The 45,839-nt window shown below is 65.7% G+C and carries 34 protein-coding genes; 13 read left to right on the top strand and 21 right to left on the bottom strand.

The window, feature by feature from the left end; translation table 11 throughout:
* Window positions 1-99: 99 nt before the first annotated feature.
* Entirely contained in the window at window positions 100-2,232 is a 2,133-nt protein-coding gene (locus AX702_RS11250; RefSeq protein WP_066779529.1) for a molybdopterin-containing oxidoreductase family protein, read from the top strand.
* Here the strand turns inward: AX702_RS11250 and AX702_RS11245 are convergent.
* Window positions 2,229-2,840 carry a TetR/AcrR family transcriptional regulator gene (locus tag AX702_RS11245; RefSeq protein ID WP_066779526.1) on the bottom strand — a complete coding sequence of 204 codons (612 nt, stop codon included), beginning with the start codon at window positions 2,838-2,840 and terminating at the stop codon, window positions 2,229-2,231. The genes AX702_RS11250 and AX702_RS11245 overlap by 4 nt on opposite strands.
* 176 nt (window positions 2,841-3,016) lie before the next feature.
* Here AX702_RS11245 and AX702_RS11240 point away from each other — a divergent pair, with 176 nt between their 5' ends.
* Both AX702_RS11240 and AX702_RS11235 read left to right on the top strand, forming a co-directional pair.
* A complete protein-coding gene (locus AX702_RS11240) occupies window positions 3,017-3,433 on the top strand; it encodes a GFA family protein (RefSeq protein ID WP_066779523.1) in 417 nt (138 codons plus the stop codon).
* The gene (locus AX702_RS11235) at window positions 3,423-4,301 is read left to right on the top strand and encodes an alpha/beta fold hydrolase (RefSeq protein ID WP_066779520.1); all 879 of its coding nucleotides are present in this window, start codon (window positions 3,423-3,425) and stop codon (window positions 4,299-4,301) included. The genes AX702_RS11240 and AX702_RS11235 overlap by 11 nt, the downstream gene beginning before the upstream one ends.
* Window positions 4,302-4,544: 243 nt before the next feature.
* Here AX702_RS11235 and AX702_RS11230 read toward each other — a convergent pair whose 3' ends face one another.
* The 3 genes from AX702_RS11230 to AX702_RS11220 all read right to left on the bottom strand — a co-directional run bounded on the left by AX702_RS11230 (window position 4,545) and on the right by AX702_RS11220 (window position 6,649).
* Entirely contained in the window at window positions 4,545-5,420 is an 876-nt protein-coding gene (locus tag AX702_RS11230; RefSeq protein ID WP_066779517.1) for an SDR family NAD(P)-dependent oxidoreductase, read from the bottom strand.
* A gap of 124 nt (window positions 5,421-5,544) precedes the next feature.
* Window positions 5,545-5,919, bottom strand: a complete 375-nt coding sequence (locus tag AX702_RS11225) for a hypothetical protein (RefSeq protein WP_197420572.1) — start codon at window positions 5,917-5,919, stop codon at window positions 5,545-5,547.
* A gap of 103 nt (window positions 5,920-6,022) precedes the next feature.
* Window positions 6,023-6,649 (bottom strand): TetR/AcrR family transcriptional regulator, encoded by a 627-nt coding sequence (locus AX702_RS11220; RefSeq protein WP_066779537.1) that lies wholly within the window; start codon window positions 6,647-6,649, stop codon window positions 6,023-6,025.
* Window positions 6,650-6,753: 104 nt separating this feature from the next.
* Between AX702_RS11220 and AX702_RS11215 the strand changes: the two genes are divergently transcribed.
* The 3 genes from AX702_RS11215 (at window position 6,754) to AX702_RS11205 (ending at window position 14,157) form a co-directional block, all read left to right on the top strand.
* Complete coding sequence (locus AX702_RS11215) at window positions 6,754-9,288, top strand: TonB-dependent receptor (RefSeq protein WP_066779511.1); 2,535 nt, start codon at window positions 6,754-6,756, stop codon at window positions 9,286-9,288.
* Between the two features lie 230 nt (window positions 9,289-9,518).
* Window positions 9,519-11,045, top strand: coding sequence for a CehA/McbA family metallohydrolase (locus tag AX702_RS11210; protein ID WP_066779508.1), 1,527 nt, complete (start codon window positions 9,519-9,521; stop codon window positions 11,043-11,045).
* Window positions 11,046-11,409: 364 nt separating this feature from the next.
* Entirely contained in the window at window positions 11,410-14,157 is a 2,748-nt protein-coding gene (locus AX702_RS11205) for a TonB-dependent receptor (protein WP_066779505.1), read from the top strand.
* Between the two features lie 155 nt (window positions 14,158-14,312).
* Here the strand turns inward: AX702_RS11205 and AX702_RS11200 are convergent, their stop codons facing one another.
* Window positions 14,313-15,032 (bottom strand): acid phosphatase, encoded by a 720-nt coding sequence (locus AX702_RS11200; RefSeq protein WP_066779502.1) that lies wholly within the window; start codon window positions 15,030-15,032, stop codon window positions 14,313-14,315.
* Window positions 15,032-16,102, bottom strand: coding sequence for a phosphatidylinositol-specific phospholipase C1-like protein (locus AX702_RS11195; RefSeq protein ID WP_066779499.1), 1,071 nt, complete (start codon window positions 16,100-16,102; stop codon window positions 15,032-15,034). Before AX702_RS11195 ends, AX702_RS11200 begins: the two co-directional genes overlap by 1 nt.
* 103 nt (window positions 16,103-16,205) lie before the next feature.
* On the opposite strand from AX702_RS11195, the gene AX702_RS11190 reads away from it, so the two are divergent.
* The 3 genes from AX702_RS11190 to AX702_RS11180 all read left to right on the top strand — a co-directional run bounded on the left by AX702_RS11190 (window position 16,206) and on the right by AX702_RS11180 (window position 20,811).
* Window positions 16,206-16,739 (top strand): RNA polymerase sigma factor, encoded by a 534-nt coding sequence (locus AX702_RS11190; protein WP_066779496.1) that lies wholly within the window; start codon window positions 16,206-16,208, stop codon window positions 16,737-16,739.
* Window positions 16,736-17,590: a FecR family protein gene (locus AX702_RS11185; RefSeq protein ID WP_066779494.1), complete on the top strand. Its 855-nt coding sequence runs from the start codon at window positions 16,736-16,738 to the stop codon at window positions 17,588-17,590. The genes AX702_RS11190 and AX702_RS11185 overlap by 4 nt, the downstream gene beginning before the upstream one ends.
* Before the next feature lie 224 nt (window positions 17,591-17,814).
* Complete coding sequence (locus AX702_RS11180; RefSeq protein ID WP_066779491.1) at window positions 17,815-20,811, top strand: TonB-dependent receptor; 2,997 nt, start codon at window positions 17,815-17,817, stop codon at window positions 20,809-20,811.
* Between the two features lie 133 nt (window positions 20,812-20,944).
* On the opposite strand, the gene AX702_RS11175 is transcribed toward AX702_RS11180, so the two are convergent.
* From AX702_RS11175 to AX702_RS11155, 5 genes are all read right to left on the bottom strand, one after another.
* Window positions 20,945-22,093 (bottom strand): CaiB/BaiF CoA transferase family protein, encoded by a 1,149-nt coding sequence (locus AX702_RS11175; RefSeq protein WP_066779489.1) that lies wholly within the window; start codon window positions 22,091-22,093, stop codon window positions 20,945-20,947.
* Window positions 22,094-22,169: 76 nt separating this feature from the next.
* On the bottom strand, window positions 22,170-23,627 hold the full coding sequence (locus AX702_RS11170) for an aldehyde dehydrogenase family protein (RefSeq protein ID WP_231731824.1): 1,458 nt from the start codon (window positions 23,625-23,627) through the stop codon (window positions 22,170-22,172).
* A gap of 23 nt (window positions 23,628-23,650) precedes the next feature.
* Window positions 23,651-24,754: an NAD(P)-dependent alcohol dehydrogenase gene (locus AX702_RS11165; protein ID WP_066779483.1), complete on the bottom strand. Its 1,104-nt coding sequence runs from the start codon at window positions 24,752-24,754 to the stop codon at window positions 23,651-23,653.
* A gap of 15 nt (window positions 24,755-24,769) precedes the next feature.
* The gene (locus AX702_RS11160; protein ID WP_066779480.1) at window positions 24,770-25,516 is read right to left on the bottom strand and encodes a glucose 1-dehydrogenase; all 747 of its coding nucleotides are present in this window, start codon (window positions 25,514-25,516) and stop codon (window positions 24,770-24,772) included.
* Between the two features lie 30 nt (window positions 25,517-25,546).
* Window positions 25,547-26,995 (bottom strand): aldehyde dehydrogenase family protein, encoded by a 1,449-nt coding sequence (locus tag AX702_RS11155; RefSeq protein WP_066779477.1) that lies wholly within the window; start codon window positions 26,993-26,995, stop codon window positions 25,547-25,549.
* 112 nt (window positions 26,996-27,107) lie between these two features.
* Between AX702_RS11155 and AX702_RS11150 the strand changes: the two genes are divergently transcribed.
* Window positions 27,108-27,995 carry a LysR family transcriptional regulator gene (locus AX702_RS11150; RefSeq protein ID WP_066779474.1) on the top strand — a complete coding sequence of 296 codons (888 nt, stop codon included), beginning with the start codon at window positions 27,108-27,110 and terminating at the stop codon, window positions 27,993-27,995.
* Between the two features lie 3 nt (window positions 27,996-27,998).
* Here AX702_RS11150 and AX702_RS11145 read toward each other — a convergent pair whose 3' ends face one another.
* Both AX702_RS11145 and AX702_RS11140 read right to left on the bottom strand, forming a co-directional pair.
* Window positions 27,999-29,711, bottom strand: a complete 1,713-nt coding sequence (locus tag AX702_RS11145) for a GMC family oxidoreductase (protein ID WP_066779472.1) — start codon at window positions 29,709-29,711, stop codon at window positions 27,999-28,001.
* A gap of 21 nt (window positions 29,712-29,732) precedes the next feature.
* The gene (locus tag AX702_RS11140; RefSeq protein ID WP_082746208.1) at window positions 29,733-30,626 is read right to left on the bottom strand and encodes a transporter; all 894 of its coding nucleotides are present in this window, start codon (window positions 30,624-30,626) and stop codon (window positions 29,733-29,735) included.
* Between the two features lie 141 nt (window positions 30,627-30,767).
* On the opposite strand from AX702_RS11140, the gene AX702_RS11135 reads away from it, so the two are divergent.
* Window positions 30,768-31,673 carry a LysR family transcriptional regulator gene (locus tag AX702_RS11135; protein ID WP_197420570.1) on the top strand — a complete coding sequence of 302 codons (906 nt, stop codon included), beginning with the start codon at window positions 30,768-30,770 and terminating at the stop codon, window positions 31,671-31,673.
* A gap of 78 nt (window positions 31,674-31,751) precedes the next feature.
* Here AX702_RS11135 and AX702_RS11130 read toward each other — a convergent pair whose 3' ends face one another.
* From AX702_RS11130 to AX702_RS11115, 4 genes are all read right to left on the bottom strand, one after another.
* Window positions 31,752-33,878: a TonB-dependent siderophore receptor gene (locus AX702_RS11130; protein ID WP_066779531.1), complete on the bottom strand. Its 2,127-nt coding sequence runs from the start codon at window positions 33,876-33,878 to the stop codon at window positions 31,752-31,754.
* 188 nt (window positions 33,879-34,066) lie between these two features.
* Entirely contained in the window at window positions 34,067-35,719 is a 1,653-nt protein-coding gene (locus AX702_RS11125) for an alkaline phosphatase D family protein (RefSeq protein ID WP_066779465.1), read from the bottom strand.
* An 11-nt stretch (window positions 35,720-35,730) separates the two neighbouring features.
* Entirely contained in the window at window positions 35,731-38,061 is a 2,331-nt protein-coding gene (locus AX702_RS11120) for a TonB-dependent receptor (protein ID WP_066779462.1), read from the bottom strand.
* 127 nt (window positions 38,062-38,188) lie between these two features.
* Entirely contained in the window at window positions 38,189-38,788 is a 600-nt protein-coding gene (locus AX702_RS11115; protein ID WP_082746209.1) for an alpha-ketoglutarate-dependent dioxygenase AlkB, read from the bottom strand.
* Between the two features lie 139 nt (window positions 38,789-38,927).
* Here AX702_RS11115 and AX702_RS11110 point away from each other — a divergent pair, with 139 nt between their 5' ends.
* The gene (locus AX702_RS11110) at window positions 38,928-39,443 is read left to right on the top strand and encodes a CinA family protein (protein WP_066779457.1); all 516 of its coding nucleotides are present in this window, start codon (window positions 38,928-38,930) and stop codon (window positions 39,441-39,443) included.
* A gap of 156 nt (window positions 39,444-39,599) precedes the next feature.
* Here AX702_RS11110 and AX702_RS11105 read toward each other — a convergent pair whose 3' ends face one another.
* From AX702_RS11105 to AX702_RS11090, 4 genes are all read right to left on the bottom strand, one after another.
* Window positions 39,600-41,417 carry a flavin-containing monooxygenase gene (locus AX702_RS11105; RefSeq protein WP_066779455.1) on the bottom strand — a complete coding sequence of 606 codons (1,818 nt, stop codon included), beginning with the start codon at window positions 41,415-41,417 and terminating at the stop codon, window positions 39,600-39,602.
* Window positions 41,418-41,467: 50 nt separating this feature from the next.
* The gene (locus AX702_RS11100) at window positions 41,468-42,412 is read right to left on the bottom strand and encodes an SDR family NAD(P)-dependent oxidoreductase (protein ID WP_231731823.1); all 945 of its coding nucleotides are present in this window, start codon (window positions 42,410-42,412) and stop codon (window positions 41,468-41,470) included.
* Between the two features lie 112 nt (window positions 42,413-42,524).
* The gene (locus AX702_RS11095) at window positions 42,525-43,373 is read right to left on the bottom strand and encodes a phytanoyl-CoA dioxygenase family protein (protein ID WP_066779449.1); all 849 of its coding nucleotides are present in this window, start codon (window positions 43,371-43,373) and stop codon (window positions 42,525-42,527) included.
* Between the two features lie 89 nt (window positions 43,374-43,462).
* Window positions 43,463-44,764, bottom strand: a complete 1,302-nt coding sequence (locus AX702_RS11090; RefSeq protein WP_066779447.1) for an SLC13 family permease — start codon at window positions 44,762-44,764, stop codon at window positions 43,463-43,465.
* 67 nt (window positions 44,765-44,831) lie between these two features.
* Here AX702_RS11090 and AX702_RS11085 point away from each other — a divergent pair, with 67 nt between their 5' ends.
* Entirely contained in the window at window positions 44,832-45,722 is an 891-nt protein-coding gene (locus tag AX702_RS11085) for a hypothetical protein (RefSeq protein ID WP_066779445.1), read from the top strand.
* Window positions 45,723-45,839: the final 117 nt, after the last annotated feature.

Here is a 45,839-nt window from a genome sequence, read left to right as displayed (position 1 = left end):
GGCCCAGTATCGGTGACGTCGCAAATGCACGCTGCGCGTCGCCACCCCGGCCTTCCCAACTGGGCCCCGGCCTTCGCCGGGGTGGTGCAGTAGCTCCCGATGACCACCGAGGCGCGCACCTTCTGCCGGATCTGCCAGGGGATGTGCGGCCTCGTCGCCACCATCGAGAACGGCCGTGTCACCAAGGTGCGCGGCGATAGGGAGAACCCGCTCACCCGCGGCTTCGCGTGCAGCAAGGGCCTCGGCTCTCCCGAATTCCACTATGGCCCGAAACGCCTGCTCCACCACCAGCGCCGCCGCCCGGACGGCACGCATGAGCCGATCGGCTTCGACGACGCGATCGACCTCATAGCGACACGCCTGCGCCCAATCATCGATCGCCACGGCCCGCGCGCGATCGCCGCCTATGTCGGCACGCAGGCGACCTGCAACGCCATCTACCGCCCACTGGCGATCGACTTCCTGCGCGCCCTCGGCTCGCCCTCGCTATTCACCTCGATGACGATCGACCAGTCGGCCAAGTGGGTAACGATCGGCCGCATGGGCAGCTGGCTCGCCGGCCGCCAGCCACTCAAGGCCGCGGACGTCTGGCTGCTGTCGGGCGTCAACCCGATGGTCTCCATGTCGGGCTGGTCGGGCAATCTGCCCCCCTATGATCCCGTCAAGCAGATCAAGGAGGCGCGCCGCGCCGGCCTCAAGCTGATCGTGATCGACCCGGTCCGCACCCAAACGGCGGAGAACGCCGACCTGTTTCTCCAGCCGCTCCCGGGTCATGACGCCGCGATCTTCGCCGCGCTCCTCAACATCATCCTGCGCGAGGGCTGGCACGATGCGGCCTTCTGCGCCAAGCATGTCGAGGGCCTCGCCGACCTCACTCAAGCAGTCGCCGCCTTCGATCCCGCGCTGGTGGAGGCCCGCGCCGGATTAGGTTCCGGCCAGCTCCACCAAGCCGCCGCCATGTTCGCCCGCGATGGCCGCCGCGGCTGCGCGGGTGGCGGCACCGGCCCCAACATGGCCGATCACTCCAACCTCGCCGAGCATTTGATCGAGACGCTGAACGTGGTCTGCGGCCGCCTGCTGCGCGCCGGCGAGCCGGTGCCGCGCCTGCCCATCCTCAACCCCGACCGTCCTGTCCGTGCCGAGGTGCGCCCCGCGCGCCGCGAATGGGAGAGCGGCCATCGCGGCGTCACCGGCCATGGCACGATGTTCGGCCAGATGATGACCGCGACGCTCGCCGACGAGATCCTCAGCGACGCACCCGGCGGCATCCGGGCATTGTTCTGCATCGGCGCGAACCCGGCGAATGCCCTGCCGGACCAGCGCCATGCCGTGAACGCGCTCGGTGCGCTGGATCTGCTCGTCACCAGTGACGTGGTCTGGTCCGAGACCGCGAGGCTCGCCGATGTGGTCTTTGCCGTGAAGCAGCCGTTCGAACGCCCCGACCACACGCAGTTCCTCGAGGCGCTCGGCCTCGAACTGCCTTTCGCGCAATATACCCCCGCGTTGGTGGACCCGCCGGGCGAGGCCGACGTGGTGGACGATTGGCTCGTCTATTTCGCGCTCGCGCAGCGCGTTGGCCTGTCACTCGACCTTGCCGGGCCACTCGATATGCGTGAAACGCCCAGCAGCGATGCCTTGCTTGATCGGCTCGCAGGCGGCTCAACCGTGCCGCTGTCCGTCGTGAAGGCCTATCCCTCCGGCGCGGTGTTCGACCGCCCCGTTCCTACCGTGCAGCCAGCACGCGAAGGCCGGTGCGATCGGCTGACGATCGCGCCCCCGGACGTGCTTGTCGAATTGCGCCAGTGCCGAGCAGACCTGGCTGTCGCACGCACGGTGCGGGGCGGGTCCGCGTCGCATCTGCTGGTCGCCCGGCGTGAGCGTGAGACGATGAACAGCTTCGGCCGCGATCTTGCTGGCACCCGAAAGCGCTGCCCGCGCAACCCGGCATGGATTGCGCCGGTAGATGCCGACACGCTTGGTGTCTCGAACGGCGACCGCGTCCGCGTGGTGGCCGAGCATGACGCCGTGACCGCAGAGATACGGATCGATGCCGCGATTCGACCGGGCGTCGTATCCATGTCGCACGGCTGGGGCGGCCTGCCCGATGCGAGCGATCCATTACGTGACGGCGCGTCCACGACGCGGCTGGTGGCGCGCGATCATGCGGTTCAACCGATCAACGCCATGCCGCGGCTGTCAGCTATTCCGGTGCGACTGGAGCGCGCTGACTAGGGTGCCAGCCGCATGCCCCAGCTTTTCGTTGCCGCCCGCGCCGTCGCTCCTGCCAGGAACATGCGCAGCGTTTCGACGAAGAGCTCCTCGTCGGCAAACGGGTTCGACGCGAGCGAATGCGTAAGCGTCGGATATTGCGTCGGATCCACCGTTGGGAAGGAGGGAACGTCAGCCGATCGCGCGAACGCCTCGAACAAGGCCGAACCGAAGGTGATCTTCTCCGTCCCTTCGATCACCGCCATGTGCAACTCGGCCGCGAGTGGATCCTCGCGAGCCGCCCGGTCATATTCGTCCAGAAGAAGATGGCGGGGAAAATATTGCAGGATCAGCGAAGCGGCCCGCGGGTGTTTCAGCAACGATCGGCGTGTCTTGAGGCACAGTTCGACGAGCCGCTCCGCCCAGTCCGCTTCGTCCAGCGCAAACTCGCCGGGGTCGAGCAGCAGCAATGCCACCTCTGCCAGCACCTCCCGCCGATCGCGAAAGTGATGATAAAGCGACGGCGGTTTGACCCCGAGCCGCTTGGCAACCAGCGCCATGTTGAACCCATCAAGCCCATGTTCGTCGATCACCGCGAGGGCCGCTTCCGCCGCCCCACGACGCGATATCATCGGCTTGACTGGTCTTGGCACGATCTCGCTTCCTCGTCGCTCCGATGACCAGCCGGCGGTCAACCGGATACAAGTGAAGCGTCAACTGTCACCTCGGGCAAGGCAGTAATCTACTGTTGTTAGAATAGCTGCTTTGGGCCATCCTTGGTGCAAGAGGTCAAAAGCAGGAGAGGAAAATGGCAGAAGATGCGGTCACGGGCAGGTGCAATTGCGGCGCGGTTAGCTGGCGGATCGAAGGTTCGCCCCTCGCGGTGGCAGCCTGCCATTGTACGAACTGCCGCGCTCAGTCGGGCGCAGCTTTCTCGGTCAACATTGTCGCCAAGTCGCGCGAAGTCACCATCGACGGGCCGATCCGGACGTTCGAGGACAAGGCTACTGCCAGCGGACAACCTGTGTTGCGCCAATTCTGCGGCCAGTGCGGCTCACCGATCCAGTCGGTGATCACCGCCAACCCGGCGGTTGTCGCGATAAAGGCCGGCACTGCCGACGAACCTGGCAATTATGCCCCTACGATTCACGTCTGGACGCAAAGCAAGCTGCCCTGGGTCGACATCCCCGCCAACGTGCCGAGCTTCGCGCGCGATGTCGGCTGAGGCGGTGCGCCGGCGCGACGTTCGCACGCCAGACGGGCTGACGATCGCCCTCGACGAAGGAGGGCCGGCGAACGCACCCACCGTCGTGCTTCTCCATGGCGGCGGGCAGACGCGGCACAGCTGGTCGGGGGCGATGCGCGCGTTGGTCGCTGGCGGCTATCGCGTCCTCAACTTCGACGCCCGCGGCCATGGCGACAGCATGTGGTCGCCCGATGGCGACTACCTCCTGGACCACCGCGCCTCGGATCTGCGCGCGGTTGTAGGCGAGACACGGCCGCTCGCCCTGGTGGGAGCGTCACTGGGTGGCGCAACTTCGCTTCATGCCGTGGCGCAAGGGCTGGCGGTGGACGCATTGGTGCTGGTCGACATCACCCCGCATCCGGAACCCGCCGGCATCGAACGGATCACCAGCTTCATGCGCCGTCACACCGACGGCTTCGCGACGCTAGACGAGGCGGTAGACGCGGTCGCCTCCTACAATCCGCATCGCCCGCGTCCGCGCGATCCCAGCGGGCTACGCCGCAACCTGCGCGAACATTCCGACGGCCGCCTTCGCTGGCATTGGGACCCGAAGATCATCGGCACCGCGCCGGCCGTGCACCACGCCACCGTGCGGGCGTCCGCCGATCGGATCGCGGCAGGCGCGCCCTTTCCGCTGATGCTGGTTCGGGGGCTCAGCAGCGACATCGTCTCGGACGAGAGCGTCGCCGCCTTCCGTGCGCTACTGCCCTGGGCGGAAGTCGCCGACGTGGCGGGCGCCGGGCACATGATCGCAGGCGATCGCAACGACGCGTTCAACGCCGCCATGCTCGACTTCCTTGCCCGTCATCTGCCTGTTCAAACAGCAATTCCGGCAACAGGGACCTGAACTTCTTATACGACCCTCGTGCCGGCGGGGGTCGGCCACAACCGTGCGGAGAGCGGTTCGCGCTCAACGGACAGCGCCGCCACTTCGACGTGCCGCGTCCGCCCCGCCGCAATCCGTACCCGCGACCTGTCCATCCACGCGTCGGGCATATTGTCGCATGCTGGGCGGCCCGCACGGTTGACCATGCTCGCGAAAACATAGTCGTGAATGGTGCCGTCCCGGACACCGGAGCCGGCCGACAGGTCAGGGGCCGACGCTTACCACATCCAGGCGGCGATCCTTCGGGAGCGTTCCCAGTGCGGCGCTCTGCTTCGATTTCGCGAAAGCGGCCATGATCTGTTCGAAGCGCTCGCGCACCACCTGTTCATATTCGACGTGGCTCAGGATATACAGGTCATTGTCCCTGACCCCCTCCACGACGCGGCGTCCGACGACCAGCGGGTCGATGCCCCCGGCCATCCACTCACGCTGCCGGTCGATATCGGCCTGACCAAAGTCCCTGCCGCTTTCGCCATAGACCGCATTGTGGCGATTTCGTCGGCCCGCATAGATGTTGGTGCTCACCAGGCCGGGGCACAGCACCGAAACGCCGATGTTCTTCGGCGCCAGTTGCTGGCGCCAGCCTTCGCTCATCGCCACGACAGCAAACTTGCTGGCGCAATACGGTTCCATTCCCGCCGGACTGATGAGCCCAGCCATCGAGGCGGTGTTGACGAGGTGGCCGCCCTCCCCGTGGCTCTCGATCAGCGGAGCAAAGACCTCGACGCCATAAACCACGCCCTTCAGGTTGACGTCGATCACCCAGTCCCAGTCACCCTCCGGCACGCTGCCCAGCGGACCGCCGGCACCGATGCCTGCATTATTGGCGACGAGGTGCACCTTGCCGAACTTGGCGATCGTCTCGATCGCGCCCTTGCGCATCGAATCCCGGCTGGTGACGTCGACCTCGACCCATTCGGCCCTGATCTGCCGGGCGCGCAGTTCCTCCACCTTGGTGCGGGCGACCTCGGGTTCGATATCGGCGATCATGACGTTCATGCCTTCCGCGCCGAAGGCCTGCGCCATTGCGAACCCCAGCCCGCTCGCGCCGCCGGTGATAAAGGCAGTCTTCCCGCGCATGTCTTTCACAGCATCCCTCCCCTAGGCTCCATCCTTGCCGGACGGTTTGTCGTCGCGATGCTAGGCCTTTCGCTGCTCGGACGCCAGCTAAGCCATTTGGCTTAGCTGGCCTGCGTTCCAGCCCTCAATGCTTGGTACGGCGCTTGCCCGAGGCATCACCGTATCGTGATCGCGATCGCCACCAGGTCAACGCGGTGACAGCGCCAGCAATGGCTCCAAGAAGCGTCAACCAATAGCCGTCGAACACTTCCAGTACGAATACGAGGGCCGCAGTCAGAACTCCGCCGGAGGCAGCACCGATGCTGCCATAGGAAATGGCGTTTTCCGCGCCCCGCCGCCTCAGCATCGCAGCCACTGGAAGGCCGATGAAGATGCTGCCGCACGTGACGATTGGCAGAGCCACGGCAAGCGGCGCTGTCCACAGCATCAGCATGGCCGCGAACTCGCGGCTATCGGTCAATGCGCGGGGAAGCCCGATGAGCACGAGCATCGTTGACATGAGCAGAAACGGTGCTGCTCCCGCGATAGCGCCGAACAGGACGGACCGGACGAACGCTCTCATGGTCGCGGATGGGATCCATCGATGACGCATAGCTGACCTGTCAGATACGTGCCGGCAGCTGGTAATCGGGATAAGTGAACATCGCCTTGAAGACGAAGTGGGCGTCCTCGAAGGTTCCTTCGACATCGACCGCTTCTTCCTTCAACATCTCGTCCAGGGAATAAGCGAATTCCACCGACAGGCGCGTCCGCCGTCGCAGCAGCGCCCGGTCCACATGCGGCAGATAGACGTGGTACAAATCCGTCAGCAGGTCCGTGACCAGATTGTGCGAGAACAAGCGGATCGGGGTCAGGTTCGGCACCGCGTGCAGCGATCGCATGATCCATAGCGCGCCCGGCTCCGCACTGGTGATCGCGTGCATCTCGCGCAGCAGCTCCACGGTCCGATCCGCGAGCACCGCCAGCCCGGCATCGGCATAGCGCGCGACCCACGCCTGCATCGCCACGTTCTGCCGAAGCATCAGCCGCTCCGCCAGTGCGCCGATCACCGCATATTTGTCGTCGAAATAGCGGTAGAGCGCCGGTGGGCTCATGCCGGCGCGTTCGCAGATCAGATTGGTCGAGATGCGCTCGATCCCGACTTCGCCAAGCAACACGCCTGCGGCATCCAGCAGCGCATCATAGGTGCGCTGCGCACGCGCCTGCACCGGCTTTCTGTGTGTCGCCAAGCCCATCTTCCCTGCTGCCATCAAACCGGAACCGAAGTGTCATAAAACTGATAGCGATCGCTATCATATGGCCGCCTCATACAAAGGCAAAGGGGTCTATCATCATGTTCGTTCCTCCTCTGCGTCGCACCTTGCTGGGTGCGACGGCAACGATCGCGCTCGCCGTGGCCGCGCCCGCCTGGGCGCAGACCAGCAACCAGCCGCAGGACGGCGCTGCGATCCCGGCGAACGAGCCGGCGCGCGGCACCGGCGGCGCGCAGGCCAGCGATCCGGAAAGCGGCAGCGAAATCATCGTCACCGCGCGCGCGGGCAACGAGAACCAGGCCAAGGTGGAGGCGAGCTACGCCATCTCCACCATCTCGTCGGAGATGCTGAAGATGAAGGCGCCGGTCGGCGTCGGCGAGGCGCTGAAGAACGTGCCGGGCTTCTGGGTCGAAAGCTCGTCGGGCGAGACCAGCGGCAACATCCGCGTCCGCGGTATCCCGACGGATGGCTATTCGCAGGTCGCGCTGCTCGAGGACGGCATCACCATTCAGCACGATCCGGGCCTCGGCTGGCTCAACGGCGACCAGTCGCTGCGCATCGACCAGTCGCTGGAGCGCGTCGAAGTGGTGCGCGGCGGCCCGTCGTCGCTGTTCTATTCCAATGCGCCCGGCGCGGTGGTGAACTTCATTACGCGGCGGGGCGGCGACACGCTGGAAGGCCTCGTCCGCTATGAGGGTGCCGACTATAACGCCCACCGCGTCGACGGCTGGATCGGCGGCCCGATCGCCAACACCGGCTGGAACTTCTTCGTCGGCGGCTTCTACCGCATTTCGGACGGTCAGCGACACACCGGCTACCGCCTCGGCGAGGGCGGCCAAATCCGCGGCACGCTGTCCACCGAATGGGACGGCGGCTCGTTCATGGTCAGCGTCAAGCATCTCGACGAGCGGGTCGAGAACGCAATGGTCACCCCCTTCGTCAACAATGAGGACGGCGATCCCGTCGGCGTCCCCGGCTTTGACGCGCTGAACGACACGATCGCCGGGCCGGAGACGCGCTACTTCAGCTTCCGCACGCCCACCGGAGCCTATGATTTCGACGCGGGCGTCGCCAACAAGGCCAAGATCACCCAGGTGACGATGCAGGGCCGCTTCGAGCTGGGCGAGGATTTCAGCCTGGTGCAGAGCCTGCGCTATCGCGACAGCTATCAGAAGCGCAACAGCATCACCCCGCGCTCGATCTTCACTTATGCCGACGTGCTCACCTCGCTGCGCGGCACATTTGGCCTGCCGTCCGGTACGCCGCTGGGGCTCAGCTACACCAACGGCAGCGGCGCCTTTGCCGCCAACCAGAATGGCAACGGGCTGGTGCTGCTCAACCTCGCGCGCTCCTTCACCGTGCCCGAAAGCGAGGTGATCAGCGACACGCGCCTGCAGAAGACGTTCCAGGCCGGCGGCCAGCACGATGTCGCGTTCGGCCTTTATTACGCCCATGTCGATGAGGATTACCGCGCCACCTCGGCCTCGATCCTCACCGACGTGAAGAACAACGCCTCCTTGCTCGACGCGGTACTGCCCGGCGTCGGTGGCGCGCCAGGCACGGTGCTGACCGAGGGCGGCGTGCTCGGCTACGGCAGCGAGTTCGGCTGGTCGTCGGGCACCTCGCGCTCGGTCGCGCTCTATGCGTCCGACGAGTGGAAGATCACTGACAAGCTGCGCCTCGACGGCGGGCTGCGCTGGGAACAGGTCAGCGTTAGCGGCATCAGCGAAGGCTCGCGCACAGCGAACCTGGGCCAAAGCCCAACGGTCGCCGACAATGCGGTGCTTGTCGGCAATGGCGTGTTCACGCCATGGAAGGGTTCGAACGACGATCTCGCCTGGTCGGTCGGCGTGAACTATCAGTTCCAGCCGAGCTTCGGCGCCTTCGCCCGCTACACCTCCACCTTCCGCCTGCCGGGCGTGTCGAGCTTCTTCGGCGCGCCGACGCAGGCCCCGGTGACGCAGCAGATGAACTTTCAGGAAGTCGGCCTGAAGTTCGATCGGCGCAACTTCAACCTGTTCGTCACCGGCTTCCGCACGATCTACGAAAGCTATCAGATCAGCGACTATCGCCAGAATGCGTCGGGGCAGTATGTCCTCAACACCGTGTTCGGCGACACGGAGACCTGGGGCGCGGAGGTCGAGGGTACGTGGCGGCCGGTGCCCTGGTTCGACGTCCACGCGAACTACACCTACCAGCATGCGCGCTTCACCGATTTCGCCTATCGTGACGCCAATGGGCGCGAGTTTGATTATTCAAAGAACCGCCTGATCCGCGTGCCGGAGCACCAGTTCCGCATCACGCCGGGCATCAACCTGTTCGACAACCGCTTTCGGCTTGAATCCGACATCTCCTATTACGGCCAGCGCTGGGCGGACGTGGCGAACCAGATCAACCTGCCGTCCTATGCGACGGTCGATCTCAACGCCCGCCTCGACGTGACCGATGCGCTGAGCTTCAACCTCTACGTCAACAACCTGACCAACACGGTCGGCCTGACCGAGGGCAATCCGCGCGCCGGCTCGATCCAGAACGAGGAAGTTGGCGACGCAGTGTACATCGCTCGCTCGATCTTCGGCCGCAGCTTCCGCGGCGCGGTGACCTTCCGCTTCTAAGCCAGATGGGCGGGGCAGCGAATGCCCCGCCCAGGCCTGTCATCCGATCAACACGGACAAGGCGCCTCCCCGGCGAAGGCCGGGGCCCAGTTGGGGGACGTTGTTGGCATGCGAAGCGGCCAGCGATGCCCGGCTTCCCGACTGGACCCCGGCCTTCGCCGGGAGGCAATCCACACGACACACGCCGTCACCCCGGCTGCGGGGTTCCGACCTTCCAAAGGACTCCTCCGATGCCAGCCATCCTCCGCCGCGCCCTCCTCGCTCTCGCGCTCGCGGCCCCCACCGCGCTTCCCTCCCAAACCCTTCCCGCCTGGGACAAGGTCCCGCTCGCCAAGGGCAAGGAGGCGCCTGATCTGGTCCTCACCGGCACGGTCGATCGCGCCAACTATCAGCGCAACGTCGCCGTCCCCTTCACCGTACCGAAGGGCGTGACCCGCATTGCGATCGAGCTCACCTACACGCGCCCCGACGGCAAGACGGTCATCAATCTCGGCCTGTTCGACGGCGAGCGCTTCCGCGGCTGGAGCGGCAGCAACAAGCACGCCGTGGTGCTGGACGAGACCAGCGCCACCCCGTCCTTCACTGCCGGCCCGATCGGCGGACGCCGCTGGTCGCTCGACCTCGGCGTCTCGTACATCGACGAAGGCGCGACCAGCACCTACACCGCCAAAATCTGGTTCTGGCGCCCCGGCGACGTGCCCGCCGTCTCCACCTTCTCGCCCGAGCCGCTCAAGGCCGGCCGCGCCTGGTATCGCGGCGATCTCCACCTCCACACCGGCGACAGCGACGGCTTCTGCGACAGCCGCCGCGGCCGCTCGATCCCCTGCCCGATCTATCGCACGGTCGATGCGGCGGAAAACGCCCGGCTCGATTTCATCGCCATCACCGATCACAACAATGTCGGCCATTACAATGCCATGCGTGAGCTCCAGCCGTTCTACGACGACGTGCTGCTGATCCCCGGCCGGGAGATGACCACCGAACAGGGCCACGCCAACATCTTCGGCACCACCGACTATGTCGATCACCGTCTGGGCGAGAAGACGATGCCCGACATGACGACCATGATCGACGCTTCGCACAAGGCCGGCGCGCTCGTCTCGATCAACCATCCCGGCGCGCCAAACGACCATCGCTGCCGCGGCTGCGGCTGGATCGCGCCGGCGGCGACGCGCGGCATGGTCGATGCGTTCGAGGTGATGAACGCGGGCAATCTGTGGAAGCAGCTCGCCGGTGCCGATCCGATGGAGGATGTCGCGATCTGGGAAGCGGAGATCGCCAAGGGCCGCCGCATCACCGCGATCGGCGGCAGCGACAATCACGACACGCAGCTCGGCCGGATGGGCGTGGGCTTCCCCACGACGGTGGTGCGCGCTGACGATCTATCCGAACGCGCGATCCTTGACGCGATCGCGGCGGGCCATGTCTGGATCGACATGACCGGCAAGCCCGGCCGCAGCTTCGACCTTGCGGCCCGCGCGGTGGGAAAGGACGGGTCGATCGGCGACGATTTCGCGCTCGCCGCCGGCCAGACGCTGGAGATGACAATTGAAGCCGGCGGCAGCAAAGGCGCGACGCTTGTCGGATTGCTTGACGGCAAGCCCTCCCCTGCGCTGACCGTGAACGCGCTTGCCGACGGGCAAACCTCGCTTTCCTGGACAAGCGACGGCGCCCGACACTGGATCCGGTTCGAAGTGCGCGAAGGCGGAAAGCGCGTTCTGATCACCAATCCAGTGTACGTGAACTTCGGTTCGTAGCTGTCCCCAAGGGGGTGTGACGGGGGGCGAGCGCCATCGACGCGCTTGCCTCACCCGACGGCTGGAAGGACGGACGGCGAACGCCTGGCGAGCGCCGCCCGTGCCCCTCAGCACGCGCAGATCGCCCGAGCGATAATTCGATTGTGAAGCGAACAATCGTCGCTCGCGTCACGGGCACGTAACAACTTTTCGCCACCGCGCCGCTCGGGGAGCAAGCGCCGGGGACCGACGGGTCAGCACGGCGCGATATCGCTGCACGCTTACCAGAAGCGCCGCCATTCCGAACGCTGTCGTTCGGAAGTCGCAGGCGCTCGCCCGGAGCGCGCCGCACCAGAATTTTCGAGAAATAACAAAAGGGTCACACATGCCGAAGCTTTTCGTTCGTCGCATCCGTGCGACGTATCTTCTTGGCGCAGCATTCGCCGCACTCTCCGCCATGCCCGCCGCGGCGCAGACCGCGCCCGCCGCGGTTCCCGGCGAGGATGCCGCAGGGGAGGATATCGTCGTCTCCGGCTATCGCCAGAGCCTTGCCGAAGCGATTGAGATGAAGCGTGGCACGATCGGCTTCTCCGACTCGATCGTCGCCACCGACATTGCGGACTTCCCCGAGCAGAACCTGTCCGAAGCGCTGCAGCGCGTGCCCGGCGTGACGATCGAGCGTGATCGCGGCCTTGGCACGCGCGTCAACGTGCGCGGCCTGCCGAGCGAGTTCACCCTCGTCTCGATCAACAAGCTCGCCACAGCATCGGGTTCGGGCGGCCGCGATGTCGAGTTCGAGATCTTCGCTTCGGAACTGGTCCAGTCGGTCACCGTCCAGAAGTCGCCCACCGCATCGGACGAGGAAGGCGGCATCGCCGGTTCCGTCTACATCCGCACCGCGCGCCCGTTCGACGTTCCCGGCATGCGCCTGGTCGGCAGCGCGGAAGGCGCGTACAATTCGATCTCAGAGAAGATCGATCCCAATTTCTCGTTCCTCGCCAGTAACACCTTCGGCGACTTCGGCGTGCTGTTTTCGGCCGCCAAGCAGCAGCGCACCAACCGCACGGATTCGAACTCGGGGATCAACTTCCGCCCGATCGCGCGCTGGACCGATCGCGCCAACACCACCTATCGCAACCAGGCGATCGCCGTGCTCCAGCGCGACGCCGGCGTGACCTTCACCGAAGCCGACAAGAACCGCATCGTGTTTCTCGATAAGGTCGGCGACCGCGTGTACCAGAACGACCAGGACCGGCTCGGCCTGTCGGGCTCCGTGCAATACAAGCCCAACAACGATTTCAGCCTCGCGTTTGACGCCTTTGTCGGCTCGTACGACACGGTCGAGGACGAATATGACGCCGCGGGCTATTCGGCGTCCAGCAACTCGACGCTCGAGACGATCCACGAATTCGATGCGACCACGCTGTCGAAGGATGGGCTGATCGTGCTGCGCGACGTGTCCTACACCAACACCCAGCATGAATTCCTCAGCAAGGAATATCTCAACGAAACGGACTATCGCCAGTTTGGCGGCGAGATGAACTGGGTCACCGGCAACTGGAAGATCAACGCGCTGGGCGGCTATTCGGGCGCCAGGAAGACGCTCGACTATGCCAATCTGAAGCACGTCGCCTATGCGCCGTCGCGCACCCGCTACACCGAGAATGGCGGTGAGACGATCCCCAGCGCCAACCCGCGCACGATCGACATGTACAATGCGCCGTCGTCGTACCTGTTCGAGGCCTATGAGACGACGCGCGAGCGGATCGAGGACGACAAATACGCCGCCCAGGTCGATCTCAGCTACAATTTCGACAATTCGGTGCTGAAGCGCTTCAACGTCGGCGGCCGCTACACCAACAAGTCGAACGAGCGCCAATATGGCGAGGAGAAGATCCAGGGCCCGACGCGCGGCAGCACCGCTTACGTGAACAAGCGCACGCTCGCAGACAGCCCCCTCACCAACGTTACGGAAATCGTCGGCGGCAAGGATTACCAGGCGCGCGACCTCAGCTGGGCACAGGTCTCAAACGATTACGCCCGCGACTTCTTCCGCCCTGACGGCTTCGTGACGCCGTTCGGCGATGCCAATTACTACAAGGTCACCGAGGAGACGATCGCCGGCTATGCCATGATCGACGCCGAGTTCGACGTCGCGGTGCCGGTGTTCGTCAACCTGGGCGGCCGCTATTTGCGCACGACGATCAACTCGGCCGGCTTCCACCAGGTCCAGAACCCGAACGGCACCACCGGACTGTCACCGGAGCCGATTTCGAGCGAGGGCCGCTACGAGAAGTTCCTGCCCTCGTTCAACGCCCATGCCGAGCTGACCGACACGCTATTTCTGCGCGCCGCCGCGTCGCAGACGCTGATCCGCCCGGCGCTGACCGACCTCGCCTACAAGCGGACGGCCAGCTACAGCAGCTACCGCTACACCGATGGCAATCCGGGGCTGAAGCCCACCTATGCCGATCAATGGGAAGTGGGCGTCGAGAAGTATCTCGGTCGCGGTGGCATCCTGGCGGCGTCCTATTTCTGGAAGAAGATCAAGGGCGTCGTCCAGAGCGAACTGACCGGCGTGGTCGAGGACGTGACGGTGTACAACGCCAACGGTTCGGTGAACGGCGTTTATGACTTCGACGTCTATCAGCCGGTCAATGCCGAGGGGTCGTACAAGGTAAGCGGCGTCGAGCTGAACGCGGTGATCCCGTTCGGCATGTTCGCCGACTGGGCGGACGGCTTTGGCATCAACGCCAATGCCACCTTCCTCGACAGCTCGCTTACGGGTGAGTCAGACCTTGGCATCGATACGGCGCCGATCGGCCTTGCCGACAAGACGTACAACGCCACGATGTTCTACGAAAAGGGCCCGCTGTCGCTGCGCGTGTCGTACAATCGCAAGGGCAAGTATGTGGAGCGCATCGAACGCAACATGTACCCGGTGTACCGCGATGCTTATGGCCAGTTCGACGTGGCAGCCAGCTATCAGCTGACCCCGAACTTCCGGGTCGAGCTGCAGGGCATCAACGTGGGCAACGAGAAGACGACGGGCTATACGATGGACCCGAGCTTCCCGACCACCTACGAATTTTCCGGCAGCCGCATCAGCCTTGGGCTGCGCGCGCAATTCTGATCGGGCAGGCGGGCCGGCAGATCCTGCCGGCCCGTCGTTCCTCTTGCCATCCCCGATCCGTTCGCCCTGAGTCTGTCGAAGCGCGTGTTCCGGGCACGTACTTCGCCAGGCTCAGTACGATCGCGAAGGATCGTTCGAACGGATCGGAAGTCCCGTTAGTTGGCGGCGCATCCGGCGACGGGCGCCGCATCCTTCGCCAGCCGCGCCAGTTCGGCACGCGCCGCATCCATGTCCGCACGGAAATCGGCACTGGCATGGAGCTGGCTGGCGGTCACCGCGCCGGCCATGTACCCCGCCTCCACCGCGCTGCGGCTGTGCGAGCCGCACAGGTAGCGGCTTTCGCCATATTCGCGGCCGCGCTGCAGGATCTCGGTCGCGCGGTCGGGGAGCAGTTCGGCGAGGATCAGTGCGGTCAGCCAGCCGTTGCTGGTGTGCCCCGACGGATAATCGCCGTTGCCCGCCAGGTGATCGCTCTTCGCCTCGCAGATCTCGCCCGGCTGGTTCAGATACGGGCGGCGGACAGCAAAGGTCGATTTCGCGCGGCCAACCATGCCGCCGTCGCCCAGCCGGGCGAACACGCGCGCCAGCGCCGGCGCTTTGGCCGCGTCGAGCCGCATCCCCATTGCGCAGGCATAGACGGTGTAGCGATCGTCGGTGACGTCGCTCGTCGCCATCTTCCAGCGCGGCGTGCCGGCGAGCTTGCGCGTTTCGGTGAAGGTGGCGCGATCGTCCTCGTTCCGCGCGTCGCCGGTCACGGGCGGCGGCGGAAGGATGCGCACCAGATCGGGCACCTTTGCGCCGGCGAGATAGGGCGTCGGCGCCTGATCGGCGGCGGTCAGCGCGAGCGGGACGGCGAGAAGGAACAGGCGACGCATCACTTCGCCTCCAGATCGCCGCAGCCGGCCGGGTGGCGGACGGGATTGCAGCGCGCGACCACGCCGCCGGGCTTCTCGACGACATAGCCGCCGGCAAGGCGGGGATCGGGCCAGAGATAATCGGTCGATACATATTGCGCGCCGCCGGCCAGCGCGGCGTCGCGCGGCTTCGTGTCGTTGGCGCGCGCCTCTCGGGTGTTGGCGTCGGCGCGGGTTCGGACAATGTAGTTCGCCGCGACGGCGCGGCGGATGCGATCGCCTTCCTTCACCGGATCGTTCAGCGTCAGATAGGCGGCGGCGGGCGATGCTTCGTTCGTGTTGATGAAGAACACTCGTCCCTCCAGCGACTGGCGCTTGCCGCGATATACCGCGACCTTGGCGGGGGGCTCGTCGAGCGCGAACAGGAACTTGCCACGCGATTGCTCCAGCGTCGGCCAGTTGTTCGCCAGCACCGCATCGCGCAGCGTCGGGTAGCGGCCCTGCACGTCGTCCGGCGTGACCAGCCTGTCCGGGCCAAGGACGCTGCGGATCTCCGCGTCGAGCGCGTCATAGGCCGCTTCGTCGAACGGCAGCGCATCGATGCCGCCGCGCGCGGCGTTGCGCTCGTCCTTGGCGTTGAACATCAGCAGGATCGGCACATGGCGCGGGTGCGCGGCCGACCAGTCGCGGATGATCGTCAGGCATTCGGTGAGCAGCACGCAGCTCGACGAATTGTCGATGCCGGGAATGTGCAGCACCTTGAAGCCCGGCTTCGCCAGCCGCGGATCGGCTGAGCCGGCGGCATAATGGCCGCCCTTCGGATCGTAATTGACGTCGATCTCCAGCTGGCGTGCGCCGGCATCGAGCTGCTCCACAAGCGGGCGGTGGCCATAATCCAGCGCGTCGGCCATCTGCGGCGCGGCGGCGCGGACCTTTGCCATCGTTTCTGCCGGCATCGGCAATTTGTAGCTGTTGTGCGTGCCGATCACCGCGATGTCGTTGATCCGAAGCGGTTCCTGCTTGTCGGCGGCGATAGCGGGGGCGGCGGCGAGGCTCAGCATCAGGCCGAGCGTGGTTCTGACATGCGACATGCGCGGGCTGGTGGCGTCCAATCATTGCGGTGCCGTGACAGCTACGTCACGCTGGCTTCACGATCCCCTCATAGTTCGCCCGCGAACGGGACATCGCGAGGGCATGGTGGCAGGCGAGGCGATCTATCGCGACGAGGGTGGCGCCTTTCCCGACGCCGCGCTGATGCAGGCGTTGCGCCGCTTCGTCCATGGCCGCGTCGGCCAGCATGCCGATGGCGACGATCTGGTGCAGGAAACGTTCGTGCGCCTGCTGGGCTATCAGGCGGCATCGCGCGTCAACGACGTGAAGGCGCTGTGCTTCACCATCGCCCGCAACCTGCTGCTCGATCATCATCGTGCCGCACGGCGCGGCGCGCCGATCGAACTGGACGAGGAGATCGTCTGCCCGCAGCCGACTGCCGAGCGCATTCTCGCGTACCGCCGCGCCGTGGAGATCATGCTGCGCGCGCTGGAAACGATGCCGCCGCTGCGCCGCGAGATCTTTTTGCGCAAGCGGTTGGACGGCTTCACCACCGCGGAGATCGCCGGCAGTCTCGACATGAGTCTGGGCGCCGTGGAAAAGCACGTCGTGCGCGCGTTCAGCGATCTGCGGACTGCGCTGGCGAAGCGCGGCTTCAGCATGGCGGACGGGGCATGATGCCTGCCGCGCGCCAGCCCACTGTCGATCCGAATGCGCTGAATGATGCGCTACAGGCGGCGGCGAGCCGGTTCGGGCGCCTCTCCGACGAGCAGGTGCGCGCGATGCGGCACAAGCGGCGAACCGCAACGGCGGCGGTTGCTTCGGCGAGCGCCGCGGCGGTGCTGGCGCTGGTCGGCGGGCCATGGCTGACGTCCACGCCGGCCGTGCCGGCGGGCTGGTCACGGGAGGTGGCTACAAAGGCTGGACAGCAGGGCACGCTGACCTTGGCGGACGGTTCAACCGTACGATTGAACGGTGCGACGCGCGTGCAGGTGAGCTACCGGGGCGACCGGCGCACCGCGCGGCTGCTGCAAGGGCAGGCCTTCTTCGACGTGAAGCACGACAAGGCACGGCCGTTCACCGTCTATGCCGGCGCGGGACAGGCGCGCGTGCTGGGCACGGCGTTCGACGTGGATCTCACGCGGCGGCAGGTCGCGCTGGCGGTGTACCGCGGCGCGGTGGGGTTCGAACCCGTCGGCAAGGCGCCTGGCACAGTGGTTCGGGCGGGCTACCGCAGCGCGATCACCGGCGGCGTGGCGAGCGCACCGGCGCGATTCGACGCCGCTTTGCCCGACTGGCGACAGGGGTGGATCGACACTGCGGGCATGCGGCTCGACGATCTGGTCGAGGCGCTTGATCGGCAGGGCAATGTGCGCATCGCGCGACCGGCGGAGCCGCTGGCATCGGTGAGGGTGCTCGGGCGGTTCCGGACGGACAATCCGCGCCAATTGCTCGGCGCCATCGGAGAGGGGTTCGGCTTCACCGTGCGGGAGCAGGACGGTCGGCTGTCGCTCGAAGCGGCAAAGTAGCCACATCCCATACTTCCCCGGAGAAGGCCGGGGCCCAGCTACGGAACGCAGGTTGGCTGGCGCTGCCCTGCGTTACTCCGGCCTTCCCAACTGGTCCCCGCCTTCGCCGGGGAAGCAACCCGTTCGAAAAATCGAACTCCCCAAAAAAACTCTGTCCGGATCGTCCACCCTCACCCGTCTTCTACCCGTAAGGCGCTCGGGAGCGCCGCTCTGGGGGATTTCACATGAAGCGGTTTCATGGCGCGTCGGCACTGAGCATGGCACTCGCGCTCGTCGCGCCGACGGTGGCGCAGGCGCAGCCCAGCGAACAGGCGGCGACGCGCAGCTTCGCCATTCCGGCGGGCGCGCTCGCGCCGGCGCTGTCGGCCTATTCGAGCACGACCGGCTTGCAGGTCATCGCCGCGCCTGCGCTGGTGAACGGCCGCCGCACGCAGGGCGTCAGCGGGCGCCACACCGCGCGCGATGCGCTGGGCATGTTGCTGCGCGGCACCGGGCTGCGGCTGGTATCGAGCAACGGCGTGATGGTGCTGCGCGCCGGCGAGGAGAAGGCCGCGCCGAAGCGGATCGCGGCGGCGGCGCCGGTCGCCCAAGCCGCGCCGGTGCAGGCGGAGGCCGTCCCGGCCGGCGAGGAGCTGGGCGGAGACATTGTCGTCACCGGCTATCGCGAGAGCCTGGTCGCCGCGCAGGACCTGAAGCGCCGTGCGGTGGGCACCGAGGACAATATTCTCGCCTCCGACATCGCCGCCTTTCCGGACCTGAACCTCGCCGAGGCGCTGCAGCGCGTGCCCGGCGTCGCGATCACGCGCGACACCGGCGAGGGCCGCCAGATCGCCCTGCGCGGCCTCGGCGCGGACTTCACGCGCACCCAGCTCAACGGCATGGAAGTGCTCGGCAACACCGCCTCGGGCATGGACAATCGCGGCAACGTCAGCCGCACGCGCGGTTTCGACTTCAGCCTGTTCGCCTCCGAATTGTTCAACCGGGTCACGATCCAGAAGAGCTACGCCGCCAATCAGGACGAGGGCGGCATCGCCGGTACCGTCGGCCTCTTCACCGCCAAGCCCTTCGACTATGACGGGCAGAAGATCGTGCTGTCGGCCAAGGCGCAGCATAACACCAACACCGAAGGCGTGACGCCGCGGCTCGTCGGGCTCTTCTCACAGCGGCAGGGCGATTTCGGCGCGCTGGTGTCGGTCGCCTATTCGAAGATCCGCAACAACGAATATGGCTATCGCAACTGGAACTGGGGCAAGGTCACCTACGGCGCGAACAACATCGGGCCGGAGATCGACGCCGACACGCGCGCGCTGCTGCGCGGCGGTACCATCTTCGCGCCCCAGGCGCAGTCGCCCTCAACCTGGTACACCGATCGCGAGCGGATCGGCGTGACGGCAGCGCTGCAATATCACCCCGGCGACCGCTTCAAGCTGGACGTTGACCTGCTCTACGGCCGGCTGGCCGACGATCGCGACGACTGGGCGATTGCGACCGGCGGCTATAACGCGCTGACCGGCAATGTCAGCGGCACGCAGGTGATCCGCTCGGCGACGATCCAAGGCAATTCGCTCGTCGCCGCCACCTACACCGGCGTCGACCAGCGCACCGAGCACCACCATGTCATCAACTCGACCGACTTCTACCAGGCGGTCGCCAATGCCAGTTGGGAGGCGACCGATCGGCTGACGATCACCGGCCTTGCCGGCTACCAGAAGTCGAAGTTCGTGCAGCCGACCTTCGACAAGATCTTCCTTCAGGCGCGCAACACCGGCTTCGGCTATGACATGCGGCCCGACATGCCGGTCAACAGCTACGGCTTCGACCTCACCAATCCCGCCAACTGGAACGTGCAGCGGCTGGTGACGCAGGAAAATGCGATCGACAGCGATTACACCAACGGCCAGCTGACCGCCGCCTATGAGCTGACGCCGATCCTGAAGCTTGAGCTGGGCGGCGAGTACAAGCGCTTCACCAACAGCGGCTATCAGTATCTCACCAACATCTTCTACGGCACGGCCGCGACCAGCGACCGCGCTGTGCCGGATGCGATGAAATACGTGATCAACCGCGACAGCCTGATTCCGTATATCGGCGGCGACGTCGACGCGATCTACGCCCTGCTCGGCAACAATCGGAACCTCACCCGCGCGAACCTGACCGCGGGCAGCGACTTCCGCATCGTCGAGAAGACCTGGGCCGGCTTCGCGCAGTTCGATCTCGACACCTACCTCGGCTCGATGCGGCTGCGCGGCAATGCCGGCGTGCGCTATTACCACACCGATCTCACCTCCAGCGGATCGCTCGCCACGGCCACCAACGGCGTGACCACGCTCGAGCCGGTGACGGTGGTGAACAAGAGCGACGACTGGTTGCCCGCGCTGAACGTCGCGCTTGATATCCGCCCGGATCTGATCGCGCGCGTCTCGGCCAGCCGCAACGTCAACCGCCCCGGCCTGCCGCAACTCGCCGCGGCGGGCACGCTGACGGTCGCGCCGTTCGGCGGCACCGTCTCGGTCGGCAACCCCTATCTCCAGCCCTATCGCGCCACGATGGCCGAGGCTGGCCTCGAATATTACCCCAGCCGCCACGGCTTCGTATCCGCCGGCTTCTTCTGGAAGGACATCGAAAGCAACATCACCTCGGAGACGTCGCAGGTGCCATATAGCGCCACCGGCTTTCCCGTGTCGCTGCTGCTGCCGGGTCAGGACGGCACCACGCCGTACAACTACACCCGCCCGATCAATGGCGAGGGCGCCAGCATCCGCGGCATCGAGCTGGCCGCACAGCATGATTTCACCTTCCTGCCCGAACCGTTCAACCATTTCGGCGTGAACGCCAACGGCACCTGGATCGACGGGGATCAGAATGCGGTGTTCAACGGCGTCAGCCAGCGGATCGCATTGTACGACCTGTCGAAATGGGCCGCGAACGCGACGCTCTATTTCGAGACGGAGCGGTTCGGCGCCCGAGTCTCCACCGCCTACCGCAGCCGCTACCTGACGGGCGCGGGCGGCAATGCCAATATCGGCACCGGCATCCGCCCGACCAACAATGTCGATTTCCAGATCCGCTACAGCGCGACGCCGAACCTGCGCTTCGTGGTGGAGGGCATCAACGTCACCAATCAGGCGATCGAGCAGTTCACCGACATCGACGCCGATCGCATCCTGGTGAACACCAACAGCGGGCGGATCTTCACCTTCGGCGTCACGGCGAGTTTCTGACCCGCCAGCCAGCTATCCGGAAGGAGCTTTGTAGCAAAGGCAAGTGGCCGAAGTTCTGCGTTCGGCCGGCGCGCTTGCCCGTGACGAACAGGAATGCCCGCGGCGACGCCATTGTCGCGCGCCGCGGGCACCTTCATGCCCCGGGGTCAGCGTCTGGCGCCATGCCGATCTCGGCCAGGATGCGCGCGCTGTGCTCGCCGGGCGCGGGCACCGGATCCATCCGCGCATCGTCCCTTCCCGGCGGGAGAAGCGCGGGCACCGCCCCCGCCTGTGTGCCGACCTCGCGCCAGCGTTGCCGCGCCGCCAGTTGCCGATGCGACCACAGGCCGGCCATGTCATTGACCGGCGCGTTGGCGATGTTGGCGCCATCGAGCGCGTGGATCACCTGCGCGGTCGGCAGCTTGCCCAGCACCGCCGCGATCGTCTCTGCGAGCGCCGCGCGATTGGTGGAGCGCGCCGAATTCGTCGCGAACAGCGGATTGGCGATCAAGGTGGGCAGGCCCAGCACCTTGTCGCAGAAGGATGCCCATTCGCGTTCGTTCTGGATGCCGAACAGCACCACGCCGTCCGCGGTCTCGAACGGACCATAAGGATAGATGGTGGCATGCGCGGCGCCGGTGCGGGGCGGCTGGGGAGCGCCCTCGAAGGCATAATAGAGCGGAAAACCCATCCACTCCGCCATCGCCTCCAGCATCGACACGTCGATGTGCCGCCCCTTGCCGGTACGCCCGCGCTCGATCAGCGCGGCGAGAATGTTGGTGTACGCATACATGCCTGCGGCGATGTCGGCGATTGAACAGCCCGCCTTCACCACCTCGTCGGGCGTGCCCGTCACCGACAGGAAGCCGGATTCCGCCTGGATCAACAGATCATAGGCCTTGCGGTCACGATCCGGGCCGTCCTGCCCGAAGCCCGAGATTTCGCACACGATCAGCTGCGGATGGCGTTCCGCCAGCGTCGGCCCGTCGAAGCCCATGCGCGCGGTGGCGCCGGGCGCAAGATTCTGCACCAGCACATCCGCCTTCGCCACCAGCCGCCGCAGCGCCTCGACCCCGGCCTCGCTCTTCAGATCAAGCGCGATGCTTTCCTTGGAACGATTGGTCCACACGAAGTGCGACGCGAGGCCATTGACGCGTTCGTCATAGGCGCGGGCGAAATCCCCGGTGCCGGGCCGCTCCACCTTGATGACGCGCGCGCCCAGATCGGCGAGCTGGCGCGTCGCGAACGGCGCGGCGATCGCATGTTCCAGGCTGACGACAGTGATCCCTTCGAGCGGGCGCATGGCTCCCGTCCCTCCCCGTTTGATAATCCATGTTGGCGGTCGGGGCGCCCTCCGCGCAGGAGAGCGCCGCCCGCGCCTATTTCTTGAACATGTAGGTCTTGGTGTTGGTGAACTCGGCCAGGCCCTCCTGCCCGTTCTCCACCCCCATGCCCGATTGCTTGTGCCCGCCGAACGGCACGTCGATGCCGTGGATGTGGATCTCGTTCACCCAGACGGTGCCGGTCTCCAACCGCTTGGCGACCGCGATCGCCGCGTCGCGATCCCGGCCCCAGACGGAGCCGGCGAGCCCGAACGGGCTGTCATTGGCCTTGGCAATCACCTCCTCGACATCGTCAAAGGCGATGATCGGCAGGATCGGGCCGAACGGCTCCTCCTTGACGATGCGGCTGTCCTCGGGCGGATTGTCAACGATGGTGACGGGCACGAAATTGCCGGGGAGGCTCTCGTCGATCTCGCCGCCCAGCGGCACGGCATATCCGTTCGCCTTCACGTCGGCGAACAGGTCCTTGAGCTTGCCGAACTGCATCTTGTTCTGGATCGGCCCAAGCCCGGTTTCCGGATCCATGCCGTCGCCAACCTTGATGTCCTTGGCATAATCCACGAACGCCTTGACGAACTCGGCATGGATCGAGCGGTGCACGTACAACCGCTTGGAGGCGATGCACCATTGCCCCGAATTGCCGAAGGCGGCCCAGAACAGCGTCGGCACGATCGCCTGCCAGTCCGCATCCGCCAGCACGATCGCCGCGTCGTTGCCGCCCAGTTCCAGCGTGATGCGCTTCAGGTTGGTGGAGCCGGATGCCATGACCTTCTTGCCGGTCGCGGTGGATCCGGTGAAGCTGATCTTGGCGATATCGGGATGCTCGGTCATCTGCTGGCCAAGATCGTTGCCGCCCGAGACGATGTTGAGCACGCCGGCCGGGAACACCTGCTGCGCGATCTCGCCGAAGGGCAGCGTGCAGAGCGGCGTATAGGGCGACGGCTTCATCACCATCGTGTTGCCGGTGACGAGGCATGGCGCGACCTTCCACAGGCCCAGCAGCACCGGGAAGTTCCACGGCGTGATCGCCCCCACCACGCCGAGCGGCGTGTGATGCACCTCCACGATATGCTCGTTGGTGTCCTCGATCACCTCCACCGGCAGGCGGCGCTTGCCGACCTCGCGCACCCAGTGGATCGCCGCCTCGACCTCGCCCGTCGCCATCGAATGACGCGGCTTGCCCTGTTCCTGCGTCAGGAGCGTGATCAGCTCATCCTTGTGCGCGTCCAGCGCGTCGGCATATCGCTCGATCAGCGCGCCGCGCGCATCGGCGTCCATTGCCGACCAGGCGGGAAAGGCGCGCTTCGCCGCGGCGATCGCCGCTTCCATATGTTCGGCCGTACCCTCGGGCGCCTGTGCCAGCACTGCGTTGGTCGCCGGGTTGAAGACGTCGAAGCTCTTGTTGGTCTCGACCAGCTTGCCGTCGATCGACAGCGCATAAGGGCCGGCGAAATCGACCGTGACGGTGCTGCGTTCCATGGTATCCGCGCTCACGTCTATTCTCCTTGCGATGATGGTCAGGGACGCACGATCGGCTTCAGCACCCGGCCGGATTCTGAATCCTCGATGGCCTGGTTGATCTGATCGAGCGGATAGAATTTGATCAGCCTGTCGAATGGGAAGCGCCCGGCGCGCCACAATTCGATCAGCTGCGAGATGAACACCTGCGGCACGCTGTCCCCTTCGATGATGCCGCGCACGGTGCGGCCGAACAGCAGGGTGTTCATGTCGAGGCTGGCGGCGACGCCCATGTCGGCAGCGCCGATCAGGCCGCACATGCCAGGGATGCTGAGCGCCTCCACCGCCTGGACCAGCACCTTGGCATTGCCGGTGCACTCCAGCGTGAATTCTGCGCCGCGTCCGTCGGTCAGCTTGCGGATCTCCTCCACCGCGTCGGCCGAGCCGCCATTGATGACATGCGTCGCGCCAAGGTCGCGCGCCAGGTCGAGACGCGAGTCATGCAGGTCGACGGCGATGATCGTCGTGCACCCGATCGCCGCGGCGGCCATCACCGCCGACAGCCCGACCGAACCCGCGCCGAAGATCGCGATCGACGCGCCGGCATGCGGCTTCAGCGCGTTGAGCACCGCGCCTGCGCCGGTCGAGATGCCGCAGCCGAGCGGCCCCATCATCTCCAGCGGCACATCCTTGCGGATCTTCACCGCATTGCGCTCCGTGGCGATCGCATAGGTGCCGAAGCTCGACTGCGCGAAAAAGGCGCTGCCCAGTTCATGGCCACCATGGTCGCAGATGGCCTGGCTGCCATCCATGCGCGCGCCCTTGAAATTGCGGTCGTAGAATTCGACGCAATAGCCCGGCTTGCCCGCCTTGCAGTTGCCGCACGCGCCGCAATGGCCGAAGGCAAGCACGACATGGTCGCCGACCGCCAGGTTGCGGACGTTCTCGCCCACCGCCTCCACGACGCCCGCACCTTCATGCCCTGCGACGAGCGGCAGCGGCACGGGATAGCCCTGGTCGCGCACCACCATGTCGGTGTGGCACACGCCGGTGCCGACGATCCGCACCAGCACCTCATCCGCCTGCGGCGCGCCGAACGTCACGGTCTCCACCGCGAGCGGCGACGCCTTTTCGCGGATAACGGCTGCTTTGCCTTCCTTCATGTCTATCTTCTCCGTTCAGACCGAGCGGCCACCGTCCACCGGCAGTTCGACGCCGGTGATGTAATCGGCGCTGGCAAGGTAGAGTGCGGCCTCGGCGACATCGCTCGGCTCGCACAGCCGGCCGAGCGGGATGGAGGCGAGGAACTTGCCGCGGTTCTCGGGCGTGTCCTCCATGCCCATGAAGTCGGCGAGCATGCCGGTCACGCCCATCACCGGCGCGATCGCGTTGACGCGGATGTTCATCGGCGCGAACTCCACCGCCAATGCCTTGGACAGGACGTTGGTCGCGCCCTTCGACCCGGCATACCAGCTGAGGCCCGGGCGCGGGCGGATGCCGGACACCGACCCGACGTTCAGGATCACGCCGCCGCCATTATCGCGCATCGCCGGCACCACCGATTGCACCATCAGGTAGATGCCCTTGATGTTGACGGCGAGGACGCGGTCGAACGTCTCCTCGTCCACCTCGAGCGCCGGCTGGTTCTTGTGGGTGTAGCCGGCATTGTTGACGACGATGTCTGGCACTCCGAACCGCTCGGTCGTGGCGGCGACCGCAGCCTCGATATCCGCCCGCTTGCTGACGTCGGCACGCAGCGCGATGGCCCGGTCGGCGCCGATCGCATCGGCGACGCCCTGCGCCTTGTCGAGGTTGAGGTCGACGATCGCGACCCGCACGCCCTGCGCCGCGAAGCGATGCGCCATCGCCTCGCCGAAGCCGCTCGCCGCGCCGGTAATCAGCGCGGTCCTGCCGTTCAAATCCATCACACTCTCCTGGAAAATCTTGCGGCGCGATCAGCCGTGATTGAGCACCATCGTCTTGGTCTTGCTGAAATCGTGCAGCGCGGCGAAGCCCTTCTCGCGTCCGTGCCCGCTCTTGCCCGCGCCGCCGAACGGCAGCTCGATGCCCGCCCCCGCGCCATAGCAATTGACGAACACCTGCCCCGCGCGGACCTTCTTCACCATGCGCATCTGGCGCCCGCCGTCGCGCGTCCAGACGGCGGCCACCAGGCCGTAGTCGGTATCGTTGGCGAGCCGCACGGCATCCGCCTCATCGTCGAACGGCAGCACCGTCAGCACCGGGCCGAACACTTCCTCGCGCGCGATCACATTGTCGCGCGGCACCGGCCCAAGCAGCGTAGGCTTCACGTAAAAACCGTCGGCGGCGATCCCGTCGGCCAGCACGCCTTCCGCCAGCACCGGAATGCCATCCGCCCGCGCCTGATCGAGAAACGCCTGCACGCGCCCCTGCTGCTTGGCGGTGATGATCGGGCCGCAGTCGAGGTCCATCTCCGGCGCTCCCACCCGCACCTTGGCGAAGGCTTCGGCCAGCCGTGCGACAAAGGCGTCATGCGCCGATCGCTCGATCAGCAGGCGACTGCCGGCGGAGCAGGTCTGCCCGCTGTTCTGGACGATCGCCTTGACGATCACCGGGATCGCCGCGTCGAAATCGGCATCGGCGAACACGATCTGCGGTGACTTGCCACCCAGTTCCAGCGTGCAGGTGATGTAATGGTCCGCGCACAGCTTCTGGATGATCTGGCCGACCTGCGGCGATCCGGTGAAGGACATGAAATCGACGCCGTGATGCGCCGCCAGCGCCGCGCCGGCGGTTGCGCCCCGCCCGGTGACGATGTTGAGCGCGCCCTCCGGGAAGCCCGCCTCCGCCGCCAACTCGGCGAGCCGCAGCGCGCTGGCCGACGCATCCTCAGCGGGCTTCAGCACCGTGGCATTGCCCACCGCAAGCGACGGCGCCAGCGTGCGGCCGAACATCTGCGCCGGGTAGTTCCACGGCAGGATGTGGCCGGTTACGCCGTGCGGCTCATGCACCACGCCGACGTGATAGCCGGAGAGATACGGGATGGTTTCGCCGTGCAGCTTGTCCGCCGCGCCGCCGTAGAATTCGAAATAACGGGCGAGCGCGACGATATCGGCATCCGCCACGCTCTTGGGCTTGCCGGTGTCCCTCGCCTCGATCGCGGAAAGCTCCGCCGCATTGGCCAGGATGAGATCACCCAGCCGGGTCAGCATCCGCCCGCGCTCGGTCGCGGTGGTGCGGCCCCAGGCGCCCTCGTCAAAGGCACGCCGCGCCGCGCGTACCGCAAGATCGACATCGGCGTCGCTGCTGTCCGGAATGGCGCCGAATGCCTTGCCGGTAGCGGGATCGATCGCCGGCAGCGTCGCGTCGGTCTGCGGGTCCACCCACGCACCCCCGATGAAATTGCGGCTGAAATCGACCTTCATACATCCTCCGACCCGCTGCGGCGCTCGGCCGGCATAAGCTTGGTTACGGAGGTAGTGCGGCCATACCATAACGTCTAATAGCGGCTTCAGGCATTTTCGATTAGATTTGGATATGGAACTTCGACATCTCCGTTATGCGCTCGCCATTGCCGAGGAACGGCACTTCACGCGTGCCGCCGCCCGTCTCGGCATCGGCCAGCCGCCGCTCAGCCAGCAGATCAAGCTGCTCGAGCAGGAATTGGGCGTGCAACTGTTCCACCGCCTGACGCGCGGGGTGGAACTGACCGACGCCGGCGAGGCGTTCATGCCGCTGGCGCAGGCAGCGGTGGCGGCGGCAGAGCAGGCCGCGCAGGCGGCGAAGCGCGCGGCACGGGGTGAGATCGGCGCGCTGACGATCGGCTTCACCAGCTCCGCATCGTTCAACCCGCTGGTGCCGCGGATCATCGGGCGCTTCCGTGAACGCCATCCCGACCTCACGATCCGGCTGGTCGAGCAGACCACCGTGCGGCTGCTGGAGGCGATGGCCGACGGCGGGCTGGACGTCGCCTTCCTGCGCCCGGCACTCGGCGAGACGGACGGGCTGGTGACGCGGCGGCTGCCCGACGAGGATCTGTGGGTCGCGCTGCCGGCACGGCATCGGCTGGCCGGCAGCGCGAGCATCGAACTGGTCGATCTCGCCGGCGATCCCTTCATTCTTTATCCGCGCAGCAACGGACGGCTGCTTTACGACAGCATCATCGCCGCCTGCCGCAACGCCGGCTTCTCGCCGCGCATCGCGCAGGAGGCGCCGCAAATGGCGTCCACCGTCAATCTCGTCGCGGCCGGCGTGGGGGTCGCGCTGGTGCCCGAGTCGATGCGGCAGCTGCACGCCCAGGGCGTCACCTACGCGCGGATCGCAGGCGACGGCCCCCGGGCGCAGCTCGTCGTCGCGCACCGCCGCGATGGGCCGCTGCCGCCAGCGGTGCGCAACTTCATGAGCTGCGTCACCGCCGACGAATGACGCCTAAGCCTGGCCGGCGATCAGCTTGGCGGCGCGATAGCCGATCAGGATCGAGGGGGCGTTGGTGTTGCCGGTGGTGATCGTGGGCATCACCGAGGCGTCGGCGACGCGCAGCCCCTCCACACCGCGAACGCGAAGCTGCGGATCGACCACCGATCTCTCGTCGGTACCCATCTTCGCCGTGCCGACCGGGTGGAAATAGGTCGATACCGATTTTTGCAGGAACGCGCGGTAGCTTGCCGGGCTGTCCGCCGCCGGGCCGGGCAGCAGCTCGGCCTTGCGAATGTCCTTATAGGCATCGCTGTTGCCGATCGCGCGGGCAAGATCGGTTGCAGCCTTCAGCGCCACCATATCCTGTTCGACCTGCAGGTAATTGGGATCGATCAACGGATCGACCCGCGGATCGGCCGACGTGACCGTCACGGCGCCGCGCGATTTGGGCCGCATCACGCCGCAAAGGATGGCATAGCCATGCTGCTGCTGGAGGTTCAGCTCCTTGGTGGCGAACGGCACGCTGACGTAGAGCGCGTTGATGTCCGGCACCGGCTGCGACGGCGCGGATTTGGACCAGAAATAGACTTCGGAGTGATTGTAGTTGGTCGGCGGCACCGGCCGCTTCGCCTCGAAGTTCACGCCGGCGCCCAGCACATGGTCCTGCAGGTTCTGGCCAACGCCCGGCAGCGCGGCGACCGGCGTTATGCCCAGGCGGCGCAGATGCGCGGGATCGCCGATGCCGGACAGCGTCAGCAGCTTGGGCGTGATGATCGCACCGGCAGACAGGATCACTTCCTTGTTCGCCCGCACCGTCACTGGCTTGCCCGCGTGAAGATATTGCACGCCGACGCAGCGGCCCTTTTCGATCAGCAGCTTCAGCACCGGCGCTTCGGTCAGCACCGTCAGCTTGGCGCCGGCCGCGATCGCCGGGCGCAGAAAGGCGACGGCGCTGTTCTGTCGCTTGCCGGCATGGACGGTGAAGTTCACCCAGGCTGGCCCCTCCAGCGTGCCGCCGTTGAAATCCTCGGTTTCGCGATAGCCGAGCGATTTCGCGCCCTCCATGAACGCTACCGCGCCCTCATGTCCCTTGGCGGGATCGGGGCGCGTGACGTGCAACGGGCCGCCAGCCCCGCGCAGCGCGCTCGCGCCGCCCTGCCAATCCTCCAGCTCCTTGTAATCGGGCAGGACATTGTTCCAGTCCCAGCCGGTCGCGCCGTTATAGGCCCAATCGTCATAATCCTGCGTCGCGCCACGGCAGTAGATCATGCAATTGATGCTGGAGCAGCCGCCCAGCCCCTCGCCGCGCGGATAGGGAACGACACGGTTCTGCGCATGCGTCTGCGGCGTCGTCGCATAGGTCTTGGTGAAGGGCGAGGCGAGCGCGGCTGGCCATTGCGACGGATCGGTAACAAGCGGCGTCTGGTCCGACAGGCCGGCCTCCAGCACCAGCACCGAGCCGCCCGTGCGCTGGGCGAGCTGCCCGGCGAGCGTCGCGCCGGCGGAGCCAGCACCGATCACGATATAATCGGCCGCGCGCGGCGCGGCTGCCGTGCGGGTCGATTGCGCCCAGGCCGTGCCGCCACCGATCCACAGCGCATCCGCCAGAGCGAATGCGGCGCCCGCCGCCATCGCGCGGCTGATGAAGCCACGCCGGTCGATGCTGCCCGCGGCGTGGTCGCGCAGCGCTTCGGTCAGCCGGCGCGTGTCGAGAATATTGTCCATCTGCCTCTCCCCTCTTTGTTTTCAGAACACGCGCAACAGGCGGATCTGCCCGCGGAAACCCTCCTTGAAGCCGTTGCGCACGGCGACATCGGCGCCGACCTGGGTCATGATCTGCCACTTGGGCGTGAAATTGTGGCGCCACGTGCCGAGCAGCGACGTCGTGCGCGTCACGTTGTTCTGCTCGATCCCGTTGATCTTCGTTTCGCCGCCGGTGACGTGCATGATGCGCGCATTCAGCTCGTTGCGATCGTCGAGCGGAAAGCGGGCAAAGCCCTGGATCCGAACGGTCGCCTTTTGGGTGAGATCGTCCGAAGCCACGCCAGCGTCATCGTTCTTGCCGTAGATCATCACATCGCCGGAAAGCTCGGCGATGAAATGCTTGCCGAACCCCTGCGAATAGACGGCCTGAAGCGATCCCTTCCAACGGTTCTCGCCCAGGTTGAGCGCACGCGACGCGCGATAGTCACCGGTCGGCAGGTAGAGATAGGGCGTGACGCCGAAATAGGACTGCCGCTCGGCATCCTCGTGCAGCCACAGCGTGCCGACCAGTATCGTGTCGCCGAAGCCGGTCGTCTTTCCCAGGCTCACGGTCGAGCCGCCTCCTGCCAGATGCCCGAACGGCTGGAGCACCTGATAGTCGAAGGTCATGCCGCCGATCTTGGTGAACCCGACGTAGCGCAGGATCGAGATGGCGGTTTCGAGTTCCGCCTCGTCATCAATCTTCTTTCCGTCCTGATACAGGGCGCCAGCGTGCGAATATTGCAGGTAGACGAGGCCGAGCTGTGTGCCGTCGGGTGCCGGGACATAGTCGCCGGCATCGATCGCCTGTGCATGGGCAGCGGTTGTGAGCGTGGCGGATCCAATCCCCAGCGCCATCGTGGCGGCGATCCGCGCCACGCAATGTCGAACCCTCATCGATCCCCTCCCCTTGCTCGCATTTTTTCCGCTTCGAAAAAGCGTGAGGAGGGGGCGTATTGAACGCTTAGAAGGTGCGGTATATCGCCAAATCGACAATCATGATTTCGCGAAACGCGAAACAATGGGATGAGTGCGCCGGTGATCAGAGACCTCGTCACCCTTCGGTTGTTCGTCCGCGCGGCGGAAAGCGGAACGCTCAGCGAGGCTGCGGAGCTGTCAAATCTCGCGCTCGCCGCGGCGTCGCGACGGATCGCCATGATGGAGGAACGGTTCGGCGTTCGCCTGTTTCGCAGAAGCCGGCAGGGGCTCGCCCTCACGCCCGCAGGCGCCGTTCTGTTCGAGCGGGCACGGGCTTTGCTGGAACAGGTACGCTCGATCGAGGGCGAACTGGCGGATTTCGCGGGCGGCATGCGCGGCACGATCCGGATCCAGACCAATCCGTCGGCCATCATTCAGTTTCTGCCGGCCGATCTGGCCGCGTTCGCCGCGGAGCGACCGGACGTGAGGCTCGATCTGGAGGAGAATATGAGCTCGGAGATCGTCAGCGCCGTGACGGACGGGCGCGCCGATCTTGGCATCATCATCGGCGGCACGCCGGCGCCGCAACTCGATACGCTTCCCTATCGCACCGATCACCTCGCGTTGCTCGCGCCGCGCGGCTATCTGGCCGGCCGCACCGAAATCGCCTTCGCCGAAGTGCAGGATCAGGATTTCATCGGGCTGCTCAACTCGACCGCGCTGACCCGGACGCTGGTGGAGCAGGCGGCCCGCGCCGAAGTGTCGCTGCGTCTGCGCATGCAGGTCCGCAGCTTCGATGGCGTCTGCCGGATGGTGGAAGCGGGCTTCGGCTACGGCATATTGCCGCTGATCGCGGCGCGCGGGTTTGCCGCGTCGATGAAGCTCGATGTGGTGCCGCTTTCCGACACTTGGGCGACAAGGCAGATGCTGCTCTGCCTGCCATCGGGCGTACAGGCCGGCTCGCTTGTCGCACTGCTGGCCAGTCACTTGGAACAACTGGCCAGCGACAGGCCGTTACTTACCTGAAAACAGGCCGGTGGCGCCGTGATCGTGGCCGATCCCGCCCCGCTGGCGGGCGCGACATCGTCACGCCCGCACCGGATTTCAGAACCGCACGCCCAGCGACAGCATCACGTTGCGCGGCGCCGCAATAAAGCAGTCACCGCGCGCCAAGCAGGATGCAAAATAGCGCTTGTTCAACAGGTTGGTCGCGTTCAGCGCGAGCTGCCACTTGTCCCAGCTGATCTCGGCCAGCGCATCCACCGTAGTCCGCGACGGCGTCACGATTGTATAGAGCGTGCCGGCCGGAATTCCGGGGTTAAGTCCGTAAGGATCAAGTGGTCCGGTGGACTTGCTCTTGCCGCTATACACGACACCAGCTCCCAGTCGTAGACGCGGCCCGTTGAAGTCGCCGAAAGTCTTGGTCGACCAGACCGAAGCTGTATGGCGCGGCATATAGTCAAGGCTGGTGTTAACCTCTGACTTCAGCTCGTTATAGCCATAGTTGAGCAGGAGCTCGAAATCTTCCGGCAAGGTATGCCGTGCTTCGAACTCGACGCCCTTGGTCGTCAGTTCGCCCGACTGAGTGATAACGTCATTGGCAAGGTACAGCACACGATTGCGTTCCTTGATGTGGAACGCCGTCGCCGTCACCAACGTGGCTGGGCCCGGCTGCCACTTCACGCCCGCCTCGAACTGCGTGCCCGTCTGCGGCGTGAAGCTCTCGCCGCTGCTGTTGAGACCCGCGATCGGCAGGAAGCTTTCGGTATAGCTGAAGAAGGGCGAGAATCCCGCGCCGACCTCACCGATGATGCCGGCGCGGAAGGTGGTGGCATTGTCCTCCTGACCGGTCGAACTCGTGACATGGTCGCGGCGCGCACCCAGGATCACCGACACGCGATCAAAGAAGCGGATCTGATCCTGCACATAGACGCCGAGCTGCTTCTGCGAATCGAAAGCGAACGGCCCGCTGGGATCATAGGTCTGCAGCGAAGCGTAATCGATGTCGTAGAGGTCGATCGTTTCGCCTGCCGTGTCGGCGTAGCGCTTGCCCACCTTGTTCCAGCTATAGTCGATGCCGAGCAGCAACGTGTGCTCGACATTCGCCCCGGTGTTGAACTTCAGCTGCACATTGTTGTCCGTCGAGAAGACGTTCATCCGCGCATCGCTGGCGTCGGCGGTCAGGCCGATCGTCCGCCCGTCCGTGCCATACACGGCAAAAGGGTTGGTCGGGTTCGAGTAACTATCTGCGTAATGGGTGAAATATTCCAGATCACTATCGATGTAGCGCGCCTTCAGGCTGACGCGCACATTATCCGAGAAAGTGTGAACAATGGCGCCGCCGCCCTGCAGCGAGCGGCCCGCGTAACGATCCCAGCCAGCCTTTCCGACAAAGGTATAAGGGTCGAGCTGTCCCGTCGGATAGCCGGGATTGGGCAGGAACGTGCCGACGATCGGCAGGAATTGCGATGTCGAGCCGGTATCATCCTCCTGGTAGAGGCCCGTCAGGACGATATCCGTGTCCGGTGTTGGCTGCCAGCGGATCGAGGGCGCGAACATGACGCGATCATCGGGAACGTGTTCGACATAGGTATCGGCGTCACGCACCCGGCCTACGGCGCGGATCGCCAGATTGTCGCTCAGGGCAAGATTGACGTCGCCCAGCGCCTCCTTGCGGTCATAGCTGCCATAAACGAGGCTCAGCTCGCCGCCTGTCCGAAACTCCGGTGTCTTGGACACGAGATTGATCAGGCCGCCAATCGAGCCCTGACCAAATAGAACCGACGCCGGCCCGCGCACGATCTCCACACGAGAGAAGTTGTACGGATCAGACGTGATGCTGGCATAATAAGAAAAGATGTCGCGCATGCCGTCGCGAAATTGCAGGGCATCGATGCCGCGAATGTTGAACCCGTCCACGCGCGTGTCGCGGCCATAAGGATTGGCAAGAACACCAGCGGCATATTTCACGGTGTCGCTGATATTGATTGCGCCTTGGGCAGTGAACTGATCCGCCGTGATCAGCGTGATCGGCTGCGGTTGTTCGATTAGCGGCGTATCCGTCTTCGTGCCGGCGTTGGCGGCAGTGACAATGATGTCGTCCTCAGGCACCTGCCCCGGCGCCTGTTCCCGCTCCGTGGTCTGAGCGGGCGCGGGCAGGCCCTCTTCCGCCCACGCAGCCGAGCTCAACAACACGCCCGCCAGCCCCGCAGCCACGATCAACTTCGCCATCATACACCCCACTCATCGGCATTATCTGCCCCGGTGCGGCGCCTCCTACATTGATGCGAGGGATTATCAATAGCGTTTGATGCGCCGATGCGACACAGCTGCTTCCCGGCCGGGGAAGACGGCGACTTGCTGAAACATGGTTCAGGCCCGGGCGGCGGTGCACTACCCCCCGGGCCGATCCGCCTGGCTCAGAGCTTCTCCAGCGTGGTTCGCGCCTGGCCAGGAAAGGCGCGATAAGTGGCGGCGACCCGGCGGTCGAACGGCTTGGCCAACACCGTCGACACGGCAACGAACTGTGCAGTCGCCGCAGCCGGGGTCAGCGTCAGCAGGGTATAGCCCTTGCTGTCCTGATCGCAGAACGCGACCTCCTTGTTCGCGTCGGCCAGCGCCTCGCCAATGCCGGGCAGCAGCGAGCCGTAGGATGGACTGGTGATCGCCGTCGCGCCGAACTCGGACGCGACGAGCGCGCCACCATCGTCATACAGGTCGTTCGCCCAGGCCGCATGGCTATCGCCCGCCAGCACGACCGGCTTCGAACCGGCGCGCCGGAAGGCGGCGTACAGGCGCTCTCGCGCGGCGGGGTAGCCGTCCCAAGCGTCGAAATTGAACGGCAGACCAGCCTTGTAGCCGGCGGCCGCCTGCTCGATCCGCTGCCGAAACGCAGGCGGCAGCGCGGCAATGCGCGCGGCACTGGCTGCAGCATTCGGGCCGGTGGTCAGGTCGGGGCCGGCCACCCGCGCCATGATCACCTGATTGCCCAGCAGCTGCCATGGCTTGGCGGCTCGAACGGATTGCGCCAGCACGCCTTCCAGCCAGCGCTGCTGATCAGGGCCCAGCAACTCGCGATCGGGCCGCGCGCGTTCAGCCATCACCGCCGCGAACTGCTCCTTGCCAGGCGTGCCGCCCTTCACCTCGGCTTGTTGCGAACGGGCCAGCAAGCGCGTTTCCACCATAGCGAGCGTCGCCAGATCGCCGAATTCGAAGCTGCGGTTGATCGCCTCCCATGGCTTGCCAGCCTTGGGATCCCGGATCGGCATCCATTCGAAATAGGCCTGCATCGCAGCAGCCTTGCGCGCTTTCCAATTACCCTCGGTTGCAGGATCGTGGTTCTCCGCCCCGCCGATCCACCCGTCATTCGCGACTTCGTGATCGTCCCACACGCAGATGAAGGCCGCGCGGGCATGGGCCGCCTGCATGTCGCCATCGGACTTCACCTGCGCATGGCGGCGCCGGTAATCCGCAAGGGTCAGGATTTCGTGTGGCGGATCCGGCAGGCGACCGAGCCGACGCCCGATCTCCACGCCGTAACCCTCTGCGCCATATTCATAAATATAGTCGCCAAGGTGGACCACCGCGTCCAACCGCGGCAGAGCGGCCATGTCGGCATAGGCGTTGAACAGCCCGCCTGGGTAAAGCTGGCACGAGGCGACCGCGAGCACCAGATCCGGGACCGCGCCCACCGGCAACGTGCGGAACCGGCCCATTGGCGAGCGCTCCTCGCCCTCACCGGAGAACCAGTACCAATAGTCGCGGCCGGGCTGGAGCCGTGTGACTTCCACCTTCACCGTGTGATCGGCTGCCGACCGAGCTGTTACCTTGCCCGACGCGATGGATTTTCCATCTGCCGACGCGGCGACGTGCCACGTCACCGGCACGTCCGCGGTGGTGCCGTCTGCCGTCACACGCGTCCAGATGACCGCGCCGTCCGACGCCGGATCGCCGCTCGCGACGCCATGATCGAAGCGGATCTTCGCCGCCTGCGCTGCCAGAGCCGCGCCCGGCAGCACCAGCGCCGTGCCGCTGCCGATCAGGCCCAGCGCGCCACGTCGATTGACCGTCATATACCGTCTCCTCAGAAGCGGCCGGTGAGCTGGACGCCGTAGAAGCGCGGCTCGGCCGGGATGAACGTCGGTGTCCGGAAGCTGCCGCCGGTGTTTCCGGCGTCAAGCAAATAGCGTTCGTCCGTCGCATTGCGGATGAAGCCGGCCACCTCGAAGCGTTCGTCGGCGAAGCTGACACCAGCCCGGGCGTTGACCAGCGTGACGGGGCCTTGCGACAGGGCGATGTTGTTCGGCACTTCGAAGAAGATGCGGCTACGATACGTGACCGTCGGGGTCATGAAGAAGCGCATGCCGTTGCCGAACGGCGCGTCGATGGTGAAGCCGGCCGCTGCTTGCCATTCCGGCTGCAAGCGGAAGCGCGCGCCCGAAAAGGTCGAGGCGAAGGAGTCGTTCTCGTCGATGCCGCCATCGATGAAGCCGACGTTGCCGAAGAGGTTCAGCCATGACGCTGCGCGCACGTTAAGCTCGGCCTCGACGCCCAGATTGCTGGCAGTACCGGCACTTTGCGTCAGCGAAGTTCCGTTCGGCTGAAGAACGCTGACCTGGAAGCCATCGTACTTCTGGTAATAGACACCCAGCGAGCCGGAGACCGGCCCCAGCGCACCCTTCAGCCCGGCCTCATAGTTCCAGACGTTTTCTTCCGGCACCAGTTGCAGGTTGGGGACGCCCACACCGCCGGAGAGGCGTGCATTGAGCTGCACCACAGGCGAGCGACGCCCCTTGGAGATGGTGCCGAAGATGTTGACGTCCGGGCTGACGCGATAGAGCGCGTTGAAGCGCGGCAGCACGGCGGCATAGGATCGCTGCGCCGTGAAGGTCTGGCCGCCCGTGTCGATCTGACCCGGGACGAGCGACGTCGCCGCGGGGTTGAGGATCGGACGGGGAACGCGGGCGAAATAGCCTGACTTGCGCTGTTCGATCAGCAGGCGCACGCCCGCGGTCAGCTCAAGGGCACTGGTGGGGATCCAGGTCGTATCCGCGAAAACGGAATAGCTGTCATTCTCGCCCTGGTTCTCGAACTCGGACGAATAGGGGATCTGGGTCGCTGCACCGCGTGTCGCCAGCGCCGTCGCCTGCGCCGCCGTGACGACGCCAGCGGCGTTGATACATCCCAGGCCCGGAAGAAGCGGCGCCCCTTGCAAGAATGAGGCGCATTGCAGGAACGTACCCTCTTCCGAGGACAAGGGCACGTTCTGGTAATTGTCCTCGACAAAGACGTTCCAGCCGAACGACGCGCGCCATTGCGGATCGCTGTAGGAGAAGCGCCCCTCGTGGCTCGCCTGCCAGCCCTTCGAGATCTCCGCAAATTCAAGGAACCAGGCCGCGGAGCCGTCCGCATCGAAGACCTCGCGGCTGTCGAACTCGCGATAGCCGTTCACCGTCGTGAAGGTGAAGCCAGGCGCGAATTCGTAGGTCGCAGTCAGATTGAGATCATATACCTCACGGTTGAGGCCGAGCTGGTCGTCGCCCAGCACCTGAGCCGATAAGGGCGAGCCGCCAAGATGCGCCTTGCCAAAGGGATCTCCGGGCCCTGCCTCCGTCGGCAGCACGCGCGAGATGAAGGGAGTGCCGCCGTTGCGCTGCTGATCATAGGTGCCGATCAGGTCGACGGTCAGTGCGTCCGTGGGGGCATAGCGCACCGACGCGCGAATGCCGAGCTGGTCCTGCGAATAGAGTTCCTCTTCCTGCCGCTCGGACAGGTTCTCGACATAGCCGTCGCGCTTCTTCCATTCGAAGGCAATGCGACCGGCAAGCGTATCCGAGCCGCCGTTGATATAGCCGGAAAGCAGCGTGGCATCGTAATTGCCATAGCCGGCGGTCAACGCACCGGAAAAGCCGGCGCGCGGACGGGCGGAAGTGAGGCTGATCGCGCCGACCGCAGAAGCGGTGCCGAACAGGGTCGCCTGCGGCCCCTTGATGACCTCCACGCGCTCCATGTCATAGATCGCCTGGTAAGAACCGCGCGACCGGGAGATGTCGACGCCATTGTAATAGAGCGTCACGCGTGGCCCCTGCTGCGCCGACCCGGAATCCGAGGTGATGCCGCGGATCACGATACCGGGGTTATTGGCGCTCTGCTCCTGGATGTTGAGGCCGGGGATGTAGTTGGACAGCTCGTCCAGATCACTGACGCCGATCTCCGCCATGCGTTCGCCCGTTACAGCCGAAATGGTGATCGGCACGTCCGTCGCGCGCTGCTCGATCTTCTGCGCCGTGACGATGATGTCGCCGCCAGCCCCTTCCGAGGCCGCCGGATCCTGGATCACCGCTTGCGCAAACGCTGGCGCGCTGACGAACGCAGTGGTGGCAAGCAGGACCGCGAACGACTTACGATAACCCATTTTATCCCCCGAGTTGTTGCCCGGCGGTTGGACGGGGAATGTGAAACGGCGGCGGCGGTCAGGTTACGATTACGCGACGGTGGATCATTTTGCGCCTGATCGGCGATCGATCAGCAAGTCATTGTATTCACGCCGTCGCTGGTCCGGCGTTGGCCAAACGGGCGAGTTCCCGACGCGCCAGGCTGCGGAAGGTGATCGACCAGCGGGTCTGATCCATTTCGGCGATGCTATGCTCCCAATCGTGCCGCGCCTCACCGGAAAGGTGATACGCGCCGCGCGGCGCCAGCGGAACGTTGACCCGTGCGAAACGCTCGCCCTCGCGGCGGCGGAAGCGCATGGTGGCAGGCGCGCCGAGCGACAGGCCGACGACATGTTCGAAGGCGGGACGATCCCGATGCCATCCGATGCCAGCGCCGGGATCATAACGGATCAGAAGCGCCTGCACCAAGTCGGCTGGTGGCAACCCGGCAAAGGCTGCCGCGCGATCGCGGAGCGGCAGCAGCCAATCGGGCAAAGCGTCCGCATGTTCGAGGCGCATGCGCTCGAAATCATAGCTCCAGCCGAAGGAAATCGTCAGTCGCTTCCCTTCCCAGCCTCGGAACCGGAATGGCGAAAGGCTGGCGGCATCAATGGCCGCGATCAGCGCCACTTCTTCATGTTTGTCGACAAGATCGGCCTGCGAACGAAGGCCGGGCAGAACCGGAAGATCGAACAAGTCCGAGGTCATGGCGACCATGTACCACGTTGCGAACGTATCAGGAACACGAACGTATTGACGGCGCGCGAACAAGTCCGCTTCCGGGCTACGCAGGCGATCCGGGCTGGTTTAGGGTAACGCCAACGACGAACTGGAGAATGGCTGGAGGATGCTGAACGACCTTGCCCCTGTTGCCGCGCGGGCTGGCGCCATTCTGGTGGAGCGGCGGCAGACGATCGCCGTTGCTGATGGCGCCACCGGCGGTCTCATCCTCGCCGGCCTGCTGACCGTGCCGGGCGCGACACGCTTCTGCCGGGGTGGGGGCGTCGTCTATTCGCTGCGCGGGCGCGATGTGCTGCTGGGGCTATCGCGCGATGAGCTGGCGGGCATGGAGTCGGTGACCGAGCGCTATGCGCGGGTTCAGGCGGAGGCGATCCGGGACCGCTTCGGCGCCGATTGGGGCATCGCGGAAAGCGGCGCGGCAGGGCCGGATCAACACCCACGCGGCGCACCGGCGGGGCGAAGCTGCATCGCGGTGAGCGGCCCGAACCTATGTGTATCGATGACCTTCGAAAGCGGTACGAACGACCGGATCGTCAACATGGGCGCCTTCGCCCAGGCAGCACTCGCGTTTCTTGTCGATACGCTGGAATCGACTGCCGAGGCGACCGCGGCCGGCGTGTGATCGGCCTGGTCCGGCCAGTTACAGCCGAGCGCCCGGACCAGTATTGGCGCAAATCGGCCTTTAACGGATTAGAGTCGGCCACATCATCTGCAAGGGGCAACGGCGGCGATTGTTCGCGTGGAAAATCGCCGCCGCCTCACCTGCAAACGGCCGGCGTCAGCCGCGCAGCGCCAGTCCTTCCAGCTCGCCATTGTTGCGCCAGTCGGCGAGCAGCGCGTTGAAGGCGTTGATGCCCGGCGCATAGGTCTGGCCCGCCTGACCGCCCTCCAGATCGCCTTCGTTGTTGTAATAGCCGGGCGTGCAGCTTTCGAGATAGGCGCGGTTTACCACCGACAGCTTCTTGATGGTGGAAACCCAGGCATCCTGCGCTTCGGGTGTCGGCTCCACTTCCGTGACGCCGCGCTTGCGGGCTTCGGCGATGATATAGGCAATATGCTGCGCCTGATCGTCGAACATCGCGGTCATGTTCACCGACAGGCCGTTCTGCGACACGCCGATGTAGAACCAGTTGGGGAAGCCGTTCGTCGCGAAGCCGTGCAGCGTCTTATACCCGTCGGCCCAATAATCGTGCAGCAGCACGCCATCGCGCCCCTTGATGTCGAAGCCGACGCGGCGCTTGAACGAAGTGGTGATCTCGAAGCCCGAGGCATAGATGATGCAGTCGACCGCATATTCCCGGCCGTTGGCGACGAGCCCCTTGGGCGTGATCCGCTCCACCCCCTTGCTTTCGCTGACGTCGACCAGCTCGACGTTCGGACGGTTGAAGGTGGGCAGGAATTCGTCGTTGAAGGTCGGCCGCTTGCAGAACTGACGATACCAAGGCTTCAGCTTCTCCGCAGTTTCCGGATCCTTCACCACCTCGTCAACGCGCTGACGAATGCGGTTCATCTTGCGGAAGTCGGCGACCTCCGCATGGCGGATGGCCGCCTCCGGCCCCATGCTCTTCGCATTGCGGATGACGAAGGACTGCACCTCGCGGAAGATCGACGTCCAATTGTCGTTCACGAGATCATGTTCGAACGGACGGCCTTCGATGATGTCGGCGAAATTGTGCCGGCGTGCGCGCTGCCAGCCGGGCTCAAGCGATTGGGCCCATTCAGGATCGGTCGGCTTGTTGCCGCGCGTGTCGACGGAGGACGGCGTACGCTGGAAGACATAAAGCTTCTTTGCGTGCCGGCCCAGCGCGGGGATGCACTGGATCGCGGTAGCACCAGTTCCGATGATCGCGACGGTCTTGTCCTCCAGCTTCCAGAGGTTTCCGGTCGTGTCGCCGCCGGTATAGTCATAGTCCCAGCGGCTGGTGTGGAAGCTGTGCCCTTCGAAACTTTCGATTCCGGGAATGCCGGGCAGCTTGGCGCGGCTCGCCGTGCCGAGCGCCGAGACGACGAAGCGCGCACGCATCGCATCGCCGTGATTGGTGCGGATGATCCAGCTCTTGTCCGCATCGTCCCAGGCAAGTTCCGTGACGCGCGTCTGGAACAGGGTGATGGGATAGAGATCGTAATGCTTCCCGATCCGCTGGCAGTGTTCGTAGATTTCGGTGACGTAGGAGTATTTCTCCTTGGGGAGGTAATTGAGCTCCTCGAGCAGCGGCAGATAGCAATAGCTTTCGATATCGCATTGCGCGCCGGGGTAGCGGTTCCAATACCAGGTGCCGCCGAAGTCGCCGCCCGCCTCGATGATGCGAAGATCGGTGACGCCTTTCTCCTTCAGGCGCGCGGCCGCCAGGATACCGCTGAAGCCGCCGCCGATCACCGCCACCTCGACGAAATCAGCCAGCGCCTCGCGGGTAAAGCCGGGCTCCACATAAGGATCTTCCTCGGCATAGCGGGCGTAATCACCCGACAATTCCTTATATTGCCTGTCCGCATCGGTGCGCAGGCGCTTGTCGCGTTCCGCCTTGTAGCGCGCGCGCAGCGCCTCGATGTCCAGATCCGCGTCGAGCGTTGCCTCCTGGCTGTCGCTGTTGCTCATCGTGCCTCTCCATTGTCTTCTATCGTTGGGATAATGATGTCGCCGCGCCGCTATTCCACGGCGTAAGCGAGGAAATCGGGATCATAGGCGCGTTCCGGCTCGGCACGGACGCGGCGGTCGAGCCGCTCGGCATCCTCGCCCACCAGGATGCGCCAGCGTTCGGCCTTCACGCCATCAAGGATGATCGTCGCCGCGCGCGCGGCACTGGTCGGCGCCAGCTCCTGGAAACGCTTCGCCAGCATCGCCTGCGCCGCCTCCAGCGCTGTGTCGTCCATCACGTCCGCGCCCTCGACACCGATCATCTTCAGATGCTGGCGCAGCTTGCGACGGGAAACCTCCGTCATCTCGCCAGACAGGACGCGGCGCGAGTTGAGGCCGATCGGGGTGCCGACCCCGCCGGGCATGACGATCGACGCCTTGATGTGCGGGGCATAGTTGCGCAGGTCCGTCACCAGCGCCTCGGTAAAGCCCTTCACGGCGAACTTGGCCGCGCTGTACGCGGTCTGCGACACGCCGGGCATCAGCGCCGCCCAGAAGCCGTTAGCGCTTGATGTGTTGATTATATGGCCTTCGCTCGCCCGCTCCAGCATCGGGAAAAAGGCGCGGCAGGAATAATAGACGCCGAACCAGCAGATCTGGAACACGCGATCCCATTCCTCGCGGTCGTCGAGCACGAAGCTGCCGCCGCCGCCGATCCCGGCATTGTTGAAGAGGAGGTGGATGTGATCGGTCTTGTGATCGCGCGCGACCTCGGCGGCAAAGCGCTTCACCTGTTCCTCATCGCCGACATCGGCGACATGGCTGGTGATGCGCACGCCCTGCGGCACGCCATCCGCCTCGCACAGGCTCACCGTCTCGGCCATGGTTTCGGCAAACAGATCGCACATCGCGACGCTGGCGCCCTCGGCGACGAGTTGGCGCACCAGTTCCCGGCCCATGCCCGTGCCCCCGCCGGTGACGACCGCCACCTTCCCGCCGAAGTCCTTCATCGCCATCCTTTCCTTGTTCTGTTGTCGCCTCCGGCTCGGCCTTGTTCTGTTGTCGCCTCCGGCTCGGCCTTGTTCTGTTGTCGCCTCCGGCTCAGCCTTGTCCTGAGTCGCCTCCGGCTCAGCCAGCCATTGCCGCCTCCGGCAGAGGCATGGTTTCTTTCGGGTGGAGGCGCAGGAAGCCGGGCGCGCGCATCGTGTCACCGGGCTTCAGCTTCGTCGCCATGTCGGGGAAGTTCGGCAGCGACTTCGCCGCCTTCGGATCATAATGGGTCCGCTCGCCGAAGAAGCGCAGCGTCAGCGTGCGGCGGCGCTGGCCGGGGCGTGTCGGCGCGCCACCATGCATGGTGCGAAAGTGGAAGAAGATGACGTCGCCGGGCTCGACCGCCCAGGAGACGATCTCGTGACGATCGCGCTCCGCCTCGAAATCGGGCAATCGCGGCAGCGGCAGGCGATCGTCGATCGGGCGGGTAACATCCTTCGGATCGAAGGCGGAGGTGTTGAACATCGGGCCGTGGTGCGAACCGGGGATGAATTCCAGGCTGTCCTCCCGGCGCAGCGGATCGAAGGTGATCCAGGCGACGGCGTTATCCTCCCCATCCATCGGAATATAAGATCCGTCCTGGTGCCAGGGCGTGCGCCGCGTATCGCCGCCTTCCTTCAGGAACACCTGTTCGTAGATGAACCAGACCGGATCGGTGCCCCAGAGCTGCGCGCAGGCGGCCGGGATCGGCGAGCCATCCAGCATGTCGCGATAGCCATCCAGCACGCGGGGATGGAACGAATCGTTGTAGAACAGGGGCGCGCCATCACGCTTCAGCAGCGGCGCGTTGGCGGGCGTGGGGTTGGCGAGGCTCCATTCCCACGCCTTCAGCGTCTCGGCGAGCTGGTTGCGATCGAGCAGGCCGGGGATATGGACCACACCGTCCCGCTTGTACGCAGCGCGCTTCTCTGCCCAGTCGATCGCCATGGCATCCTCCCGCTTTTCGGAAGAACCTATAACACGTTACACCTTTGTCAAAGGATTCGGTGGCGGGTCGACCTGCCAGCCGTGCACCGTTAAAACGGAAAAAAGGTGCGGATCGCGGCAATGGCGACGGCAAAGGTGATGAGATTGAGCGGCAGGCCGACGCGGACGAAATCCATGTAGCGATAGCCGCCCATCTGATAGACGATCACGTTGGTCTGATAGCCGAACGGCGTGGCGAAGGCGGCGCTGCCCGCCATCATCACCGCCACGATGAACGGCCGCGGGCTGACCCCCAGGCTTTCCGCCAAAGCGACCGCCACCGGCGTGACCAGCACCGCCACGGTCGCGTTCGACAGCAATTCGGTCAGCACCATCGTCAGCCCATACAGGATGATGAGGGCGGCGAGCGGGCTGATCCCGTGCAGCGCGCCGACAAGCGCATTGGTAGCGGCGGCGGCGAGCCCGCTTTCCTCCATGGCGATGCCGATCACCACCATGCCGGCGATGAGGATCAGGATCTGCGGCCGCAGCCCGCCATAAGCCTCATCCGCCGAAATGACGCGCAGGAGGATCAGCAGCACCGCGCCGGCAAAGGCCGTGGCGGCGATCGGCGCCAGCTCGAGCGCGGCGATCGCAATGGCGCCGACGAACACGGCAAAGGCGATCGCGGCCTTGGCCGGCTGATACGGGCGCGGTTCGGCGAACAGCTCCGCATGGCCGACCTGGGCGCTTGGCACATCGATGTCGCCGGTCTCGCGCGGCTCCGCGCTGGCGGCGAGGCTTCGATCGAGCAGCTTGCCCGAGAAGAGGAACAGGTAGAGCCCGCCGGCGAGCGCGATCGAGAGGCCGACCGGCGTGATTTCGAACAAACCGAAGCGCGGCTGGCCGGCGACGCGCGCCATGTCGTCCACCAGTAGATTGGTCGAGGTGCCGATCAGCGTGCAGCAGCCGGTGAGCACGGTGATGTACGACAGCGGCATCAGATATCTTTTGGGGGAAAGGCCAAGCGTCTTGGCGATGTCCCGGATCACCGGCGCGCCAAGCACCACGATCGGGGTTGAATTGAGGAACGCCGACCCGCAGCCGATCGCCGCCAGCAACAGCCACAGGCCAGCCGCGCCCATGCGGCGGCACATCGCGACGCCGCCGGCGATGGCCCGATCGAGCAGGCCGGACAGTTCCAGCGCGTAGGCGATGACGAACAGCGAGGCGAGCGCGACAATGGCGGGGCTCGCAAAGGCGCCCTGCAGCTCGACCGGCCGGATGACGCCCGTGATCAGCAGCACCGCCGCGCCGGTCAGCGCGACGACATCGGCGCGCACCCGATCCCAGATCAGGGCCGCCACCACCGCCACCAAAGTCGCAAGCGTCAGGGCTTGGTCGACCGTCACATGTCCTCCAGCAAAGCCTGTGCATTGACGCTATGGAGCATCGCACGGATGTTGCTAGTGTTCCCACATGGTTGAGCCGACCCCTCGCACCAGCCGGCTGGCCATCGCCGCCGGCCTCACGGCAATGGTCGCGATCGGCGGCGGCGGTTTCCTGCTGGGCCGCAGCACTGTTCCTCCGCCACCGACCCCGGTGCTGCCGCCGCGCCCTGCCCCGACGCCGAGCGCGGAGGCGCCACCGCCGGTGGAACAGGTGCTGCGCCGATCCGACCTGATCGCGCTGGGCGCGGCAGCCGCGGACGCGGCGGCCTCCGGCACCGAGCTGCCGACGACGGCCACCGCGACGGTCGGTAAACGGTTCGAGCTGATCGTGCCGTTCGGCTGCGACGGGTCGGCCCCCGCCGACTCCCAGCTCCCGATGCGCTGGCGCTATGATGCGGACGCGGAGGCGCTGCGCATCCATGTCGCTCCGACGAGCTGGCCCGTGGCGCAATGGTGGCAGGAGCCCTCGGCCGCGATCGAGGCGATGGAAGGCTTCTGGATCGGCCGCCCCTGGTCCTCGAGCGAGACCTGCCCCGCCGCGTCGGCCGTGTCGGCCGCGCCCGACGCGACTCCGGTGACGCTGCCGGGCCAGACGCTGGGCATCGTCCAGCTGATCAGGGCCGATACGCCGCGCCAGATGCGCCGCGACGACAAGCCATATGAGGCGGTCGTCCGCATGACGGAGAATGTCGTGGCGCCCGGGCGCGGGCTGCACCTGCGTCTGACCGGCCGGGTGGATCGCTTTCCCGACGGCAGCCCGGTACGCTGCCGAGAGGCGGGCGGGCGCGAGCAGCGGCCGATCTGCCTGATCGCGGTGTCGCTGGAGGAGGTGGCGTTCCAGAACCCGGGCGATGGCGCCCTGCTCGCCACCTGGCAGCCCACCGCCGACACGCCTGCAAGTGGCCGCCCGCGAGAATGATGACGTGATCCGTGCCGAGGACCATGACCCGGCACTCGGCAACAGGCTCAGCGGGGACCGGCTGGCGCCGAGCCCGTGGCGGGGTTGAAGGCGGGATTGGCGAAGTCGAGCGGGGCG

Source organism: Sphingomonas sp. CCH5-D11, assembly GCF_001557395.1.
Taxonomy (GTDB): Bacteria; Pseudomonadota; Alphaproteobacteria; order Sphingomonadales; family Sphingomonadaceae; genus Sphingomonas.
The sequence above is the reverse complement of the archived record's forward strand: the minus strand, read 5'-3'. Positions and strand labels throughout refer to the sequence as shown.

What these genes read in the sequence shown, in the direction of transcription:
- AX702_RS11210 (WP_066779508.1), top strand. Translation starts at nt 9,519, where the DNA reads ATGCCAGCCATCCTCCGCCGCGCCCTCCTCGCTCTCGCGCTCGCGGCC.
- AX702_RS11160 (WP_066779480.1), bottom strand. Translation starts at nt 25,516, where the DNA reads ATGGATTTGAACGGCAGGACCGCGCTGATTACCGGCGCGGCGAGCGGC.
- AX702_RS11225 (WP_197420572.1), bottom strand. Translation starts at nt 5,919, where the DNA reads ATGTCAACGATGCTCGTGCTCATCGGGCTTCCCCGCGCATTGACCGAT.
- AX702_RS11155 (WP_066779477.1), bottom strand. Translation starts at nt 26,995, where the DNA reads ATGAAGGTCGATTTCAGCCGCAATTTCATCGGGGGTGCGTGGGTGGAC.
- AX702_RS11185 (WP_066779494.1), top strand. Translation starts at nt 16,736, where the DNA reads ATGATGCCTGCCGCGCGCCAGCCCACTGTCGATCCGAATGCGCTGAAT.
- AX702_RS11140 (WP_082746208.1), bottom strand. Translation starts at nt 30,626, where the DNA reads ATGAGGGTTCGACATTGCGTGGCGCGGATCGCCGCCACGATGGCGCTG.
- AX702_RS11145 (WP_066779472.1), bottom strand. Translation starts at nt 29,711, where the DNA reads ATGGACAATATTCTCGACACGCGCCGGCTGACCGAAGCGCTGCGCGAC.
- AX702_RS11190 (WP_066779496.1), top strand. Translation starts at nt 16,206, where the DNA reads ATGGTGGCAGGCGAGGCGATCTATCGCGACGAGGGTGGCGCCTTTCCC.
- AX702_RS11175 (WP_066779489.1), bottom strand. Translation starts at nt 22,093, where the DNA reads ATGCGCCCGCTCGAAGGGATCACTGTCGTCAGCCTGGAACATGCGATC.
- AX702_RS11180 (WP_066779491.1), top strand. Translation starts at nt 17,815, where the DNA reads ATGAAGCGGTTTCATGGCGCGTCGGCACTGAGCATGGCACTCGCGCTC.
- AX702_RS11195 (WP_066779499.1), bottom strand. Translation starts at nt 16,102, where the DNA reads ATGTCGCATGTCAGAACCACGCTCGGCCTGATGCTGAGCCTCGCCGCC.
- AX702_RS11165 (WP_066779483.1), bottom strand. Translation starts at nt 24,754, where the DNA reads ATGAAGGAAGGCAAAGCAGCCGTTATCCGCGAAAAGGCGTCGCCGCTC.
- AX702_RS11115 (WP_082746209.1), bottom strand. Translation starts at nt 38,788, where the DNA reads ATGACCTCGGACTTGTTCGATCTTCCGGTTCTGCCCGGCCTTCGTTCG.
- AX702_RS11205 (WP_066779505.1), top strand. Translation starts at nt 11,410, where the DNA reads ATGCCGAAGCTTTTCGTTCGTCGCATCCGTGCGACGTATCTTCTTGGC.
- AX702_RS11240 (WP_066779523.1), top strand. Translation starts at nt 3,017, where the DNA reads ATGGCAGAAGATGCGGTCACGGGCAGGTGCAATTGCGGCGCGGTTAGC.
- AX702_RS11105 (WP_066779455.1), bottom strand. Translation starts at nt 41,417, where the DNA reads ATGAGCAACAGCGACAGCCAGGAGGCAACGCTCGACGCGGATCTGGAC.
- AX702_RS11200 (WP_066779502.1), bottom strand. Translation starts at nt 15,032, where the DNA reads ATGCGTCGCCTGTTCCTTCTCGCCGTCCCGCTCGCGCTGACCGCCGCC.
- AX702_RS11100 (WP_231731823.1), bottom strand. Translation starts at nt 42,412, where the DNA reads ATGGCGATGAAGGACTTCGGCGGGAAGGTGGCGGTCGTCACCGGCGGG.
- AX702_RS11125 (WP_066779465.1), bottom strand. Translation starts at nt 35,719, where the DNA reads ATGACGGTCAATCGACGTGGCGCGCTGGGCCTGATCGGCAGCGGCACG.
- AX702_RS11130 (WP_066779531.1), bottom strand. Translation starts at nt 33,878, where the DNA reads ATGGCGAAGTTGATCGTGGCTGCGGGGCTGGCGGGCGTGTTGTTGAGC.
- AX702_RS11110 (WP_066779457.1), top strand. Translation starts at nt 38,928, where the DNA reads ATGCTGAACGACCTTGCCCCTGTTGCCGCGCGGGCTGGCGCCATTCTG.
- AX702_RS11120 (WP_066779462.1), bottom strand. Translation starts at nt 38,061, where the DNA reads ATGGGTTATCGTAAGTCGTTCGCGGTCCTGCTTGCCACCACTGCGTTC.
- AX702_RS11230 (WP_066779517.1), bottom strand. Translation starts at nt 5,420, where the DNA reads ATGCGCGGGAAGACTGCCTTTATCACCGGCGGCGCGAGCGGGCTGGGG.
- AX702_RS11215 (WP_066779511.1), top strand. Translation starts at nt 6,754, where the DNA reads ATGTTCGTTCCTCCTCTGCGTCGCACCTTGCTGGGTGCGACGGCAACG.
- AX702_RS11085 (WP_066779445.1), top strand. Translation starts at nt 44,832, where the DNA reads ATGGTTGAGCCGACCCCTCGCACCAGCCGGCTGGCCATCGCCGCCGGC.
- AX702_RS11095 (WP_066779449.1), bottom strand. Translation starts at nt 43,373, where the DNA reads ATGGCGATCGACTGGGCAGAGAAGCGCGCTGCGTACAAGCGGGACGGT.
- AX702_RS11235 (WP_066779520.1), top strand. Translation starts at nt 3,423, where the DNA reads ATGTCGGCTGAGGCGGTGCGCCGGCGCGACGTTCGCACGCCAGACGGG.
- AX702_RS11250 (WP_066779529.1), top strand. Translation starts at nt 100, where the DNA reads ATGACCACCGAGGCGCGCACCTTCTGCCGGATCTGCCAGGGGATGTGC.
- AX702_RS11245 (WP_066779526.1), bottom strand. Translation starts at nt 2,840, where the DNA reads ATGATATCGCGTCGTGGGGCGGCGGAAGCGGCCCTCGCGGTGATCGAC.
- AX702_RS11150 (WP_066779474.1), top strand. Translation starts at nt 27,108, where the DNA reads ATGGAACTTCGACATCTCCGTTATGCGCTCGCCATTGCCGAGGAACGG.